The sequence below is a fragment of the Ruminococcus sp. AF17-22AC genome, from assembly GCF_003460065.1.
In the GTDB taxonomy this organism is placed as follows: Bacteria; Bacillota; Clostridia; order Lachnospirales; family Lachnospiraceae; genus Blautia_A.
This window is the reverse complement of record NZ_QRXT01000002.1, coordinates 348930-406600: the sequence shown is the minus strand read 5'-3', so window position 1 is coordinate 406600 and position 57671 is coordinate 348930. Positions and strand designations below refer to the sequence as shown.

Below are 57671 nucleotides of genomic sequence, written 5' to 3'. Positions count from 1 at the left end.
GGCCTGAAACATAATTGTCGATTGCTGAAGTATCCATAACTGTCTCTGTCACTGTAGATGCTTCTTTTGCTTCAATTTTAGCGTAGGCAGAAAATCCGATCCAGCCAACCATCGCAACGCAGATAGCAATCCATGCAAGGATTTCCAGTTTGTCGATGATTCTTTCCTTTCTGGAGGCTTTGGAACGTCCATACTTGCCTGCTCTGTAGTTATCTACTTTCTTCTGACTCATATCAAGAATCTCCTTTACTGTATAAGCTCATGCTTTTGCCATTATATCACACTATCATTAAAAAGTGAAGCATCTTTACCGCTTATACAGTCGTTGTTCACAGGATCTTCACACCGCTACGATCACACCGCCATCATTCGCATACATGCTGCTGACACCTGCGGTATCCAGAATCACAATCTTTTTCATCGGCATCCGCTCTTCCAGCGCATTCTTTAACAAAATTGCTCTTTCATGGCAATTGCAATGAGAAATTGCAAGAGTCTTCTGTCCGCTGTCAGCAGTCTTCTCCACGATTATCTGTGCCATCTTAACCAGTGCTTTGTTCATTCCTCTTGCCTGATCAAGCTGACAGATTGCACCTTCTTCTGTAGATCCCATGACCGGTTTGATCTTGAGTGCACTTGCCACAAGCGCTTTCACCTTGCTGAGTCTTCCGTTTTTACGAAGTGTCTCCAGATTGTCCAATACAAAGAACGTATGCTGCTGTTCAATATATTCCTCAACCGTCTCAATGACTTTATCAAATGGAAAACCGGCTTCTTCACACTCCTGAATTTTCATTGCAATCAGAGTCTGACCTACTGATGCAGATTTCGAATTAAAGATGTGAATCTGTCTGTCCGGATGATCTTCCTGCAGAAGATTTTTGCCAAGGACAGCACTGTTGTACGATCCGCTCAACTCTGCCGAAAGTGTTACTGCATATACATGTTCTGCCTCACAGTCAAATGCACGCATATAACGCTCTGGTGACGGACATGCAGATTTTGGACATTCCGGACACTCTGCAACCCTTTTCAAAAAATCGGCCTGATCAAATGTTTCATCATCTATAATATTTACACCATCTACGCTCAATATCAAAGCGACTGACTCAAAGCGTGGATCCTGCTTCCATTCATCAAGTAATTCCCCACAACTATCTATAACAATTTTATAGCTCAAATATATCGTCCTCTTTTCCATAATATGTAGTATCGAATACCACATCTATATTAACATATAGCCACATGTTTGAAAAGACTTTTTCGAAAAACTCTATTCTTTTTTTTCTTTCTGATTTATAATAGAAGCTACATTAATTCAGGGGAGTAAAAAAAATGCTTGTACTCAAAATAAATGACGTTAAAAATTTTATGAATCAGCTTCTGATCGGCCAGACTTTCGACGATTTTTCTCTTGTAGATGCTTCGATCACAACTTTTTGCAGTTTTATGATTGACGGGACACTCCACAGAGATTTTTTTGACAGTGACAGTAAACAGCCCTCCGTTCAGAGTGCTCTCTACTGTCCATGGAAAGAATTGAAATCTTATTGCTACTCTATTATTCGAGGCAAGCTTCCGCCTCTGCATTTTCGAATTACATTTCAGTTAAATTCCTCTCAGTTAACGCAGATTCTTCCTGCATTTTCCGATGTGATCACTGACCCTGCCATCCGTGGTCTGAATCTGAATCTACAGTACAAAAACCATGAATTGTTCTGTACATCCGGAATTTCCTCAGACGGCTTTCTTCTGGACAAATCACCGGAATTTATCTGGGATTCCTTTATTACTGATTATTTCAGATCCCGCCAGATAAATTTTGACAGGCTTTAAATTGCGGATCGCCTATCAGGGGATTTTGTTCTTCTTCCTCTTCATACTCTGTCTGCACCAGATAATATGCCAGCATATCTACGAACTCACTGTTCGTCGGTCTGTATCTCAGTGGATAACCGGCTATCCGATCCATTGTTTCCTTATTTGCTGTCCAGCAGACGTTGATCACTGTGCGAATATCATGTTCTATATTGACCGGTGTTGATTTGAACTTCTTAGCCAGATGTGGATAAATATCTTTTGTAATCTTAATCGGATAATCCTGAAGCTCCATAGACATCATCACTGCTTCTGCCACATAATAATAGCCTTTATATTTTGAAGTCATACCCAGCTGTCTGATCAGTCTATATACTTTTCTCATGTGCTCTCCCTCCGCCTTTTCCTGTTTTGTCATTATTATACGACAAAATCTTTCTATTTTTCTTTTGCATACCAAACTCGTTCAAGTTCGAGAAAAAACGACATTTTCAGAGAGAACCCTACTTTTTTCAACTAAAAACCTTTGTTTTTAATACCATGTACGCATCAGCATATTCGATTTGCCTTTTGTTGTCAAGCATTGATTTTTTGTCGAAAAAAGTTCCCAAATACCGTCTCTGAAACCGTATTTGGGAACTTTATAATAATCTTTGCTTACATGTTTCTTATTTTTATAAATTACGCATATATCTGATGTTTTTATTTTGTAAGAAGCATCAGAATTTCATTGCTTCTCTGTACAAATTTTGTCATTTCATCCGGTGAAAGCTGTTTATGACTCAGCATTGCCAGATCATAAAGCTGCTGGCAAATCATTTCTGCATGAGCAGATTTCTGATTCTCAGCAAGATATTTAACAAGTGGATGACTTACATTCAGTACCAGTGTCTCCTGACCACCAAACATACTCGGATCCATGCCGTACATATTGTACATCTTCATCATATCCTGCATACGACGACTTTCTTCAGAAAGTGTCATCATAGCAGCAACCGATTCATTTTTCAGATTCTCAACCTTTACTTCCAGCTTATCCATGCCAAGGCTCTTACGGAAAAGTTCTGTCAGAGTTTTTGCTGTTTCTTCGTCAGCTGCGTCCTCTCCTTTCAGTTCTTCCGTTACATCAGCATCAATTCTCTTGAACTGGATCGTCTGATCTTTCTGCTCCAGATGAGAAATAAATGTCGTATCAATGTTATGAGAAAGGATCACTGCATTCTTTCCGGCTTCTCTGAACATATTGATGTACTGACTCTGCTGTACAGCATCTGTTACATAGAAGATCGTGGTTTTCTCTGGTTCTTTGGTTTCGTCTTTCTTCTCGGTATCTTCTGTTTTTTCTGTATCCTCAGTCTTTTCTTCTGTGTCTGCTTTCTTATTCTGTTCGATGCAGTCTTTCAGCGTCAGATACTTGTTGTCGATATCTTTAAAGAGAATATAATCATGCAGTTTCTCAGCAAACTTGCTGTCTTTGATACAGCCGAATTTGATAAACGGGCTGATATCATCCCAGTATTTCTCATAAGATTCGCGGTCGGTCTTGCACATACCGGTCAGCTTGTCGGCAACCTTCTTGGAAATGTATTCAGAAATTTTCTGAACAAACCCATCATTCTGAAGTGCACTTCTGGAAACATTCAGCGGCAGATCCGGACAATCGATCACACCCTTCAGAAGAAGCAGGAATTCCGGAATTACCTCTTTGATGTTGTCCGCGATAAATACCTGGTTGTTATATAATTTGATGGTTCCTTCAATGGAATCATACTCTGTATTTATCTTCGGGAAATACAGAATACCTTTCAGGTTGAACGGGTAGTCCATGTTCAGATGAATCCAGAACAGTGGTTCCTTGTAATCCATAAATACTTTACGATAAAATTCTTTATAATCTTCATCAGTGCATTCGTTCGGGTGTTTCATCCACAGTGGATTCGGATCACTTAAGGAAACAGGACGTTTGTTGATCTTTACGCGGTCTCTTGCAGGAGAAACTTCGACAACTTCTTTTTCGCCTTTGTCGTTCTCTTTCTCTTCTGTCTTTGCATCTTCATGAATATGTTCAACGACAACATCGTCATCTTTCAGATCCGCTTCATCAATTGTTTCGTATTCCTGTTCTGCATTTGCTTTGGAAAGATAAATATTTACCGGCATGAAAGAACAATATTTCTCGATAACCTCACGCATACGGTATTCATTACAGAATTCCAGGCTTTCATCATTCAGAAACAGTGTGATTTCAGTTCCGACTGTTGTACGGTCACCATCTTTCATATCATATTCTGTACCGCCGTCACAGGTCCAGTGAACTGGTGCAGCACCTTCTTTGAAAGAAAGCGTATCAATGTGAACTTCATCAGCTACCATAAATGCAGAATAGAAACCGAGACCAAAATGACCGATCATCTGGTCATCTGTTGTTTTATCTTTATACTTCTCAAGAAACTCAGTTGCTCCGGAGAATGCAATCTGTGTAATGTATTCTTCTACCTCATCGGCAGTCATACCAATACCGTTATCAATGAATTTCAGGGTTTTAGCATCTGAATCAACTACAACCTGTACTGCAGGTTTGTAATCATCTGCAAATGTATATTCACCCATTACTTCCAGTTTTTTTAATTTTGTGATTGCATCACATCCATTGGATACAAGTTCTCGAACAAAAATGTCATGGTCAGAATACAGCCATTTCTTAATGATCGGGAAAATATTTTCACTGTTGATTGATAAATTTCCATGCTTTTCAGCCATATTATCCACACTCCTTAAATTCGTTTTTTCATCTTTTTATATACTAATCCCCTTTTTTCCAAAAGTCAAGAAAAAATTAGCACTCATTTAAAATGAGTGCTAACAAAAAACTTTTTTATTTATTTGTTTTTATTTTTCTTTTTGTAAAACACAACTCCGCCTATTGCTCCGGCTGCAATAATCAGAATACATATAAACGGAAGAATCTGCGTACTATCTCCTGTCTTCACGGCGCCTGTCCTGCTGATTGCCGGTGTCAGATCAGCGCCCGGAGCTGTTACATTAGCTTTCGTAACAGAAAATGATACCTGACGTGTATCTGTTGTATTAGTCGGCTGCCAGGAATTACCATCGTACTTCTGCTGTTCAAAATTAACTTTTAATGTGTAGTCTCCACTCTTTGCCAGACCAAAAGATGCTGTATACGGTGCCGCATCCCATCCCAGAGTATTATTGAGTACAGTCCATGACTTCGGTTCATAACGTGTGTCTCCATTACGCGGAGATGTATTATCCATTCCGGCACCTACTGCCGTAAAGGAAATCTTTGACTGCGTCGTATATACACCATTGTAATCAATTCCGGTGATTATATTATTTTCGGCAGATGCGATTTTCGGACTATATGCCTTTACATTGACATCTATAGATGTCGCCAGATTCAGATTATTGTCATTGTCTACACCGTCCGGAAGAGTAATCGTTCCTGATACGGTGAAGTTCTGTTCCTCTGTTGCTGACTGTCTGTAGGAAGACCCTTTCACATTCCAGGAAACAGCCGCTTTCATATTGCCTGCTGTTGTTTCAATCACAACTGCGGATGGAAGATTCAATGAAGAAGCACTTTTCTCGGTTCCGTTCGGAAGTCCACTGACAGCCGCTGGCTGCTGAATCTTCGTAATGGTCGCGGTATCTTTAATCACCTGAAACGCTACAGAAATCGGAGTTGTTGCTTCAAATCCGCTTTTTGTTGCTACTTTAATCGTTTCTGTATAGCTGCCGACTGCCAGACCTGCCTTAGGACGTACGGAAAATGTGATTCTGCCTTCTCCATTCGGCGCCAGTGTCAGAGAATCTTCTGTAGTGATCTCATAATTTCCACTCTGACTCACCGGCATAATTACTGTCTCTGGTACATTTCCGTTATTTATATAAGTGATCGTCTTCGCATCAACTGCAGAATAACCCTTCTTTGCAGTTGCAAAGTCCAGAGGCTCATTCGGATTCGGGGTAAGGTCATGTGAAATATCCTGTACCGTCACAGTAGCAGTGATTGTAGCTATCATCGCTGCCGGATCATTGACATTATTGACCGTAAATGTCTGCTGATATGGATTCGCATTTGCGCCAAGTCCGGTTACCGGTGTAATCGTAAGTGTTGCTGATGCACCCGGATCCACTGTAACTGTGTTCGTCTGCGCGTCTGTCTGCTCAGCCCAAACCGCCGTTGCTGCCTGATTCTCATCACCTGATACAGTAACAGAAAGAGCCACTGCTGTATCACTATTATTTGTAAATGTTACTGTCTTCTGCGCTGCTGTAGCATCATCTGTCGTATAGCCCTGTACAAAAGAGAAATCTGGTGTAAGGCTGTCTTTTTCTCCGATTGTAATCTGATCTGCGGTTACCTGACTCGGATTCTCATTTGACGGCTCTTCGTTTGATGAATCTTTGTTTGACGGCTCTTCATTTGATGGATTCTCGTTCGATGGATCTTCTGTCGTTCCGTTATTTCCATCCTCTGCCGGATAGGTATCATCGGAAGTTGCCGGCGGAATTCCATCTACCGTTTCAGTACCGGCCTTATCTTCTCCCTCAGCAGAATCATCCGCCTGCGTCAGCTGATTGTCTTCCATCTGGTCATCCTTTACCAACGTATCCTCTGTCGGTACTTCCTGGATCTCACCAGTCTGCTCCGGCTGTTCTTCTGTCACCTGTCCCTCTGTCTGCTGATCATCAGAAGTCGCAGGTGGTATCTCATCTACCGTTTCTGTGCCCGCAGCGTCTATATCCTCGGTACTATCTGCATTGTCCTGCTGATCGTCGGTACTCTCCTCATCAGTTGTCTGATCTTCTCCTGTTTCTTCGGAAGCATCCTCTTTCTGTGCCTCTGCTGCAGCTTCAAGTGCAGCTCCGCTCTCAGCATCAACCACTTCATCAGAAGTTACTGTCAGTGTGCCGCTATAACCGTTTTCTTCTTTGCCGGTAATTGTCAGCACGATCTTGGAACCGATATCTTCCTGTGTTACTGTATAAGTCTTCTCTTTGCCCAGCTCTTTCAATTCAGGAGTTTCCCCTGCATTTTCCGCTGCCTCGTCATCAAACGTCTTTCTGGACCAGAGATAAGTGACATCATCCTCTGTCATTCCCTCAGTATTAACTTCTTTAAAATCGGCACTCAGAGTCTTTCCTTCTGCTGCGATTCCCTGAATATTCAGTTTTCCGTTCAAAGCGGTCGTCTCTGCCGCAAATACGGTTATGGGAAGCATAGATAATGCCATAAGCACTGACATAATAACTGCAAGAACTCTCTCTTTCCGCATAACACACCCTCCTTTTAGTCTCTTTTTATAAGCGATCTGAAATTACGTCTTATATTATTTTATCTTTATGTGGGGCATTCTGCCCTTCTTCTGTAAAGAATTATACCACAGCATTTTTTACGGATGTAATTTATGTTTTACACTCTGTTAATATTTCCCGGATGACCGTTTTTTTATTTTACGGACATAAAATATCCCCATCCATTCATTACCGGACAGGGATATTTCCACAATATTTCTTTTGTTTTCAGATTTTCAAATCTCAGGCTTCTACAATCAGATATCCACCGGATGGCAATGTAAATACCTCACACGCTTCTTCCAGATCCTCATCAGTCATTCCACTGACATCAGCACCTGCCTCATCCAGATACGCTCTGACTTCTTTGATATTTTCCACTTCTACCGCCATACAGTCTTCCAGAAATTCCAGAGCTTCCTCCGATGTCTCTGCGACCGGTTCATCATAAAGTCTGCTCTGATCTTTTAAGAAAACCTCTACTGCTTCTTTTGAATACACGATTCCAACACCTCCTCTATATTTCCTTTTGCTTTGATCAGCTTTTTTAATATCGTCTGTACTCTATCTGTTTCATATGCTGCCGCTTCTTTTACTCCCGGTTTCGCATGTGCCATCGCAAAACCATATGGAACTGATTTCAGCATATCAATGTCATTATACTCATCTCCGAATGTAATACATTCTTCTGGTTTAACATTCAGAATTTTCTGATATTCGTCCAGTCCTCTCGCCTTATTTGTAGTAAAAGGAATAAAATCCACCCATGCTGTCCCAGAAGTTACAACTGTACATTTATCACCAAAATGCTCTCTCCAGTAGTAAATAGTGTCCTCCTGCAGTCCGCCCTGCTCATATACTGCCAGTTTCATGCATGGTTCTTTTATTTCATCAAAGCTCTGAATTTCCATGCAGACATTTCCAACCACATGAAGCATAAGGTCACGAAAATGTTCTGTCTTTGGTTTTATATAGTAGAAATCTTTGGTTGAACAGGTAAATTCTGATCCTTTCCTGTTATAAATACACTCTGCAATTTCTCTGACCAGATTCTGATCAAAATAATTCTGATACATTACATTTTCATGATAAACTGCCAGCCCACCATTTTCACAGATAAAAGCCATATCATCTGCTACCGGAGCAAACATTTTTTTCATGTTGGCATATTGGCGTCCACTTGCAGCTACAAAAAGTATCCCTAACTCTTTTAACTGTCTGATCAGTGGAAAAATATCCTCTGGAAGGCCCTGCGCACCTTTCATTAATAACGTTCCATCCAGGTCACTCGCAACCAACTTAATCATTTTTCCATTCCTCACATATCTTCAGTAAATCCTGCGGTTTTTCTGCAATTACTTCTGCACCGTTACTTTCAAGTTCCCGGCGGTCGCGGAATCCCCATAGTACCCCTACCGTATGCATCTTGGCTGCATTTCCGGTTTCCATGTCTGTTTTGGTATCTCCCACATACATACATTCTGACGGTGTCACTCCAAACTCCTGTGCTGCCTTTAACGGGCCATCCGGTGCAGGTTTTCTGCGTATCGCATCGCTCTGTCCAATCACAAGATCAAAATATCCGTCAAACATCTGTGAAATTACTTTTACTGCTGCCACATGTGGTTTATTTGAGCAGACTGCCAGCTTCATTCCATGACTTTTCAATTTTTTCAGTGTTTCCATAATTCCATCATATGGAACAACCTTATATAGTGGATCTGCATCAAATTTCTCTCTGTAGAGGCTTCGACACTTATCATAATGTGTCAGTTCCGGATCACCTGCATCTTTCAGGCATCGCCTGATCAGCATATCTGCACCTTCACCGCTGTAATATTTAAAATTTTGCACCGGCTGCGGTGTCAGTTCCATTTTTTCCAGAATCTCATTTGCCACATATGCCATGGATTCTAATGTATTTGCAAGCGTTCCATCGAGATCAAAAATACATGCTTTTATCATCTGTTTATCCTCTTAACTCAATTCCCAGTTTCTTCATTTCATAAAAAAGTCTTCCGACCGGAAGACCGACTACATTGGTGTAGTCGCCTTGAATTTCCTTTACATAGATGCCGAAGCTTCCCTGAATCCCGTAACTTCCAGCTTTGTCCATTGGTTCCCCGCTCTTTATATATGTACGAATTTCTTCATCTGTCACCGGATAAAAAGTAACATCCGTGCGTTCTGCGAAAGAATGTTTCTCCCATTCTCCGTACTTTTTGACCAGGGCTGTCACACCGGTATATACCTGATGTGTATTTCCCTGCAGCATCTTCAATGTTTCAAATGCATCCTGCTCATCTGACGGTTTGCCCAGAATTTTATTCATATAAGAAACAATGGTATCTGCTCCAATGATCACTGTACCATCTTCAAATTCAAACTTCGAAGCAATCTCCGCCGCCTTCAGGGCAGATAATTCACAGACAATCTCATCCGGATTTTCTGCTGTGATTTTTTCTTCGCCTTCCGATACACATATCTGAAAAATAACACCTGCCGCCGCAAGCAGTTCACGTCGCCTCGGTGATGCAGATGCAAGTATGATTTTTCTCATAAAGATCTTCCTTTTCATTTTTTACTTCGGTAACAGTATACCCTGTCCCTCAAAATCGTGCAACCGCGAAAAACAATTTTCATATTTTGATCACATTCCCTATTATATGGAATAAAATTTAAAATTACCTGTTGACAGTATATTGTTTTTCTGATATTATAATCAACTGTGAGCGGTAAATTGCCCTCAAATATGTAAATGCTGCTGTGGCTCAGTCGGTAGAGCGTCGCCTTGGTAAGGCGGAGGTCACGGGTTCGATTCCCGTCAGCAGCTTTATTTTTTTGCCTATTTTAAAGGGTTTTCGGATGTTTCGGTATCAAATAGTAGTCAAAATAGTAATCAAAACATGTGTTCACCCTATTTTAGGCATTTTCTGTGCCTGAAAATCTGGAATATTACTCAAAATTTCTTTCTTCCGATCAATGGATTTTCTTTTTTTATGATAAATAGAATATTCCAAGCTTTTTTTAATCTAAGTACCTTTCCAGATATTCAGTATATACCGGAAATTCATCTTCAGTAAAAACAACCTCTTCCGGCTCCTTAATGATTTTTTTTAAGACGGAATCAGAGGTATCTTCCCGAACATAGCCTGAACCATCGGCATTGACAGGTTTAATCCGTCAGTAAAATCCTGCATGGTTCTCTGTCCTGCAACTTTATATTCTCCACTTGCTTCATCCAGTTCCATTTTTGTGGCAGCAGTGCGACATCAGCTAAAAAACAGCACTCGTTATGTATATTTATTCTGACAATGTGCAGTATCGTTTTAAAGATTCATTTAAGCGTTATTCAATTATTTGAAGAAATTAATTTTTAAAATTGTACCTTCATTTTTTAGCATTTTTCTGCAAACAAAAAGTTGACGTTTATCCCTGATACTGCAAAGGATTTTCGTCAACTTTTCTGCTTCATAAAAAGTAACATTTCATCCCCGTATCAGCACAAGACGTTCCATTTTATTCCAACTTATGATATACTAATAACGTTACCACCCCTAGACAGGTAAAGGAAGGGGGTGAACATAGTTGGAATACATAATTTCATTTTTAATCGCTGTTACGGCTGGTGTGGTTTGCCACCTCATCAACAAATGGTTAGACAAGCGGTAGTCGGTAACTAGCCTATGGATTTAAGCCTTCCATACCCAAAATAGGAATAGAGAACCCCAGTGCTGCAACACTGGGGTTCTCGTTTTGTCGTCCATAGTTGGAACATAATTCATTTTTGCCTATTGGCATTATAACATATGTGTTTCCGTAAAGCAATATACCTGATCTCAATAATTTTATGATCTGTTCTAACTTTTTTTCTTTTCTATATTTTTCTCAGGAAATCTTTTAAATTCCACATTTTTATGATATGATTAACCTTTAAAGAACCATTCAGGAGGGAAAGAGATGGATAACGAAACCGTTTCTAAAAATTTTATTGAAAACATCATTGACAAGGATCTGGCTGATGGCGTTTACGACACTGTCCACACCCGCTTTCCACCGGAACCTAATGGATACCTCCATATCGGACATGCCAAATCCATTCTTTTAAATTACGGACTTGCCAAAGAATACAACGGCAAGTTTAATATGCGTTTTGATGATACCAACCCTACAAAAGAAAAAAGTGAATTTGTAGAATCTATCAAAGCAGATATCAAATGGCTCGGTGCTGACTGGGAGGACAGACTTTTCTTCGCTTCCGATTATTTCGGTCAGATGTATGAAGCAGCGATCAAGCTGATCAAAAAAGGCAAGGCTTATGTCTGTGACCTGACTGCTGACGAGATCCGCCAGTATCGTGGTACTCTGACAGAGCCTGGTAAAGAAAGCCCGTACCGTAACCGTTCCGTAGAAGAAAACCTTCAGCTTTTTGAGGAAATGAAAGAAGGCAAATATGCCGATGGAGAAAAAGTTCTCCGTGCAAAGATCGACATGGCATCTCCGAATATGAACATGCGTGATCCGGTCATCTATCGTGTGGCTCATATGACTCACCACAGGACCGGCGATACATGGTGCATTTATCCGATGTACGACTTCGCCCATCCGATTGAAGATGCAATCGAGGGTATAACACATTCTATCTGTACACTTGAATTCGAAGATCACCGTCCACTGTATGACTGGGTAGTACGTGAGCTTGAATATCCGCAGCCACCGAAACAGATTGAATTTGCAAAGCTTTACCTTACAAATGTCGTAACAGGCAAACGTTACATCAAGAAGCTGGTCGAAGACGGCATCGTAGACGGATGGGATGATCCTCGTCTTGTTTCCATCGCCGCACTGCGTAGACGTGGTTTCACTCCGGAATCCATCAAAATGTTTGTAGATCTCTGTGGTGTCTCCAAAGCAAACAGCTCTGTAGATTACGCAATGCTTGAGTACTGCATTCGTGAAGACCTCAAATTAAAACGTCCTCGTATGATGGCTGTCATGGATCCGGTCAAACTTGTGATCGACAATTATCCAGAAGGACAGGTAGAATATCTGGATGCTCCGAACAACATGGAAAACGAAGCTCTCGGAACCCGTAAGATTCCATTCAGTGGTGAACTTTATATCGAACGCGACGATTTCATGATCGACCCGCCGCGTAAATACAAGAGACTGTTCCTCGGTACAGAAGTTCGTCTGATGAACGCATACTTTGTTACCTGTACCGGTTATGAAGCAGATGATGACGGCACTGTACGTGTTGTACACTGTACTTACGATCCGGCTACCAAAGGCGGTAACGCTCCGGACGGACGTAAAGTAAAAGGTACAATTCACTGGGTAGAAGCTACCAACGCAAAAGAGGCAACTGTACGTCTTTATGAAAACATCGTAGATGAAGAAAAAGGCGTATACAATAAAGAAGATGGATCCCTGAACGTAAATCCGAACTCCCTTACAACCGTTACCGCTTACGTAGAGCCGGCGCTTATGGAAGCCAAAGGCTACGACAGCTATCAATTCGTAAGAAACGGATTCTATTGTGCAGATATCCATGATTCCAAAGAAGGTGCACCGGTATTTAACCGTATTGTATCCCTTAAGAGTTCTTTCCGTCTTCCGAAATAATTCTTTCGGAAATGAATGATGCAACAAACAAGAGGCAGGTCAATCGACCTGCCTCTTGTTATCTTCATAGTTCTTATTATTAAACTGAACCGGATTCAGTTTTATTCTTCTTCCTGTTCTTCTTTCTCTTCTTTGATTGCTTCTTCTACTGCATGCTCGGCATCTGCTGTTTCAGCAGTTTCTTCTACAGCCTTTTCTACAGCATCTTCAGCCTCATCCCATGCTTCAAAAGCTTCTGATGTTTCTTTCTTTTCTTCAGACTTTGATGTTTCTTCTTCGGTCTCATCCTCGAAATCTTCATCAAAATCCTCGAAATCATCCAGCGGGTCTTTGCGGAATGCAAGTGCCGCGATTGCTCCTGCTGCTGCGGCAGCAACTGCTCCGACTGCTACAAATCCCCAATATTTATTAATCTTTGCCATAATTTCGTATCTCCTTTCATATACAGAAACCATCTATCCGATACTCTGAATAATGTTAGTGTTATTTTACTACTTTTGTATCAAAAAAGGAAGAGAAAAATTGCGAATCTTACCTCGGATACGCTGCAGCGCATTGTCGATGGATTTCGGTGTTTTGCCCATGATCTCCGCAATCTTTACGTAGCCGTATCCTTTCATATAATAATCCAGCACTTTATTTTCCATCGGACTTAAGGCCTTGCTGATCTTCAGTTCCAGATTTCTTGTACTTTCCTGATCAATCACAATAGATTCCGGGTCTTCTGTGCGGGAATCCCACGAGCCTTCCAGATGCTCAGATTCTTCCTCATTGCTAAGCGAAATATACGTATTCAGCGGAAGATGTTTCTGCCTGTTTGAATTCTGTACCGCACTGTAAAGCTGCCGGTCAATACATAAACCTGCAAATGTCTGAAAAGACGCCTCCCGATCCGGCTGGTAATTCTGGATTGCCTTAAAAAGTCCGATCATTCCCTCCTGAATCAAGTCGTCTGTTTCTCCTCCGATTAAAAACATGGCTCTTGCCTTTTTGCGAACAAACTCCTTGTATTTTTCCATCAGATAATCAGATATTTCCATCTCTCCCTGTCGCAGTCTGAAAATCAGTTCTTCGTCGCTGTACTGATCGTAACGGCTCATTCTGTTTCCCCTTTTATTTGCTGCTTTTTACCAGTCTCTGTCTTACAATTTCATAAGCAAGGACTCCTGCTGCCACAGAAGCATTCAGCGAATCAATGTCTCCCTTCATCGGTATGGATGCTGTGAAATCACATGCTTCGCGTACCAGACGGCTGACACCTTCTCCCTCATTTCCGATCACAAGACCCATCGGTCCTGTCAGATCCAGATCATACATGATTTCTCCACCCATATCTGCACAGACAAACCAGATGCCTTTTTCTTTCAGTTCTTCAATCGTTCTTACAATATTTGTTACCTTCGCAACCGGTGTATAATTTATTGCACCTGCAGAAGTTTTTGCTACAGTAGATGTCAAACCTACTGCACGTCTCTTCGAAATGATAACGCCATGTGCACCGGCAAGATTCGCAGTACGGATGATTGCACCAAGATTGTGCGGATCCTCTACATTGTCCAGAAGAATCAAAAATGGGGCTTCACCTTTTTCTTCTGCTCGGGCAAGGATCTCATCCACTGTACTGTACTCATACGCTGCAACCTGCGCGATCACACCCTGATGTGCTTTTGTCTCACTGAGCTGATCCAGGCGTTCTTTTGACACGTAGTTGATGATTGTATCGGTCTTGCGTGCTTCTCTTGCAATCGTACGCACCGGTCCGTCCTGACATCCGTCAAGGATAAAAAGCTTGTCCACGCATTTTCCGGAACGGAAAGCTTCCAATACCGCATTGCGTCCTTCTATCTGTTCACTCATAAAATGTCCTCTCCGATTCCCATACGGATCAAAGTGAGCATCCGTGTGTAATCCTCTTTTAAATATAAATAGCCCATCAGCGCCTCAAAACCGGTCGCCCGACGATAATCTGCCATTGTTGCATGTTTTGCCATCGTCGGAGAATGTGCATTCCGTCCTCTCCGGTAAACACTCAATTCTTCCGGTGTCAGTTTCTCCTCGATCACTTCCATGATTGCAGACTGCGCCCCGGCTTTTACCAGACTGCTTGCTTTCTTATGGAGACGATTTACCGGGCAGTTGCCTTTCTTAACAAGAATTGTCCGGATGACCAGTTCATAAACTCCATCCCCTATATACGCCAGAGTCAGCGGAGAATAGCTCCGCAGATCCTGATCTTCCAGATGAAACAACTCTTTCAGCTGCATCAGATTCGTTTCCATTTTACACCCTCACGAGTATCTTTCAGTTCGATTCCTTTATCAAGAAGTAATCCTCTGATCTCATCTGCCCTCGCGAAATCTTTTGCCTTTCTGGCTGCCTGACGTTCGGCGATCAGATTCTCGATTTCTTCATCAAGGATATCGTCTTTTTTGTCAAGGATCAGACCGAGAACATCACAAAGTTTTGTCATCACTTCAAGAGTATATGCAGCAAACTCTGCAGAACTTCCTTCCTGAACATTTGTATTCGCAAATTTGACAAGTTCAAATACTGCTGCAAGTGCATCTGCTGTGTTGAAATCATCATCCATTGCCTCTTCAAACTTTGTTATAAATCCAGCTTCTTCCTGCATCATCTGCTTTTCATCCTCAGATGCTTCCTGTACAGAAGCTGCTGTCTGACGGTCACGGAGTCTTGCTGCCGCATCTGTGATTCGCTCCAGCGCGTTCTTGGAAGATTCCATCAGATCTGCGCTGAAATTGAGCGGGCTTCTGTAATGTGCATTCAACATAAAGAAACGAAGCACCTGCAGATCATACTGCTCACCGATCTGGCGGACAGTACGGAAGTTTCCAAGAGATTTGGACATCTTACGGTTGTCGATGTTCAGGAATGCATTATGCATCCAGTATTTTGCAAAAGGAACTCCATTGCAGCATTCACTCTGTGCGATCTCATTTTCGTGATGTGGAAAAACAAGATCCTCTCCGCCTGCGTGAATGTCAATTTCTTCCCCGAGATATTTCCTGGACATAACAGAGCACTCGATATGCCATCCCGGTCTTCCGTCGCACCATGGGGATTTCCAGAATGGTTCACCTTCTTTCTTCGGTTTCCAGAGTACGAAATCAAGCGGATCTTCTTTCTGGTCTTCACCAGATACCTGCAGAGAACGGAAGCCGGACTGCAGATCGTCCAGATTCTTATGTGATAATTTGCCGTATTCTTTGAATTTCTTTACACGGAAATATACGGTACCATCAGCAACCGGATAAGCATATCCCTTGTCAATCAGTGTCTGGATCATATCGATCATTCCGTCGATTTCCTGTGTTGCCAGCGGATGAGTTGTTGCCGGTTTTACATTCATGCCGGCCATATCTTTCTTGCATTCTGCAATGTAGCGCTGTGAGATTTCTTCAGAGCTTACACCTTCTTCGATTGCCTTTTTGATGATCTTGTCATCAACATCTGTAAAGTTGGATACATAGTTTACTTCGTATCCTTTGTATTCCAGATAACGGCGTACGGTATCAAAAATGATCATCGGTCTCGCATTTCCGATGTGGATCAGGTTGTATACCGTCGGTCCGCATACATACATCCGTACCTTGCCTTCTTCCAGTGGTACAAATTCTTCTTTTCTGCGTGACATTGTATTAAAAAGCTTCATATCTCTTTCCTCCGATATTATTTTAAGCTGAATCAGTTCTGTATTTCTGTAAGCAGGCAGATTGCCTGAGAAGAAATCCCCTCTCCGCTTCCCGTAAAACCAAGTCCTTCTTCTGTCGTTGCCTTTACGTTGATCTTTGATTCCGGAATGCCAAGCGCTTCCGCCATGTTTTTACGCATCTGCAGGATATGTGGTGCCATCTTTGGTTTCTGTGCAATGATCGTTGCATCGATATTTCCGACTTCATAGCCATGTTCGCGCAAAAGACCTGCCACATGCACCAGAAGCTTCACACTTGAGATTCCCTTGTATGCCTGATCTGTGTCCGGAAAATGTTTCCCGATATCGCCAAGTGCCGCAGCACCAAGCAGGGCATCCATCACTGCATGAATCAGTACATCCGCATCCGAATGTCCCAGAAGTCCCTTCTCCCACGGAATATCCACTCCGCCAAGGATCAGTTTCCTTCCTTCTGTCAGTTTGTGTACATCATATCCCATTCCAACTCTCATATTATTCTCCTTCTGCCTGACCGGAAAACCCGGATTTAATCAGTGCATACATCAGTTTTTCACAGGCTTCCGGATCACCCTCTTCGATGAGGGACAGGGATATTTTGTCATCCGAAAGTTCTGCTGCTCCGGCGGCATTAAGCCCTGCCGGTGCGTTTGCAAATATGTCCGTGTCCGCATACAACGCTACAGGCACTGCTGCCGGCACTTCTTCCTCTATTCCATTAAAAATCATAACTGCCGTCGTAGATACGAATCCGTCACCACTTGCTGCTGTAGGCACAGAAACAAAAGGAATTTTGTACTGAGAAGCCACATAACGGCTGATGTCATGGATCGTACCAGAACCTACCGCAAGGATCAGATCAATATCCTCATCCATATAGTTCTCAACGATCTCTACTGCATGCTGGTCAGCTTTCAGATCATCTGCATCCAACACCAGAACCTGACATCGGTCATAAATATCTTCCATGATTTCTTCTGTTGCCTTACAGGTATTTGTGTCACAGATCAGAAGCGGAGATATGTATTCCTTCAGGAATCCCTCTGACATAGCTTCCTCAAGCGCATTTACCGCTCCCGGTTCAATTAAAATTTCCTCTACTTCTACAAGGTGATTCTTCCCGCACCCACGAGGTCGGGCAAAGTCATCCGTATCGACTCGCATTTATTTCTCTCCTCCTGCATTTAATGTGTGATGCTGTCATATTTTCTCAGAGCAGCATACAAAAAACCTATTTTATACAATCCGTTATTATACATGATTCTGTATAAAAAATCAACGCGGACAGCTCCGATAACTGCCTACAGATTCAAATAATTATAAACAACTTTTGAGATTGACCGGATATTTGCAATTGCATTTGCACTGCTCTCGGACATCACACACAAAATATAGGTAGTCTTCGGTCCATAGACAATTGCAATATCATGCTGCTCTTCATCCGTTTCTCCGGTTTTGTTGGCAGTCTTTACATCTTCCGGAACACCCTCCGGGATCTTCGTTGTATTTTCCTGGTTCAGAAGCAGATTCAGCATTTCTTCTGAAGCTTCTTTGCTGACACATTCCCCTTTGTATATCCGTTCGAGCAGTTTGCCACAGTCCTTCACAGTCGTCATATTATGTCCGCCAAGACTCAGTTTCTGGGACGAAGAAGGATGCAGCGTATTTTGATATGTAGTTTCTGTATAGCCTTCTTTTTCCAGATATTTGTTTACCAGTTCTGCTCCATCCAGAAAATCATGTTTTTCAGACTGGAGTCTTCCAAGTTCATTACAGGATTCATTGTCACTGACTGTGATCATATTCCACAGAAGAGTATCTACCTTATCCTTCACCTTTGCGTTGTCTTTGTCCGTTTTCATCAGAGCTGCTTCGTGTTCCAGAACGGTATCCATATCCTCATATGTTTTCGCCATCACAAAAGCTTTGATAAGACTTGCCGAATAAATCTGTGTATCATTCAGTACTATTTCTTCATCCGTATTGAGATCTTTGACATAAACGCTCCATATACCATCATATCCACTCAGCATAGATGTAAGCTGTGGCTCCAGTGTATCCATCCCAAGCTCATCAAGTCCGGTTACTTTTCCCGTCGCATCCACCGGAAAACCATCCTCAGTCACTCCGGATTCCTGAAGCAGTGCCCCATTCGGTCCTCCGAAATAATACGTTCCGGAAAACATCTGGCCGTTCGCTGTCATTTCCAGATCATGTGTCCCTGTTTCCGTCACCATCTTTCCATTCTCATCAAAATAATAATATCCGTCATATGTTGTATTATCGATCACGTAATTGCTGATATACCGAACCTGTGGAGCTGCTGTCAGTTTTCCAAGGTTATTGACCATATAATAGCCGTCAAAATCCACCGTCTCTGCATCTTCATCGGTACTTTTTGCACAGGAAAGCTTCGTGATTTTTACCATGTGGGAACTTCCTGCCTGAAAACATCCAGTCTCATCATGGTAATAAAATCCGTCCAGCATCGTTCCATCAATATTCACATGATCAAAATAATGAACAGCCGGAGAGATATCCTTACTCCCATCTTCTTTCAGGCAGTAAAATCCATCACTTTTTAAAATATATTTCCCTGCCCCGTCTTCAATCGGACGTATCTGGGATTCCCCTGTTACAGACAGAAGACTGCTTGCCGCCACCGGTGCAGTCACTGCAGATGCTGTGGTCATAAACACAAGCCCTGCCGCCAAAATTTTCCAGTTTTTCAAACGGTTTCCGGTTTTCATCTGGTTCTCCTTGTCTATCGTTTAAATAGTAATTGTCCATAGTATACCTGATATTTTCTTTATGTCAAGCTAACCTATTATGTCATTTTCTTCTGAAACATCCCAGAACGCCTGCAGATGTTTTTCCACATTCCCAAGTGTACATGTGCAGGCATCATTCCATTCACGGGGGAAAAGATTCCGATAATCCCGGTTCAGGAATCGTTCATCCATAAGAAGAATTGCTCCCGTATCCTCTTTTGTACGTATCACACGTCCTGCCGCCTGCAGGACTTTATTCATCCCGGGATAGCGATAGGCATAATCAAATCCCTGCTCGCCTTTTTCGTCGTAATACCCTTTCAAAATCTCCCGTTCACAATTTACCTGTGGAAGTCCGGTTCCCACAACCGCGGCTCCAATCAGCCGATCACCGATCAGATCAATTCCTTCCGAAAAAATACCGCCCATAACACAGAATCCTACCAATGTTTCTTCAGTTTCCTCTGTAAACTCCTCCAGGAACTCCTCACGCTCCAGTTCCGTCATTGAAGCATGCTGGCTGATGCATCGCACCCAGGAAACAGAAAATTCATCCTGATAAACCTGATAAACATCTTCCATCAGACGGTAAGACGGGAAAAATACCATGTAATTTCCCTTCTTCTGCCAACTCATCCTCGCAATATATTCTGCAATCTTTCTGTATTCCTCATAGCCTCTTCGGGTATACTTACTGCTGACATCCCGGCAAATCATAAGGCACCTCTTTTTCTGTTCAAACGGTGATTCCACATACATACCGAAGTTTTCACTTCTTGTACTCAGCATCTTCCGATAATACTGTAACGGAAGCAGTGTTGCCGAAAAAAACACCGTACTATTACCTTTATCCAGACATTTCTGCAGATTTTCCGCCGGATTGACGCAAAACAGTTTCATATAAAATCTTCCGTTTTCATCAAATGCCGTATAGACCACATAATTGTCATCCACCAGCTCCGAAATATTTAAAAAGTTTCTTACCGCAAAATAGAAATCAAGGATTCCGTCCACCACTTCCTGCGCTGGTGGTTCTTCAAGAAGCTGATCCAGTTCTCCCTGCACACTTAGGAGACTGATCGGCAGTACTCCGGCATTTTCTTCTACTTTCCATTCACCACAGTTTTCTCGTAACTTCTCCAGCTGTTTTTTGACTTTGCCGAGTTTTTTCCATAATTTCTGACTGTAGGGCTTCACAAATTTTCTGGTCTCGATCACATCATCCAGAGAGATAGACGCACTGTACATCTCTCTTCCCCGATCCACCAGATTATGTGCCTCATCAATCAAGAAAAGATAATTTCCAGATACATTTTCCCCGAAGAAACGTTTCAGATAGACATTCGGATCAAACACATAATTATAGTCGCAAATCACACCATCCATCCAGACAGCCAGATCAAGGCTCAACTCAAAAGGACAGACCTGCCACTTCTGCGCATGACGAAGAAGTGTTTCCCTGTCAAATGACTGTTCCGTTGTCCAGAGTTCATAGACTGCATCGTTGATCCGGTCATAATGTCCTTTCGCATAAGGACATTTTTCCGGATCACATTCCGGCTTGTCGCAGAAGCAGAGTTTTTCTTTTGCCGTGATCGTAACAACTTTAAACAGAAGACCTCTGTCCCGTAATATTTCAAAAGCATCCTGTGCTACTGTCCTTGTAATCGTCCTTGCCGTCAGATAAAAGACCGTCTCAGCCATTCCCTGCCCGATTGCGCGTACTGCCGGAAAAACAGCCGACATGGTCTTTCCGACACCGGTCGGAGCCTGGATAAAAATCTGTTCTTTTTTTGAAATGGCATGATAAATGCCAGATACCATCTTCCGCTGCCCCTTGCGGTATTCAAAGGGAAATTCCAGTTTTTTCATCGATTCATTTCTTTTTTCGCGCCATTCGATCTGATATGCCAGCCATTTATGATAACTGTCAGTAAGTTCTTCATACCATTGTTTCAGTTCTGCTCTGGTAAGTGTCTCCCGAAATCGTTTAATCACTTCGGTATCAAGGTGCGCATACGTCATCTGTATGTCTATTTTCTCCAGGTCATGCGCATCCAGATAGATCCATGCATAGCAAAGTGCCTGCGCACGATGCACCAGTACCGGTTCTTCCATAAGTTCAAGTTTCTTATAAACACCCTTGATCTCATCAATACAAAATTGCTCATCCTGCAAAAAAATCCCGTCTGCCCTGCCTTCTACGCGAAGGATCAGATCATCATACTCTGTATCTTTTTTCAGAGAAACTTCAGGCTGGTAGTGGCTTCCCATCTGCTTCTGTATCTTACGGTGAAGCCTGCTTCCTTTCAGCATGGCTTCTTTATCCGAAGTGCCACTTCCGCTCACCAGATCACCATTTCGTAATATAAATTCTACAAGATTTCGAACCGAAATACGGACGATCGGTTTTTCCATGCTGTTTCTGCCTCCCCTATCTGCAATGCAAAAAGGCGCATACCCGTTTCCGGAATATGCGCCCACGCATTTTCACCTATGCTACGGCAAATTTTGCAATTACTTCATTGAATCTCTTGCTCTCTCCGTAGCATCTTACTGTCAGTTCCCTTGTAAGATCCATGCTCAGAATACCTAAAATGGATTTTGCATCAATGATAATTCTGTTATAAGATATGTCAATATCAAAATCACATTTGGCGGCTTCATTCACAAATTCTTTTACGTCTTCTGTTTCATTTAATCTGATATGTCTTTCAACCATGTGCTTTATCCTCCTGAATCAGATCTGAAAAATATTACCTGCTTACATCTGTGTCAGGACAAAAATATCGTAAATTGCTTTTACAGCAGTTTCGAAATCTCTGTTTTCCACACCAATGATGATATTCAGCTCACTGGATCCCTGATCGATCATTTTTACATTGACATGTGCATGTGCCAGTGCAGAAAATACACGGCCTGCAGTTCCTCTCTGGGACTTCATGCCACGTCCAACAACTGCGATCAGCGCCAGATCAGATTCCATCTCTACAAAATCAGGCTGAACGGCTCTGTGAATGCCAGCAATTACCTGCTGCTCTTTTTCCTCGAATTCATCCTGATGAACGTAAACAGTCATTGTGTCGATTCCAGAAGGAACATGTTCAAAGCTGATCCCCTGATCTTCAAATACCTGAAGAACCTTTCTTCCGAAACCGATTTCACTGTTCATCATGGATTTTTCAATATTAATGGAACAGAAGCCCTTCTTACCTGCAATACCTGTAATCACATATTTCGGTTTGCGGCAGGTGCTTTCTACGATAAAGGTTCCCTTATCTTCCGGACGGTTTGTATTACGAATGTTGATTGGAATACCTTCCTTACGAACCGGGAAGATCGCATCTTCATGAAGAACAGTCGCACCCATATAAGAAAGCTCACGAAGTTCTCTGTATGTAATTGTTTCGATCACTGCCGGATTATCGACGATTCTCGGATCTGTGACAAGGAATCCGGAAACATCAGTCCAGTTCTCATAAATGTCTGCATGGATAGCTTTTGCTACCAGAGAACCGGTAACATCCGATCCGCCACGGGAGAATGTTTTTACAGTTCCGTCTTCCATACCACCATAGAATCCCGGAATAACTGCTCTCTCGCATTTCTGGAGACGCTTGCTTAAAAGTTTATCTGTTTTGTCTGCATCGAAATTGCCGTTTTTATCAAAACGGATCACGGTTGCAGAATCAATAAATTCATATCCGAGATATGCAGCCATTACTTTACCGTTCAGGAATTCCCCACGGGATGCTGCATATTCATTGCCTGCATGTGCCTTAAAATCTGCTTCAATCTGTCTGAACTCCTCCTCAAGAGACAGGTCAAGATTCAAGCCTTTGATGATCTCATAAAAACGTCCCTTAATTTCCGTAAGGACATCTGTGAAATCCTCTCCTGCTTCTGCTTTGCCATAGCATGTATACAGAAGATCAGTTACTTTTGTGTCTGCGGAAAATCTCTTTCCCGGTGCGGACGGTACCACATAACGTCTGCTCTCATCGCTCCTGATGATATCTCCGACCTTCTGAAACTGTTCTGCATTGGCCAGAGAGCTTCCTCCAAATTTTACCACTTTTTTCATAATAATACTTATCACCCTTCTGTTTTCTCTTTTCAGTCAGAAAATCTGTCTCTTATTTTATTGAAAACCTCAGGGTTTTGCAAGTGTTTCTTTATAATATTACATAAAAATTCGCTTTTTATGCACAATATTCGCGGAGAATGTTCTCAAGAGCAGATGCGCTGCTTGTGTGACATCTGCATACCGGTATGGATTTTTTCTTTGCTTCCTCCACTGCACAGTTCACCATTTTATGAGAAACCGTACTTGTAAACAAAATCAGAAGATCCGGTGCACCGATTTTTTTCTTCATGGCTCCTTTTTCTTTTGCAAATACTTTTGCCTTACATCCATATCCTTTGCAGATATCCTCATACTGACATACCATACGTTCATTTCCGCCTACGATTACGATACTCATAGATTCACTCTCCTTTTGTTATCTTCGACTAACTCATGTTTTAAAAATAAAGCGGACGCATAGTTCCGCTTAATGCCTTCGTCTGTTAGCTTGCACTAACTATATATAAAATACTATCATATATTGTTTTGTTTGTCAAAGGATTCTTTTAATTCTGTCACATCACAGACCTTAAGGGTCTTATCTTTCACCGTAAAATGGATATCATGACTGCCATATGCCAGCCCGTAAATCTTATCTGGTTTGTTCTGATAACGGGGACGCGGATCGTTGGCAAGTACTTCCATCAAAGCTTCTCTCTGCTCTGCCGGTACTTTCTCTATCAGTGTTTCCGGGAATTCCACTTCAAGCCGATAATCTTCGATTTTGTCCGTAAAACCGCCTCTCACTTCCGGATGGCTGTCTGCATAAGGAAGATATGGTTTGATATCGTAGATCGGTGTACCGTTCATAAGATCCGCACCTGAAATATGAAGAACCGGTCCCAGTTCCGGATGCAGCTCTGTTTTTTCAAGATGTACAGAAGACAGTCCGAGGCTGTTCGGACGAAACGGTGATCTCGTGGCAAACACTCCCATGCGTGTATTCCCACCAAGTCTCGGCGGTCGTACAGTCGGCGACCAGTTCTCGCGCACTGCCTCAGAAAACTGCCAGATCAGCCAGATATAATCATATTCTTCCAGCCCGCGAAATGCTTCAGGCACCCGGTATTCCGGCTCAAATACGATGGTTGCCTTCAATGCATCCAGCCGGTTACTCTGATGAGGAATCCCAAACTTTGTCGGGAAATCATTGTGGATTCTTGCAATCACTTTCATTCTGTGCTCTTCTGCCATTCTTTTCTCCTGTTTCTTATCTGTTATTTTTGCAACAAAAACAGCCTGCTTCACACAGACTGTTTTGGCTGTTGCATTATTATATTAGCGCTTAATCTTTCAGCGGTCAATGATTTCGATCTCGGTATCGTCTTTGGCATCCAGATTATTGATATATTTTTTCGTCTCCGCCACGATCACATTCGACAGAAGCAACACCGCCACAAGGTTCGGAAGTGCCATCAACGCATTCAGAATATCCGCGATCGTCCAGACAAGATTCAGAGAAATGACCGGTGCGATCACAGCTACCGCTATGTAAAGGACACGATATGGCACAAGACCTTTTCTTCCGGCAAAATATTCCACACAACGTTCCCCGTAATATGCCCATCCAAGCACGGTAGAGTATGCAAAAGAAATAATTCCCACCACAAGAATGACCGGACCCAGAACCGGAATCTGCTGAAATGCCAGCGTCGTCAGGACACCACCATTTGTGATCTGTCCCATATCGATTGCCGGATTTTTCATAATACTGGTGACAAGTACCAGTCCTGTCATCAGACATACAACAACGGTATCCCAGAATGTACCTGTACTGGAAACCAGAGCCTGACGGACCGGATTTCTCGTCTGTGCTGCTGCCGCTGCGATCGGTGCCGAGCCCATACCGGACTCGTTTGAAAAAAGACCTCTTGCAATTCCATACTGCATTGCCATCATAATTCCGCGTCCTACCAGACCACCTGCTGCTGCGCCGGGTGTAAAAGCCATCTTACAGATCGTCACTACTGCCGGTATGATAAAATCATAGTTGATGCACAGAATGATAAAACAGCCAATCACATAAAATGCAGCCATAAACGGAACCAGTTTTTCACAGACATTTGCGATTGCTTTGATTCCTCCGAAAATAACCAGCGCAGTCAGTACAGCTACTGCAATTCCTACCGCTGCCGGAGGAATGTGAAGATTTTCCTGACAGACCGTTGCAATTGCATTTACCTGCGTCGCACATCCGATTCCAAAAGATGCAAAACCGCCAAAAATGGCAAAGATCAATCCGAGCCATTTCATATGAAGTCCACGCTCGAGTGCATACATTGCACCGCCCTGCATACGACCGTCTTTTGTTTTGACACGATATTTAACTGCGATCAGTGATTCACTGTATTTTGTCGCAATACCGAACACACCGGTAAGCCAGCACCACAGCACTGCTCCGGGACCACCGAGGGCAATTGCCGTTCCCACACCGATAATGTTTCCTGTACCGATTGTGGAAGCAAGTGCTGTCGTCAGAGCACCAAACTGACTGACTTCCCCCTCTCCATCAGGATCTTTCGTAACTGACAGCTTAATTGCCGTACCAATTTTTCGCTGGATCACTCCGGTTCGGATCGTCATAAAAATGTGTGTACCAAGAAGCAGAAGAATCATCCACCAGCCCCACACCCAGGCATCAATCTGATTGATCAGGTTTGTTATTACATCCATATTATTTCCTCCCTCGCTTTTCAACCAACAGAACCTGCCACTGGCAGCTTCCTTCGGATGCATGGCAACGAAAAAAGCACAAGGACGTACTTCACGCAATCTGCGCGCTGTACACCCTTGTACTTTTTACGCCGTTTTTATTTATGTAACTGATTATACCAGAAGAATACTACAGCATGCAACTGAAATTTATATCTCAACTCAACCTTTATTCTGTTCCAGTTACTGTTCCATCCAGGCTTTCAGTGCTTTCATGCGGATACGTGCATCTTTGCCGCCAAGATCGTATGTCTGTCGGATCACTTCCACATTACTTTCCATACGGCTGATGTCCAGCTTCTTATCCGGCTGAATCACAAATGTTTCGCCTGCTTTTTCCATTTTTTTCAGCACTTCCAGACTGTGATTGTATACCACATGCCTGTTCTGCAGTGTATGCACAAACTCCGGATATTTATGATAACGGAGCTCTGCCATTTTTACATTCTCAGGCTTTTTGACAAATCCTGCCTCTCTTGTAAGAACGACCACAAGCCGGTCATATCCCATCTTTTTGAATGCCTCGACCGGAATACTGTCTGCGCAGCCGCCGTCAAGGAGCTTCATTCCCTTATAATCAACAATTCTTGAAACATATGGCATTGAAGCCGACGCACGCATGGCATCGATCTGGCTCAGCATGTCAGTAATTTTTATATATTCTGCCCTGCCCGTCTCAACATTCGTACAGGTCACATAAAAAGCTGTATCAGATTTTGCAAAAGCCTCATAATCAAACGGATCCAGCCGTTCCGGAATATCATGGTAACAAAACTGCTTTCCTACTACTTCACCCGTATGCAAAAAGCTCCACCAGCTCATAAAATGTTTATCATTCCGATATTTTTGGAAATAACGAAGGCTTCTTCCTTTTTGCCCGGATACAAAGGAGCAACCATGGAGTGCTCCTGCAGAAACACCGATCACTCCATCGAAATGTATTCCCTGTTCCCAAAACACATCCAGTACACCGGCTGTGTAAATTCCGCGCATTGCGCCGCCTTCCAAAACAAGTCCTGTTTTCATCGTTCTGTCTCACCTCTCTGTTGTCCAATAGCCCCTGATCTTGTCATATGCTTCGTAGAAACTGATCTGGTTTCGCTCTGCCAGTTCTGCCACGCTGTCGTATTCAGGATAACATCTTATCTGTCCGTCCGGCAGGGTACAGATCTTGACCGTTGCACTGCCAAGTAATGTTTCAAATGTACAAAGCTCTCTTTTCAGGATCGTACGCTGCATTTTCCCTCTGCGGATACCAATTGTTGTCGTCTCTGCAAAAATCAGGTTTTCCAGATTTTCTCTGTCCTTCTCTTTACAGATCACTGTCAGAGTATATGCAGGTCTGTTTTTCTTTGTATAGATCGGCATATAGTGTGCTTCTCTTGCCCCGTTTGCCATGAGAAGTTTTAGTACATGTCCCATAACTTCACCACTGCAGTCATCAATGTCCGTCTCCAATTTCCAGACAGTATCTGTCAGTTTTGCATCTGCCGGTTCTGTCTGAATCAGCATTGCACGGAGAATTCCAGGACAGCGATATTCTCTTTTTCCCGCACCAAGTCCACTCTTTAATATCGAAAAATCTTCCGGCAGTTTTTCAGATGTGCAGAAAGCTGCCACTACAGCTGCACCTGTCGGTGTCACCAGCTCGCCCTGTATATCAGTGATTTTCAGTTTCAGGTGATGATCCTCTGCAATGTGTGCAACTGCCGGTACAGGCACCGGAATCTGTCCATGCTGACAGCGGATAAATCCGGTTCCCTCATATAAAACCGGTACGATCACATCAGTAATATCCAGATTGTCCATACAGACTGCAATCGCAGCGATATCCACGATAGAATCAATGGCACCTACTTCATGAAAATGAACTTCCTCTATATTTACACCATGAGCCTTTGATTCCGCATGTGCAAGAATATCAAACACATGCAGCGCCATCTTTTTAGCTCTGTCTGTCATTTCTGATCCCTGAATAATTTCTGTGATCTCCTGCATTCCACGATGCTCATGCAGATGGTGATGTTCTTTTTCATGTGTATGCTCATGATCGTGATGATGTCCCATCTCATGTACATGTTCATGATCATGATGGTGATGTTCTGCTGCATGTGTGTGTTCGTGATCATGGTGATGTTCTGTGTCATGCGCATGTTCGTGATCATGGTCATGTTCCATATCATGGTCATGTCCATGCAGATATTCCATATCATGGTCATGATTATCATGTTCCAGAATCACATTAAAATCACATGCATCCAGCCCTGATTTTTTTACTCTTGAAATTTCTGTCCGAAATCCATTAACCGGAAGACTTTGAAGAGTTTCTTCCAGTACTTTTCTGTCTGCCCCCAGATCAAGGAGCGCTGCCACTGTCATATCTCCACTGATTCCTGAATAGCATTCTAAATATAATGTTTTTCCCATTTACTTCCCATCCCGTTTTATTTTATGTTATATTCTCTTGCTGCCAGACGGTTAATCTGCGTCGCAATATATCCGGCACCATATCCGTTATCAATATTTACCACCGCAATTCCGTTTGCGCAGGAATTGATCATCGTCAGAAGTGCAGACAGTCCGTTCATACTTGCACCATATCCCACTGAAGTCGGCACCGCGATCACCGGTTTATCTACAAGTCCGCCAAGCACACTCGCAAGCGCACCTTCCATACCTGCAACTGCGATCACACAGTTGGCATCCTGAATCACTTCCAGTCTGGAAAACAGTCTGTGTATGCCACTGACTCCGACATCAAAGACTCTGTCTACATGTGAGCCGAAATATTCTGCCGTCTGAGCCGCTTCCTCTGCCACTGCAATATCGGCAGTTCCTGCCGTACATACCGCAATCTTACCGATATGCTCCTTTTCTTTCTTCTCTATCTTGATAATGTGAGACAGTTCATCATATTCCACATCCGGCAAAAGGTCTTTCACAAGTTCATACTGATGTCTCGATGCTCTCGTTCCAAACACTTCACCATTATCCTCATACAACTTCTTAAAGATATGGACAAAATGCTGATCAGCTTTTCCACTGCAGAAGATCACTTCCGGAAATCCATTTCTGATTTCTCTGTGTGAATCCAGCTTTGCATAATCATCCATCACTTCAAACGGTTCTTTACGAAAATAATGTTCTGCTTCCTCGATAGAAAGCTCCCCATTCTTAAATCTTGTCAGTATTTCTCTGGTTTCCAACTCTGTACCTCCTAAAAGCAAGGGAGCATGCTACACACATCCTCCCGACTGTTCTATATATGATACAAGATCATTCCGCCTTTTTTGTCATATCCGGTATCCCACATCTCACTTAAAGAGAACCATTTGTACTCTCCATAGGAAACTGCCTTTACCAGAAGGTCATCCTCTGTTATCTCATATCCTGCCAGAATAAACCAGTGCCAGATATAATCCTCCAGTGCTCCTTTTTCATTCTTATGCTTCAACATCAGATATGGGATCGGACAGGCTGCATCAATCTGTGTTTTTACTGCCTGCACAGCTTCCTCATATGTATGTGTCCCGTGAAATCCTTCCATCTGAAGCCGTGTGTCCTTCACATCTTTCAGGTATTCCCCAAAGCCTTCCATAAAGAGTTCCAGCGTATCAATTCCATTTGGTCTCGGACAGAGATAATGTTTCATAATGTAAGCAAAATCATGATACTCATTCCAGCTTATCTCCTGAATCGGATGTGGATAAAGATTTCTCATATCATTTGTTCTTGCAAAATAAATACAGCTCTCACAAGCTGCAATCGCACCGCATCCTCCATCACGCATAGTCACATCCGTAAAAAGATCCTGATTACCTCCATAGGATTCCTCTACAAAAAAATATTCCAGTTCTTTTTTATGTAATACGGTCTGTTCCACCGTCTATTCCCCCAATATTCTTCTCTCAAGTATTCTGCATCTTTCTGATGCAATTCATCTTTGTTACTATACCATATTTTATCAGAAAATAAAACAAAATCTACTCAAACGATAGCATAAAACTCCCCCAGATATTTTATGTTGACAGGTATTTCTTCTATAATAGAATACTGTTGGTTTTCTTGACACTAAATATACACGCATGCTATAATTTTTGTTATGTTTGTATGTATTCGAGGATTATTGCCGAAGCATACCACTTTTTGAGGAGGAGATAAAATGAAGAAATTCTATGCATGGTATCAGAAGCACATCACCGGTGCGATTTTCATCGGCCTGCTTCTTGGTATCCTGACCGGACTATTTCTGGCAGACCGCTTTACCCCGGTTCTGGCCGTAACCAGTCTTCTTGGTGGCATTTACATGAATGCCCTGAACATGATGATTTTTCCACTTGTATTTTGTTCCGTTGTTATGGGAATCTGCAGCATCGGAAATATCCGCACAACCGGAAAGATCACCGGTGCCGCTATGGTATTTTTCCTTTGCACAACAGCACTTGCAAGTCTTGCCGGACTGATCATTCCGCGACTGATTCATCTCGGTGAGGGTGTTTCCTTCGAGATGGCTACTTCCGATATTGCCGCTACTGATATGAGCAATATTCTGGAAACAGTCAAAAATCTGATTCCATCCAACCCGGTAAGTGCATTTGCTCAGGGAAATATGCTCCAGGTTCTTGTCTTTGCAGTAATCATCGGATTCACCCTGATCTCTGTCGGCGAAAAAGGACAGCCGCTTCTGAATGTAATCGATTCACTCAACGAAGTCTGTTTAAAGGTCATCAGCACGATCATGTACTTTACACCAATCGGTGTTTTCTGTACGATCGTTCCTGTTGTCGAAGCAAACGGTACCGAGACGATCATCTCACTGGCAACACAGCTGATCATCCTCTATCTTGCATTCTTCATCTTTGCATTTGTAGTGTACGGACTTGCTGTAAAAGTAATCGGTAAAGAAAGCCCGGTCAGGTTTTTCAAAACCATTATGCCGGCTGCCCTGAATGCTTTCGGAACATGTTCCAGTTCTGCTACGATTCCGATCAGTAAACAGTGTATGGAAGAAGGTATGGGCGTTTCCAACAAAATCACCAGTATCGCTATTCCACTTGGTGCTACCGTAAACATGGATGCCGTATCCATCCTGATGTCCTTTATGATCATGTTCTTTGCCAACGCATGCAGAATCAACGTCAGCGTCTCCATGATGGTAATCGTACTTCTTGCAAACGTACTCCTCTCTGTCGGAACGCCAGGTGTACCTGGAGGTGCAATCGCATCTTTCGCAGCACTCGCAACTATGGCTGGACTTCCTGCCGGTGTTATGGGCGTTTACATCAGTATCAATACGCTCTGTGATATGGGTGCAACCTGTGTCAACGTTATCGGAGACCTTGCATGCTGTGTCGCATTAAAAGGTCGTCTGAAAATCGACGAGAAAAAATAATTACATATCTGCTTTGCAGTACAAAAAAGCTGGATGCTATCAACTCTGATTTTGATAGCACTCCAGCTTTTCTTTTATGCTTAAAATATCTTTCGTCTATTTCACGGAAATCACATAAGATTTGTCAAATATTTCTGTCGGTTTCAGCGTATTAATATTCGGTTTCTTTGACAATTCTTCATTATAGCCGGTATTGTCACAGCGTCCCATCCATGGTTCAAGGCATACAAATGGTGCTCCGATTGCAGACCAGATACCAAAGTTCGGAAAACCTTCACATGAAATTTCCACGTAAGGAGTACCGTCCGGTAAAACGATTCCGGCTTTTGTAATCTGTCCGTCATCAAAGATCAGTGCACCTTCATCAAACATATGCTCATCGATCAGACAGGTGCCGTTTTCCAAAGAAAGTGTATGCGGCTGATCCGGCATTGCCGTCGCATATTCCGGGTGCAGCAGGCAATAGGTAAGTTCTTTCTGTCCACTGAATGTCAGATGGTACTGGCTCTGCACCGTGTCCGGAAGAACCGGAACATTAAATGCCGGATGTGCACCGATTGTAAAATACATGATCTCCTGATCTTTATTTACAACTTTCCATGCCACCGTCAGATCGCGTCCGTTTAACGTATGGGTAATGTAAAGCTGAAATTCATACGGCCATGCTTTCTTCGTCGCATCCGTTGCTTCCAGTAAATGCGTCACAGATGTTTCTGTTTCTTCAACACAGGTAAATTCCATATCACGGGCAAATCCATGCTGTCCGGATGTATAAGTCTCTCCTCCGATCAGGCAGGTGTCCTTATAAAAACGTCCTACATTCGGAAAAAGTACCGGCGCGTGGCGTTTCCAGTATTTCGGATCTGCATTCCAGAGAATCTCACGATTGTTTTTTTATCAAAGATTCCTAACAGTTCTGCCCCGTGGTCACTGATCATTACACGGAGTTCTTCGTTTTCAATTGTATGCAAAGTACAAAAAGCCTCCCTATGATTATTCTGCATTTATTATAACAGCTTTTTTCTGAGAAAGCCACCTGCACCTCCTCGATGTACAATGCAAAAAACCCACAAACTGTCACCTTACAGTTCATGGGCTTTTCTTTAGTCTTAAATTATATTTAGTTCTGTTCTGCGATATGTCTTGCTACGTAGATACCACTTGCAGATGCGTGGGACAGGGAATGGGTAACACCACTTCCGTCACCGATCACATACAGTCCTTTGTAGCAGCTCTCAAGATTATCGTCAATCTCAACTTCCATATTGTAGAATTTGACTTCGACACCATACAGCAGTGTATCGTCGTTGGCAGTTCCCGGAGCTACTTTGTCCAGTGCATAAATCATTTCAATGATACCATCCAGAATACGCTTCGGAAGTACAAGACTCAAGTCTCCAGGTGTTGCAGTAAGCGTTGGTGTGACAAGTCCCTCTTCCACACGTTTCACGGTACTTCTACGTCCACGTACAAGGTCACCGAAACGCTGTACAATGACACCACCGCCAAGCATGTTCGAAAGCCTTGCAATACTTTCACCGTATCCGTTACTGTCTTTGAACGGCTCAGAGAAATGTTTGGAAACAAGAAGGGCAAAGTTGGTATTCTCGGTCTTCTTCTCATCTCCCTCATAGCTGTGACCGTTTACGGTGATGATTCCGTTGGTGTTTTCATTTACAACGATTCCGTTCGGGTTCATACAGAATGTACGGACATTATCTTCGAATTTCTCTGTGCGGTAAACGATCTTACTCTCGTAAAGCTCATCTGTCAGATGTGAGAAAATAACTGCCGGAAGCTCTACGCGGACACCGAGGTCCACACGGTTGGATTTGGTAGGAATCTTAAGGTCCTTACAGACGTTTTCCATCCATTTACTTCCGCTTCTTCCAACAGAAACAATACATTTCTTACACTCGTAAGAGCCTTTTGCGCAGATCACACGGTATCCATCTTCGAAAACCTCCAGTTTTTCAACCGGTGTATCAAAATAGAAATCCACATGATCTTTCATTGCATTATACAGATTCTCCAGAACGATATAGTTGATATCTGTTCCGAGATGACGTACGGACGCATCCAGAAGATTCAGTTTGTTCTGCAGGCAGAGTTTTTTGAATTTGGTCCCAGCTGTAGAATAAAGCTTTGTTCCCTGTCCGCCGTATTCCATATTGATATCGTCTACATATTTCATCAGCTCAATAGCTTCGCTCTTGCCGATATGTTCATACAGTGTTCCGCCAAAGTCATTGGTGATATTATATTTTCCATCAGAGAATGCACCTGCGCCGCCGAAACCGCACATGATCGAGCATCTCTTACAGTTGATACAGTTTTTAATCTTTTTGCCGTCGATCGGACATTTTCTTTTTTCAAGAGAATATCCCTCTTCAAAAACAGCCACTTTGTAATCCGGTTTTTCCTTCATCAGCTCATATGCTGCAAAAATCCCTCCCGGGCCGGCACCAATAATGATTACATCATAGTTCATGCATCTTCCTCCTTGTGAGTATTGCTTCTTCCCATCTGTTTATATCCCTCATCCATTTGCAGCAGGACATCCCTGTTGCATAAAAAAAGCTGTCGCAGAAGGTATCATGACAATTCCTGTCACTTCCATTCATTACGGCAGTTGGAAAAATGTTCAACATATGTATTGTTAACCATAATCCTTATCTATATTACAGGATTCCTCATTCTTTGTCAAGCACTGTTTTTGTGCGAAAATCAGATGTTTTTCTGTAAAATACAAAAGCACTGCCATTTTCAGACAGTGTTTTGTATCAGTTCAAAAGAAAAATAGCAAAATTCAAATATCCTGCAAAGGTCAGCCACACCAGATATGGGATCATCAGGTATCCTGCCTTCTCCGAAAGATGATAAAAGGCTTTTGTACAGAGATATACCAGGTACCACAACAGCAACAGCCATGCAAACGAAAACAGATACCATCCCGCATTAAAGAAAAATACCGGCCACAGAAAGTTCACTGCAAGCTGTATTCCATACAGCGTCAATGCTTTTTTCTTCTCTTCCGATTCCGGCAGACGCGCGATCAGATAAGATGCTGTTCCCATCATTGCAAACAGTCCGGTCCACACTACCGGAAATACCCATCCCGGCGGAGCAAGCGGAGGCTGATTTAATTTTTCAAATGTATCCATGCTTCCCTGTGTCAGAAATCCGGAAACAGCCCCAACTCCAAGCGGCACTGCCAGACAGGTGAGCAGTGTTTTTGTTCTTTTCTTCAAAAAAATCCCTCCTGTTTTTCTCGACATTTCTAATGTCTATTTTATGAAAAACAGAAGGAATTATTCATTTTACACCTTTACATTTTATGTTTCTTTGCGTCAAAGAACGCTTTTGTTTCTTTTACTACGACTCCACTCAATGCAAACAGTGCGATCATATTCGGAATTGCCATCAGACCATTGAAGATATCTGCAATGGTCCATACAGCACTTACTGTCATGTAAGGTCCGCTAAATACTGCGAGAATATATAACCAACGGTATACAATGATTTTTTTCTGGTGTCCGTTTGTCAGATATTCCAGACAACGTTCACTGTAGTAATCCCATCCAAGGATGGTAGTAAATGCAAAGAATACAAGACAGAGCATCAATATAAATGCTGTGAATTTCGCCGGAAGCGGAAGTCCGTGCTGGAATGCATATGTAGTAACCTGTACGCCTTCAATACCTTCTACCTGCCATGCGCCTGTCAGGACAATAGACAGACCTGTCATTGTACAGATAATGATCGTATCAATAAAAGTACCTGTCATACTTACCAGACCCTGACGTACCGGCTCTTTTGTCTGAGCTGCTGCTGCTGCGATCGGTGCACTACCAAGACCTGCCTCATTGGAGAAAATTCCTCGTGCGACACCTTTCTGCATTGCCACGATCATGGATCCAACCACACCACCTGTCACTGCCCTCGGGTTAAACGCTGCTTTTACAACAGTTACGATTGCTGCCGGGATCTCCGTAATGTTGCAGATGATCAGAGCAACACTGAGCACAATATAGATTACTGCCATAAATGGTACAATGATCTGGCTGACTGTTGCAATTCGCTTCAGACCTCCGATCAGGATTGCTGCCACACAGAATGCAAGAATCAGAGAAGAAACAACAACAGCCACAGAATACTGTCCCAAAAACGGGATATTGATGCAGTTTGTTTTATTTGGATCAAAGAAGTTCTGTACCGCACTGGAAATACCATTTACCTGGCTGAAAGTACCGATACCAAAGAGACCAACACATACTCCAAAGAATGCAAAGATCTTTGCAAGCCATTTCCATTTGCTTCCCATACCTTTTTCGATATAGTAGAATGGTCCGCCAAGGCTGTGTCCGTCCTCGGCAACCACACGATATTTGACTGCCAAAAGACCTTCTGAATATTTGGTTGCCATTCCGAAGAAGGCTGCCACGATCATCCAGAACAATGCTCCCGGACCTCCGGCACAGACTGCTGTTGCCACGCCGACGATATTACCGGTACCGATCGTTGCACTCAGTGCTGTACATAAAGCTGCAAAACTGGAGATTTCTCCGTCTCCCTCTTCTTCATTCTTAAACATCCATTTCAGAGCCAACGGAAGACGACGCACCTGAAGGAACCCAAGTCTGCTGGTAAGAAGGACACCACCGGCTATGATCAATACCATAAGCGGCACTCCCCAGACTTTGTCATCCACTGCAACTAAGAAATTATTGATTGCTTCCCACATCTCAAAAAGTTCTCCTTACGTATGTATTTTTCAGCATCATAAACAAGGGAAATAATAAAAGAATCAATCTCTGATAAGAAAAGGATAAAAACACGAATCTGTGAAACTCAGACTATAAAAACAGAACTAATAAAAGAATAAACTTCCAGGATGTAATTATAAAAAAGCATCCTCTGTCCTTTTGCCTGAGAGATTCAAGACGCTTACGCGTCGCTTGCACCTTCGGCCCCTGTACTGAAACAGGTGTCTCCAGAGAAACGATCCATTTACAGTTTCTGTCCGATAACACGGATACCTGAGAGTTTTACTCCTTCGGTGGGCCCTGGCCTCTTTCCTGCAAACTTCTCCTCGTTATTGCTGTCACTGCGTTATACTATAGTGCTAAATCATTAAGATGTCAAGAGGGAAAATTTTTTCTTCCCTCTTGACATTTTTTGTTAATTAAATGTATTTTATTTCGGGCTGACAATCTTTCCTGCTACTGCACATGCTGCCGCAGTCTTCGGAGATGCCAGATAAATTTCCACTTTGGATGTTCCCATACGGCCGAGGAAATTACGGTTGTTTGTTGCCACAACGCGCTCTCCGTCTGTCAGGATACCGCCTGCTCGTCCGCAGCACAATCCACATCCCGGATGTGTGATCATCGCCCCTGCTTCAGCCAGAGTATCCAGAATACCAAGCTCGATTGCCTGTCTGTAGATCTTACGGCTTGCCGGTGTTACGATCAGTTTTACATAATCAGCAACTTTTTTGCCTTTCAGAACTTCCGCTGCTGCTGCAAGGTCTTCCAGACGTCCGTTTGTACAGGAGCCGATAAATACCTGATCGATCTCAGTTCCTTCCAGTGCGCTGACATCACGAATCTTATCTACCTGAGACGGGCATGCCAGAACCGGAACAAGATTTTCTGCACGATAGGTCACAGTTTTAAGATATGTGGCATCCTCATCTCCGACAAGGCTCTTCTGGAAATCGTTCAGCTCAATCTCGCAGTACTCTGCCGTTTTTTCATCCGGAGTAAAGAGCGCACATTTTGCACCTGCCTCGATTGCCATGTTGGCAATTGTCATGCGGCTTGCCACAGACATATTCTTCACTGCACTTCCTGTAAATTCCAGTGCACGATATGTAGCTCCGTCTGCACCGAGATCTCCGATCAGACGCAGGATCACATCTTTTGACATAACATTTTCCGGAAGTTCTCCGTCGATCACAACTTTGATCGTTTCCGGAACTTTGATCCACATAGTACCTGTTCCGAGGATACTTGCCATTTCGGTATAACCGATACCGGAAGAAAAAGCGCCGACACATCCGTAAGTAGTCGTATGGCTGTCTGTACCAAATACGATGTTGCCCGGTTTCACATAACCAGCCTCTGTCATTAACTGATGGCAGATTCCGTCACTTCTATGTACGTTTTTCATGCCATATTTTTCTGCAAAAGCATCTCCTGTATGGAAATGCCTGGTATCATCAAGCTGGCTTGCCGGAACAAGGTGGTCATAGATCAGGACTACTTTGTCCGGATCCCATAATTTCTGAAATCCCATTTCTTCAAATTTCTCTGCAACAAACGGAATAAAAATATCGTGGATCATCACTCTGTCGACATTGACTGTGACGATATCACCCGGTTTTACGGCATGACCTACATTGTTTCTGATAATCTTTTCAATAACTGTTTCGCCCATCTGATCTACCTCCTTAGTCCAGTCCGTTCAGTTTACGCATGGCTTTTACAAGTCCGCCCGCCTGAATGATGCTCATCAGGTTCTCCGGCAGGGAAGCGATCGGGTACTGTTTGTCATTGTAATCTACATGTTCATTCATCACAACAGTCACAGAATCTCCCTCTTTGACATCCTCATGAAGATCCGGCTGTTCGATCAGAAGAAGACCATTGTTAATAGAATTTCTGAAGAAAATTCTTGCAAAAGATTTCGCGATGACACACTGGATTCCAAGTGCCTTGATGATCTCCGGTGCCTGCTCTCTTGATGAACCGCAGCCGAAGTTTTTGCCCGCAACAATGATGTCGCCTTTCTGGATCTGACCAGCCAGTTCCGGGCGAAGCGGGCTGAATCCGTACTGTTTCATATCGTCGATTGTTTTGAGTGCCAGATACTCGGTCGGAATGATAATATCTGTATCGATGTCATCGCCAAGTACCCAGACTTTACCTGTAAACTTTTCCATAATCTATGTTCCCTCACTGAATATGTATTCGCTGATTATATTCTGCTTTTATTTTTCTGACTTCTCAGATTTCAGACGGCAGTGCAATTTTTCCCGCAATTGCAGATGCGGTAACGGTTGCTGCAGATCCGAGATATACTTTGGAACTCGGATGTCCTGCACGTCCCTTGAAGTTACGTGTTCCTGTACTGATCAGCACTTCGTTTTCGCCGATAACCCCCTGGCAGCTTCCCCAGCATACACTGCAGTTCGGGTTCATAACGATTGCGCCTGCTTCCATAAAGATGTCAAGCAGTCCTTCTTTTAACGCCTGACGATAAATGGTCTGGCTTGCCGGAACAACAAGGAAACGTACTTTATCTGATACTTTCTTTCCTTTGATGATCTCGGCACCCACACGCAGGTCTTCGATACGTCCATTGTTACAGGAACCAAGGAATGCTTCGTTGATCTCAATGCCACATGCTTCTTCCGCCGGAACAACATTGTCTACAAAATCCGGTCTGGCAACTACCGGACGGACTTTGCTCAGATCAAATGTGTATTCTCTTACATATTTTGCATCCGGATCACTGTGGAAAACAGCTTTTGGCTCACGTCCATGCTCTTTCAGATAATCCATGGCTTTCTCATCAGCTTCAAAGATACCGGTCTTTGCGCCGGCTTCTACTGCCATGTTGCAAAGTGTCATACGATCACTGATACTCAATGTCTTTGCACCTTCTCCGGTAAATTCCATTACCTGATAGTTACATCCGTTTGCACCAACTTCGCCGATGATCGTAAGGATCAGGTCACGTGCGGTCACACCTTCCTGAAGTTTCCCTGTCAGGTTGAATTTTACGGATTCCGGAACAAGTACCCATGAAGTACCTGTTACCATTCCGTAAAGGAAATCTGTGCATCCCACACCGGTACCAAATGCACCGAGTGCACCGTAGGAACATGTATGACTGTCTGCGCCAAAGATCAGCTCGCCCGGACGCACATAATTTTCAATCATGACCTGATGACATACACCTTTGCCTTCCCAGAAATCAATGTTGTTTGCTTTTGCAAAATCTCTCATTTTTTTCTGAGACGCTGCTGTTTTCGGGCAGTCAGACGGTACGTTATGGTCCACGATAAATACAAGTTTCTTTGTATCTGCAATGTGCGGATTTTTTAATTTATTGTTATACATATCAACAGTCAGATGTGTCGTTCCGTCGTTACTCATCAGACGGTCAAGCTGTACGGTATGGATATCACCTGGCTTTACGCTCTCCACTCCGGCAGCCGCTGCAATAATTTTTTCTGCGATTGTCATTCCCATGGCTATTTCTCCTCCTTGTTCAGTGAAGCGATCAGACCGCCCTGATTCAGAATTCCCTGCATATATTCCGGGAGTTTTGTACAGGTATAAGTCTTGCCGTTTGCAACTGCTGTTCCGTCAGACATATGGAGTTCCATGGTATCTCCGGTTGCTACATTGTCCGGAAGATCTTTACAGACTATTGCCGGAAGGCCGATATTGATTGCATTTCTGAAGAAAATTCTTGCAAAAGATTTTGCAATGACAGCCTGTACACCAAGTGCTTTAAGGACGCCCGGTGCCTGCTCTCTGGACGAACCACAGCCAAAGTTTTCTCCGCCTACTACGAAATCTCCAGGTTTTACTTTTTTTGCAAAATCAGGATCTAATGATTCAAATGCATGACCTTTCATTTCATCCAGGTTCGGCAGAAGCAAATACTGGGATGCAATGATCTGGTCTGTATCAAGGTCATTATGAAATTTAAAAATTGTTCCCTTTTCCATAATAATAATTCCTTTCTATGTATAACTATTCAGTTTCTCTCTATTTTACCACAAAATACGTGAATAGAAAATGTATATTTAGATGACTTTATGCTGCAACCATTTCCGGCTGTGAAATCTCCATGTAAAAATAATTCCACGAAGTGTCCAGTCTGCAAACATACCGATCCAGACACCCATCGGTCCGAATCCCATAACTCTGATCAGAAATACACAGAGACAGAATCTACACGCCCACATCGTACAGCAGGAAACGATCATGGAAAATTTCACATCACCGGCAGCTCGAAGTCCATATCCAGGTATGAATGCCATGATCCAGACAAGCGGCTTTACAATTGTGATCCACATCACCATATGAAAACACATATCTGCACTTTCTTTTTCCATACCACCAAGGATTGTGATTGGTTTTGTCAGTGCAAATACGCCAAGACAGCTTATGATGATAATAACTTCTGCGATCACGCAGAGTTTTTTTATGTAATAGACTGCTTCGTCTTTTCTTCCGGCACCAAGGCACTGGCCGACGATCGTCATCAGACCGACTCCGACGCCGATTGCCGCGATACCATTTAAATTCTCCAGAATATTTGTCATTGCCTGTGCTGCGATCGCCGCTGTCCCCAGCGTAGAAACTGTAGACTGGATTGCAAGTTTACCAAGCTGAAACATACTGTTTTCGACACCTGATGGAATGCCCAGCCCAAGGATACGTCTGATCATACTCCAGTCCGGACGGATTTTGAAATAATCACGTACAACAATCTCCTGACCTTCTCTTTCTTTTCGAAGCTGGATTATAACGACAACTGCACAAAAAATACGGGAAATCAATGTAGAAAGTGCCGCACCTGCGACTCCCATATGAAATACCCAGATCATCACTGCATTTCCTGCAATATTCATGACATTGGAAATCATCGAAATGATCATCGGTCCTTTTGTATTATCCTGTGCCCTGAAAATAGAAGCTGCTGAATCATAAGCTGCGATGAACGGGAACGACAGAGCTGTATAGAAGAAATATGTTTCCGAAGCACTCATGACCGCCGGTTCTACCGAGCCGAAAATCAGCCTCAGGAGTGGTTTCTGGAAAACAAGACAGATCAGACTTACCGCTACCGAAATAGCTGTTATGATAAACAACACCTGTCTTGCAGATTCGTTTGCTTTTTCTTTGTTTTTCTGTCCTATGTACTGTGCACAGACGATCGCACCGCCTGCAGCCAGTGCGGAAAATGCCTGAATGACAAGCACGTTGATTGAGTCAACCAGTGATACCGCTGAGATTGCCGCCGAACCGACATTACTTACCATCATGGTATCCGCAGTTCCCATGATGGAATTAAGCAGCTGTTCCAGCACGACCGGAATCAGAAGACTGCAAATCAGGCGATTAGAAAACATATGCTGTTGCTGTTCCATTTTCACTCAACTCCCCCATAATTCATTTCCAAACTTTACCAGCGGTCATGCCGACTTTGACATTATGTTCTTTTCCGCAGGATAATACAAGTTTTTATCAAAGAACATATTATGGGAGCAGTTCGTATGCAATACGCGGGCTTCCATCCGGGACATGTACGATGCCGCAGCTTACAAAACCGTATTTTTCCAATACGTGCTGCATTACTTTGTTGTCCGTATGTGTATCGATCCGAATATGCGGCACTTGTGCGCTGCAGTAATCCATGACATGACCAAGAACGCCCTGCACTGTTCCGTCGCTGGCTACACGATGCACGGCAGCATAAGGTTCCTCTGACTTCCAGTTTCCTTCTTCTATCTCCAGATAGGTCGGATCTTCTCCTATAATAAAGGCGAATACTGCATGAATGTCCGCTTCCTCCAGTACATACAAATTTCCCTGACAGATATCTTCCTCTATCAGAGCTTCCGGTTCGTCATCTTTTCCCCACTGTGAATGGTTGCCGTTTTTTCTCATAAACTGTCTTGCCATCTCGTAGATTTCCCGGATTCTCGGAAGATCCCACGGTGTAGCTTTTCTTATTGTACAGGACATGTATTTATCCTCGCTCTCTGTAAATTATAATAGTTACTGTCCACTCCGTTCGCAGCAACTTATAACACTCCCTGCTCCTGCATCTCTCTGGACACGGAAACATATTCTTTGCTGTTCTCAAGGATTCCAAGTTTTTCTTCCCAGATAAGGTTTCGTTTGATCTTTGCAGGACTTCCCATCACAAGGGAACCGTCCGGTATCACAGTATTCTTCGTCACAAGACTTCCTGCTCCTATAATACAGTCATTTCCAATCTTTGCACCGTCAAGTATCACTGCCCCCATTCCAATCAGCGTTCTGTCCCCAATCGTACAGCCATGAATCACTGCATTATGTCCCACTGTAACATTATTTCCGATACAAACCGGCATGTTACGGCTCACATGAACTGTACAGTTCTCCTGAATGTTTGACTCCTCCCCAATCACAACCGGAGCTTCATCCCCACGGATCACAGCAAAATAAAGCACACAACTATCATGCCCGATCGTCACATCACCCGTGATCACCGACTGTTTTGCAATTCTCGCATCTTCTGATATTTTTACACTTTTATAATTCATTGTATTTTCCTCGGATTATCAAAATTAGACTGATATAATTTATTTCTTACTTTAGTATGTAATAAATGCAAGGATCATATACACCACGACCGACACAATACAATACAGTGAATTTGTCGTAGATACATATGCGCTTCCGTCTTCACGCTTAAGGAAAGTCTGCATACTAAACGTAGCCGGTGCGGACATATAGGTGATCACTGCCAGATCCAGTAATTTATTACTTCCGATAAAACTATGTACCGCCAGAAGGACACACACGATCATAACTGCCTGCAGCACAATACGCATCACGATTGTCCGAACACACGGTCCCAAAAGTTCCGGTGTCAGTTCCATGCTGAAACCTACTACGATCAGAATGATTGCTGTCAAAGCTGCAGTCAGAATGTTTTCCACACTTGTGTAAATCCCACCTGCCGGACTGACCAGAATAAACTTAATCACACCGGTCAGTCCTGCAATGATACCGAGTACGCTCGCAATAAACGCTGGTGTCTTCACAGCGCTGACCGCAAGCTTCTTCACATTGATCTTCTCGCCGTTCTCGGTCTGGCCAAGCATTCCCATATAAATACTGAATCCAAAAAGCAGTCCCGCAATATCAAGAACTGCAATCTGTGACAGGTTCTCCTGTCCGCAGAGACTTGTGTACAGAGGATATGCCATCGAGCCGCCCTCATACACACTGACCATAAATGGCAGATACTTACGGTAATTTTCTGTCATAAGCGGCTTCATAAGGAATCCGATGCCAAAAGATACAACCAACATGATGAACATGATCCCGACTAGCTTTGCCGTTTCTGCTCCATAATCCGATGTTGCCAGTGCATGAAAAATTGCCACCGGAAGCATGATGTTTGTAACCAGTGCTTTCATGTTGTCGATGCCGTTCTTGTTCAGCACTTTCCATTTCCGGCATAAAATACCAAGAATGATCATCACCAGTACCGGTGATATTATTTCCAGAACTTTCATCTTTTTCTTCTCCCTTAAATCAGCCGTCTTAAATATATTATGTATCAACGCAAACAAAATCACAAGATATTTTGTCTGCTTGTTTTTGTTTCCAGTACATAAAAAAGACCCAAAAGCTTATATCTGCTCTGAAACAGAGTGTTCATAAGACTTTACGGGCCTTTAATAGTTAAACAAAAAGATAAATCTGAGCTTTACAGATTATTTACCTGCAACCTGAGCTGCAACTTCTGCTGCAAAGTCATCCTGACGTTTTTCGATACCTTCGCCAGTTTCGAAACGAACGAAACCTTTGATTGTGATCTTAGCGCCGTTTACTTTAGCAACTTCTTCTACGTATTTAGCAACAGTCTGTTTTCCGTCTTCTGCTTTAACGTATACCTGGTCAAGAAGGCAGATCTCTTTGAGTTCTTTCTTGATACGTCCAGTGATCATACCCTGGATAACCTTCTCCGGTTTCTGGGATTCTTTCGGATCGTTCTGGATCTGAGCAAGAAGGATTTCTTTTTCATGCTCGATATATTCAGCACTTACTTCGCTGTCGCTTGTGTACTGCGGTTTCAGAGCTGCAATCTGCATTGCTACGTTTCTAGCCATTTCTTTCACTGCATCGTTAACAACATCTGTTTCAACGTCTACAAGAACGCCGATTTTTCCACCCATATGTGTGTAAGAAGCAACGAATCCGTTTTCTTCTTTCACCTGAGCAAATCTTCTGATGTGCATGTTCTCACCGATAACTGCGATCTGAGCTGCAAGAGCTTCGTTTACAGTCTTGGTTGTATCAAGCGCCCATGGCTCTGCAAGGAAAGCATCGATGTCAGCTGCGGAAGTTGTAAGTGCCTGTGCTGCAACATCTGCAACATAGCTCTGGAATTTTTCATTCTTAGCAACGAAGTCTGTCTCAGAGTTAACTTCTACAACAACTGCGTTCTTCTCATCATCAGCAACAAGAGTCTTGCAAAGACCTTCTGCTGCAACACGGCTTGCTTTTTTCTGGGCTGTAGCAAGACCTTTTTCACGCAGGAATTCTACTGCTTTGTCCATATCGCCATCTGTAGCTGTAAGAGCTTTCTTACAGTCCATCATTCCGGCACCGGTCATTTCTCTTAATTCTTTTACCTGAGCTGCTGTAATAGCCATTGTATTTTCCTCCTGGAATTATTAAATTAATTATTCCTCTGTAGCTTCTTCAACTTCTGCTTCTTCAGCTTCTGTTGTTCCCTGATTTGCTTCGATAACAGCGTCTGCCATTTTTGAAACGATCAGTTTTACGGCACGGATAGCATCATCGTTACCCGGGATTACATAATCCAGTTCTTCCGGATCACAGTTAGTATCGCAGATACCGATAAGCGGAATACCTAATGTATGAGCTTCCTGAACGCAGATTCTTTCTTTCTTAGGATCAACGATGAAGATTGCGTCCGGAAGACGTTTCATCTCTTTGATACCGCCAAGGTTTTTCTGCAGTTTAGCAAGTTCTTTTCTTAATTCAATAACTTCTTTCTTAGGAAGTACTTCGAAAGTTCCGTCAGCTTCCATAGCTTCGATCTGTTTCAGTCTTGCAATACGGCTCTGGATTGTCTTGAAGTTTGTAAGCATACCACCAAGCCATCTTTCGTTTACATAGAACTGTCCGCAACGCTCTGCTTCTGCTTTGATAGCATCCTGAGCCTGTTTCTTAGTTCCAACGAAAAGAATGTTTCCGCCATTAGCTACGATGTCAGCTACTGCATTGTAAGCATCGTCTACCATACCTACAGACTGCTGAAGGTCGATGATGTAGATACCGTTTCTTTCTGTGTAGATGTACGGAGCCATTTTAGGGTTCCATCTTCTTGTCTGATGTCCGAAATGAACACCTGCTTCCAAAAGCTGTTTCATTGAAATAACGCTCATGTTTGTTCTCCTTTTTGGTTAAATTCTTCCGTACAGATCATTTTCTATCCGGACCCAACCTCACACCGTAAGGGCACCATCCATCGGAATCTCTGTACGTGACTTTTTATTTGTGCGTCAGTGCGCACATTGCAACTTCTAGAGTATAGCATAAGAAAGCCCTCCGTGTAAAGAGGGTTTTCGCAGTTTTCGGTATATTTTTGCTGGATTTTACCATGTTCACGCACGATGCCGTTCACATATTGCCTCGCAGACCAGAGCAACGGTCTGACGAACTAATCGGTAACTCCGACCATGCATTCTTTCAGGACAACCTTCAAGAATGGGTCTCCGTAACAGCTGTATTTCGTCAGTACCTAAAGGCGCTCTGTAAATGTCTGCTACGACAATACTGTAACTGCATCATACTGATACCGGCAAAATGCAATTAAAAACACAGCAAACACATTTAGTGGCGATAACGCTATCCCTTCAACCGTAAAAGTTCTTCCTCAGTCAGGAGACGGCACTCACCTTTCTTGAGATTGTCGGGGAGGGTAAGCGGACCCATGGAGATTCTCTTGAGGTAGATGACTGGTTTTCCGACTGCTGCCATCATCCTCTTGACCTGATGAAACTTGCCTTCGTGAATTGTCAGATGCAATTCTGTATACACTTCCGGCAGATTTTCTATGCGCACACGACCTGGTTGCAAATCACCGGCCCCTTCCCAGCTTCCACCGACGATCTCCGCTCTGGCCGGCATGGTCAGTTTCTCTTCTCCGATATCCACACCATTCTCCAGTTTCTCGATGTTTTCCACCGTAAGCTTTCCCTCCACGCGGACAAAATATGTTTTATCCACATGTTTTCCAGGTGCAAGAAGCTCATGTGCTAGCATCCCGTCATCTGTAATAAGAAGTAAGCCTTCTGTATCTTTGTCCAGACGTCCTACAGGAAACAGCCCTTTACGGTCAGATGGAACATATTCCATAACTGTCCGATCGTTACGGTCCTCCGTCGCACTGACGCAGCCGGCCGGTTTGTTCAGAAGATAATAGACAAATTCCGGTGCCGCACCCACCGTTTCCCCTGAAAGCACAACCACATCATTCTCCGGATCGACTTTAATCTCCGGTTTCTTCGCCGGTACACCGTTCACCTGAACCTGCCCTTTCTGTATGAATTTTTTCACTTCACTTCTGGTCCCCTTTCCCGCATCTGCGAGAAACTTATCCAGCCTCACTGCCTTTGCCATATATACTCCTTATTCTGATTCAACAGTACTATCCAGATATATTTCTGAAGGTGCATCTGCCCCTCCAATAATTGCCTGTGTTACCACATCTTCCTCATCATCTGTATACACTGTCTCTTCTTTTGTCACCGGTGCATCCACCTGCATACTACTCTGTATGATTCCCAGCTCTGTAATCTTTTCTTTTACGAAATCAGGAAGTTTTTCTTTCTTCAGTCCATATGTATTCACAGCCTCGCCTTTATCTGTAAACACTGATACATAAATATTCTGATAGATTTCTGAATCTTTGTCAACGTATCCATTGTATCTTACGGTCAACGCCTCTTTTAAAGCTCTTATTTCTTCCGGCTTCTCATAGGTCACATCTTCCTGCTGTCCATCCTCATCATTAAAATAGTTCAGCATGATCTTTTCAATATCCAGATCTTCTACCGTCAGAGGATAACCTGTTTCCTTAAGAATTGCAAGAGTATTTTTAAATGAAGGATATATACCAACTATCCATTCTGCATACTGTACATCTGCCTTAGTATTTCCTGGTATCATATTATTCACATCCTGTTTACCAGGAAGCTGATAAGCAAAATCAATTTTTACCTCAGGTGTTTGCATAAAATCTTCTGCTGTTGCAGCATCGACATCCTTCTTCATCACTTCAAGGAGTTGCTTTATTTTATCAGGATCATTCTGGAAGATACTGAATCCCTTTCCACTTGCATCATTCAGTCCAATATTTTTCAGATATTTCTGATCAAGATCAAGAAAACCGAATTTCTGTTCTTTCAGATTTTCTTCCTCATATAATCCTTTTACAAGAGCACTTAAGTTTTCCGGCTCTATCCAGTATTTTCGGTAGATTTCTTTTCCAGATTTAAGTGTGTATTTTATGCTTGTATAATATGTATAATCTCCGTCGATTGCCTCACTTTTCGGATTGCCGGCAACGATATCCTGAAGAGCTTTATAAGTCTGGTCACCTATACCATTTTTACCGATAAATGCCATAGCAGATTCTGCCCAGTTATTTGCATCTGTTATTTCATAGTCTCCATCTTTTGTCTTTTGGACATTCTCATAATAGTCCCGATCAAAAGACATCATGTTGAGATTAACTGATACAATGTCTTCCTGTTTTGGAATATAGCTATCAAAATGCAACAGGTCTTTCTGGAAAAAAAGTGCACAAACTGCTACAAGTACCCCTGCAATTACCAGCTGTATTTTTTTCGCAAAAAAGCCCTGGAAACTCATCTGATATATCGTTTCTAATAAACCATGTATTACGACTGTTCCAAGAATCATTCCGAAAATCCACCAGAGAATTCTGACTTTTCCGGTAGTAGGTGAATAGAATATCCAGCCAACTGCAAGACCGCCCGGTACCACGACCATAAATCTTACTACCATGGATACCCAAGTATAGACCATAGATTTTCCTGCTGCTTCTGATGGTCTTTTCTTATATGCAATCCATGCCAGGACTCCAAGTATAACACCAAGAATAATGACTGCTGCAAGTAATTTTCCTGTCTTTCCTTCCGCATAATCGCTGACCATACTGAGAATCAGCGTTCCCGGAGATGCCGTATGTAAAAGCGTATTAAAGCCACCATACTGGTATTCCGAGAAGAAGGTCCGCCAAAATGACTGTCCATAGGCTACAAGGAGCAAATTGAGTACAATCCCATACAGGTACATACCTCCCAGACACAGAATACCCATCAGCATATTTCCCGTCACACTGATTACCAGCACAATACTGAAATAGATCACCAGGTAGATAAGGAGATGCAGGAAAAGCATCCCGACTGCCATCCCCATAATATTCAGACTGAAAAATCCTCGCATTGCTCCAATACAGATCATCAGAAACTCTGTGATGATATACGGCATCAGATAATATACCAGTCCTGAAACTACTCTTTCCAGAAACAGTTCTGCTCTTTTCATCGGAAGTCCATGATAAAAATCTGTTTTTTTACCAGAATACAGATAAATGAATCCGTTCACACTGTTTATGAAAGCCGCTATGGATGCAATGATCAGACCCGACAGCACAAAACCATCTTTCCACAAATTATTATACAAAATCAGAATTTGTAAATCTGAGTATTGCAGATCCCTCCAGGAGCTCAGCTTTACCATACCAGTCACCGGAAATGCCAGCAGAAATCCAAGTGTAATAAATGCCGGTATCCAGATTTGTCCTTTGGATATTGTTTTCAGATGTTTAGAAGAAAATATTCTGGATTTCATAGCCAGCCACCTCCGTTTCACTGATAAATATTTCTTCCAGAGTCAGTGGAAGCACTTCACAGAAAAGTGGATTCTTTTCCTGAATTTTTGCCATGATTTCTGTCCTTGTGCCTCGTGCTGTGATCATTACAAGTGAGCCCTGATGATCCACTTTCAACACATCAAGTTCTTTTTTCAGCGCGTCTTCCTGCTTCTTATCAGTAAATACACACTGTATCTTGTGAATATGGAATTTCATATCTTCCAGATTTCTACTCAGAAGCATACCTCCCTTATATAAAAGGCCCACATGATCACAGATATCTTCCAGTTCTCTTAAATTGTGAGACGCAAGAACCGGTGAAAATTCTCTGCTCATGATCTCAGCGGCAAAAAGACTTTTTACTCCCTGACGTACCAACGGATCCAGTCCGTCAAATGTCTCATCACAGAGAAGATATTTTGTCCCCGCACAGATGCCAATCAGCGTCATCAGCTGTTTCTTCATTCCCTTTGAAAAACTACTGACCTTCTGACTTTCATCAAGTTGAAACTGACGCATCAGTTTCGAAAAACGCTGACGTTCAAATCCCGGATAGTACAGACGGTAAAATGAAGCCATATCCGCTGCGGTATAGTTTGCAGGAAAATAGCAGTCATCCGAAATATAAAAAATCTGCTTTTTCGCATCTTCATTATCGAAAACAGAAATATCATCAATCCTTATCTCGCCTTCGTCCGGTCTCAGTATCCCTGCTGCCATCCGAAGAAGTGTACTCTTTCCTGCGCCATTGCTTCCAACCAGCCCAAATACTTCCCTCTCTCCGATATCCATTGAAAGTTTACTGACGGCCTTAAGCGTCCCAAAAGACTTACTGCATTTCTTTATCTCAATCATCTCTGTTCCTCCTCACAGTTCTTCCGAACCATCGAAAGCATCTCTTCTTCCGTGATTCCCGTCTGTATTCCCTTTTTTATCAGTTCTTTAAAATCTTTCCTGAAATCTTCTTTACTCTTTTCCTTAATCAGACTGGTCTCTGCAACAAAATTGCCTTTTCCTTTTACCGGATAAATCAGGTCTTCCTGCTCCAGCGTCATATATGCTCTCTGAATCGTATTGGGGTTAATGGACAGTTCCATTGCAAGCTGACGCACAGAAGGAAGTCTGGATCCGGCAGGCAATGCCCCCTGATAGATCAGCGTTCGGAATCTCTCTGTTATCTGTTCATAAATCGGACGTCTGTCCTGATAATCTAAAATGATCATTGCCCCTCCTTTCCACTGTAAATGTGATTTATATACACATGGTGTATTAATTGTTTTAGTACACTTAGGTTACCATATTTTCCTCCGCCATGCAATCAGATATCTGTAAAATGAATATAAAATAATTCTAAAATCGTAAATATTGCAAAGTTCTTTTCTGTAAAGCAAAAAGCTCCCAGGTTTCTTTTAACCTGAAAGCTTTTCTTCTGTAAGATTCCTGTTCATTTTTATCTCAAAACAAAATCCTGCTCTTATATAAGCATTTATAAAACACGTTTCATCCGTCCATGTGTCCTTGCCCGAAAATAGAAAATCCCATAAATCAGGATAACCAACAGCGCAAACAGCATGATCAGAATATACATTGGATTCTTCTGCAGCATCCGGCTCACAAGATCCGGTGACACAAGCGACCAGATATTTGCTCCCATATGCAAAAGTACGCTGCTCCACAGGCATCCACTGATTTCCAGAAAATATGCAAAAAACATTCCAAGAAGTCCTGCATAAACCGCCTGCACCAGATTCCCATGATAAATACCAAAAATCAGGCCTGAGATCACCATGGCAAATCCCATTCTCATATAATCCCGGAGTCGCAAATAGATCAGCCAGCGAAATACGATTTCCTCTGCCAGAGGCGCTATAACACCCATACATATGATCAAAAACCACATACTCTTTCCAGCAGTCATCTGATCCATCGTCTCCTGATATTCCTTATAATTCAGTACAGACTGCAGCATTCCGACAAGCATATTTGCATACTGTGAAAAAGCTGCCCCCATTCCCAAAAACAGGATTATTTCCGGCAGATCAAGTTTCCAGGGTTTCTGCGGCAGAACAAGTCCTCCATGTTTCCTTGCTATGCGGTCCCTGCTGTAAAACCAGAGACACGGAATTATAGAAAGTATTCCTGTCAGACCGGTAAGCAGTACCACCTGTTTATAATATATTTCCATTCCCCCGCCGGAGCGTGTAATCAGCCAGAGTGCCATATATCCGATAATCTGCGAAATCAGGAAATGAATCCCGCAGGGATACGCTATACGCCAGATCTGTCTGCTATATGACTGCCTGCGTCGGGGGCTCAGTCGAAAAAATCCAGTACTTCATCAGCAGAAGCTACTATCTGTAACGGAGCTGCCTCTTTAAGTTCCTCCTGTGTCCCATATCCATAGGAAACTGCCACACAATCCAGTCCTGCTTCTCGTGCGCCAAGCACATCATGCTCTTTGTCTCCGACCATGACCACCTGCTCCCGATGCTTTTTCATTCCGATGCGCTCCAGTGCCTCTTCAATAACTTCTGTTTTATTGCTTCTGGCACCATTCATCTCGCTTCCGACAATCTCATCAAAATATTCTGTCAGATAAAAATGATCCAGTATCTGTTTCACATAATATTCCGGTTTTGATGATGCAACTGCCAGAATATATTTCTTGCGTTTTAGTTCCCGAAGCATATTCTCCACACCCAGATATGGTTTATTCTCAAATATTCCCACATTTGAATAACGTTCACGGTAATATTCCACTGCCTTCACTGCAGTTTCTTTATCCAGTCCTGCATATTGCATAAACTGTTCTTTAAGCGGCGGTCCGATAAATACTTCCAGTTTCTTCAGATCCTCTTCCGGTTTTCCGAGTTTTTCCAGTGCATACTGCACGCATTTTGTAATTCCTTCCCCGGATTCCGTCAGTGTCCCGTCCAGATCAAATAAAATCGCTTTATACATGGTTCCTCCAATTTTTGTATCCCAAAATCCACCTGTTTTCTTATGTATGTCAAAAAACATTATACGACAGTATAGCATTCTTTTTGATTTCCGTCCACGATAAATCTGCCGGAACCATTGCTGCCAGCTCTATCAGATTTTCATTATCCTCCTGCAGCTGATCGATACAAATACTTCCCCAATCCGTCGTCCATGATATCTCCTGACCATTGATTCGGAGAGATGCAACAGCAGTCACTACTCTGTGATTCAGCTTAATTTCCATTTTTTCTCTTCCTCGTACAGTTTCCTTCCAGTAAAACAGCTTCATCTTTTTCAGGCATTCCGCAGGCGGAATCCGATATTCTTCATGAAACTCGGTCACTTTATCGACTTCGGATTCCGGCACTTCAGTAGGCACAGGTAACGGTATAGCTGTGGGTGTTATCGTCGGAGATGGCATGGGCACCGGTGTATCAGTCGGTACTTCTGTTATCTCCTGATTATTAATTTCTGCGCTTCCGGTATATGTCTGTCTATATCCGTCCGTATTCATCGAATCTAAATTTCCTGCCTGTATCTGATCTGTCTTTACACCGCCACCTGTATCTGCCTGATTCATCACTTCTGTATTTCCTGCATTTGCCCGGTTCTCCGTTCCGGCCGGCTCTTCCTGTCTGCTTTCAGTTTCCCGATCAGATGATTCTTCCCATACTGTATTCTCTGTTTCTCCATAAGTATCCCCGCTTACACTGTCCACACTGCCCGCTGATTCATTCTCGGATACTCCATCTGTCCCATCTTCATCCCAGTCTGACCAGTCATCTACGTCATCGACACCTGTCGTCACATCAAATCCACCAAGTTCCATCGCATACACGCCGGCACTTATGCCGTTAAGAACCAGAAGTATTCCTGCCAATAACAGGAAGAATTTCTTTTTTCCATTTTTTCCACTCATCAGAATGCGCCCCTTCCTTTTGTGCACTTTTTTCTGAAACGTTATTCTGCCATTGCCGGTAAATGGCACGGCTTTCCTGATATCGTGCCTGTCTGCACAGGAACCTTCCATATTCCAGATATCCTCTTTCATACTCAGGTTCATATGTCAGCAACTGACGATAATACACTTCCGCACGGTCAGCATGATCCGCCAGCTCCCCGTTGTATGCCAGTAATTCAAGAATCCGAATCTCTTCTTTTGGAGTATGGTATTGCTTTAATAATCTCTGAAGTCTCGCTTCAGCCTGCGCGTATACCCTTGCCTGAAGTACAGGATTCCCTGACTGATATGCAAATCCATAGTATTCCTGCGTAATCACTGTCAGTACCTTTGAAAGTTCCGGCAATGTTTTCTGCATACGACCCCCGCTGCTTACCACAACCGCCAGCACCAGAACAGCCGCCGCCAGCGGCACAAGAACAGAACGGAGCCTTAGCTTCAAAGGATGGATATTATTAAGAAACTCGCTTGCTTCTACCGCATTCTTCCAGCGCTTTCCAGCTTCCGGGCGACAGCATTTAAAGATAAACTTTCCGAAATACGGGCATCGCAAAATGTATCTCCATTTCCCTCTTCCGCACAAACGCTCCAGTGTCTTACCAAGACAGTAAAAATCACTTGCCTGATCAATCACCCCATGATACTGCTCCGGAGCTGCAAAACCTCGCGTCCCCTTACACTCCAGCTTATGGCTTCTCTGTTGATATTCAAATGTGGCACTGCCAAAATCCACCAGATACAACGTACCTGCCGATATCATCAGGTTATCCGGCTTCAGATCTCCATAAAAAACGGCCGGTTTTCTTGAATGAAGATAGTCCAATATCTTTAATACAGTATCTGTGATCTTAAGAATTTCTTCCAGCGAAAATGTCCTGCCGGTTTTTAACAGATCTTCAAGAGATTTCCCTCGAATGTACTCCATAATGATATAGCAAAATTCTTCTCGCTCTGCATAGTCGATCATCTTTGGCAGTGCCGGATGTTCCAGAAGACGCAGAAGTCCCGCCTCCCGCCGATTCGAGATCGGAAGTTCTTTTACAGCGCGAAAAATCCCCAGTTCCAGATCTCGCGCCAGATACATCCGTCCTTCGCCGCCGCTTCCTATCTGGTCAACAATACAATATCTGCCCTTTAAGATTATTCCTGTCAGTTCGATAGAAATCGCTCCTCCCGCATTTTATTCTCGTTCTCTTTTGTGGATGTTCGTCGGAGAATACCGACAGTGAAATCAGAAATTTATAGATTTATGAAACATATTATAGCACAAACTGTACTTTTTATTTCTAAAAAAAATATAAACAATCCTCCACCTGCCGAAGCATATGGAGGATTTCATTTCCGCTTATTTTATTACAACTACAGTCTTACATACGATCCGGTGCAGAAAAGCCCAGAAGATCAATGCTTTTTTCAAGGATATCCTTGGTCAGTCCGAGAAGTTTCAGGAAAGATTCTTTCTGTGCCTGATCTTCCTCACTGAGGATCTTTGTTTCATGATAGAAACTGTTAAATGCATTGGATACTTCATAAATATATGCACAAATCTTGTGAGGTGCTTTTTCTTCAAATGCATTTTCGATCGTATTTCCGAATTTGGTAAGCTCCAACATCAGATTTTTCTGGCTTGCATTTACTGCCGGAAGGATTTCACCGGCATCCAGATTGCCGCCTTCTTCTTTGTAGCGGTTCAGAATGGATTTGATACGCACGATCGTATAAAGAATATACGGACCGGTATTTCCCTCGAAAGAAGTAAATCTGTCAATATCAAATACATAATCCTTTGTAGCCTGGTTGGAAAGATCCCCGTATTTGATTGCAGAAAGTCCTACGATCTCTGCTGTCTCTTTTGCATCCTGATCTTTGACACTGCGGTTCTCAACAATCTTATGGAACATTTCCTCATCGATATCTGCAATGAGGTTTTCCAGACGCATAACACCGCCGTCTCTTGTCTTAAACGGTTTGCCGTCTTTGCCATTCATGGTACCGAACCCAAGGAAAGAAAGCTCTGTCTCCGGTTTTACAAGACCGGTCTTTCTTGCACAGCGAAATACCTGAATGAAATGCAGTTCCTGACGTTTATCTACTACATAAAGGATCTCATCCGGATCAAAAAGTTTTACACGTTCTACGATCGTTGCAAGATCAGTAGTCGTATAAAGGGAAGCTCCGTCAGATTTCAGAAGCATGCACGGAGGAATCTCTTTTGTGTCACTTTCTTCTTTTACATCAACAACCAGTGCACCCTGATCTTCATAAGCAAATCCCTGATCTTTCATCTGCTGCACCATATCCGGAATGTACGGCTGTGCATCAGATTCTTTCTTCCAGAGGTCAAATGACACATTCAGATTGTTGTAGTTTCTCTTAAGGTCTGTCACGGAGACCTGCATAATGTGGTTCCACAGTGCCATATATCCTCGTTTGCCCTGCTGAAGCTGATGCGTTGCCTCAAGAGCTTCATTACGATACTCTTCGTCTACTTTTGATTTACCGCTTGCACATGGATAGATTTCTTCCAGCTCACTGATCGTGAATGGAGCTTCTTCCGGGTATTTTCCCTCAAAGCTGTCATCAAAGTATACAAGCTCCGGTTTACGGTGTTTTAGTTCCGTAATGATCAGTCCCATCTGGAGACCCCAGTCACCAAGATGTACATCACCAATTACTTTATGTCCCACAAAACGTCCGATACGTTTGATGCTCTCACCGATGATCGCAGAACGAAGATGTCCTACATGAAGTGGTTTTGCAACATTCGGTCCGCCGTAGTCGATAATGATCGTCTTTGGCTGCTCTGCCGCATTGACAGAATATTTCGGATCTGCGGACATCTCACGAAGGTACTCTGCGAGGAATTCTTCTTTTACACGTAAGTTAATAAATCCCGGTCTTACAACTTCTGCTACAGAAAAGATATTGCTGTCTTTCAGAAAAGCAACAACATCATCTGCAATCATAAACGGAGCCTTCTTATATGCTTTGGCACCAGCCATTGCCCCGTTGCACTGATATTCGCAAAGATCCGGTCTGTTGGAAACCGTAACCTTGCCGTATTCCGGATCATATCCGGCTTTTTCAAAGGCAGAAGCAAGTTCCTCTGCCATTAATTCCATAAGCTTTTTCATTTTATTCGCGACTCCTTATTTATACAGTAACTTTTTTTGAGCATGCAACTGCAAGCGCTCCATGGCCAATGTGACAGGCTACACTGAGTGACAGCGGATCCATATGAATATCCCTTCCCGGGAATGCCGCCTCTACTTCTTTTTTGAATTCTTCGGCTTCTTCTTTATTGCCTGTATAAGCTATCTGCAGACACATCTCACCGGATTCCACATACTGTTTGAAACGGGTGTTCCAGTCTTCCTGCATAGCCTTCATCATCATTCTCTTTGCCTGCTTTTTGCCGCGGACTTTTGCATAAGCATCCAGCTTTTCTCCCTGAATCTGAAGAACCGGTTTCAGATTCAGCACTGTACCGATTGCTGCCGCAGCCGGTGTGATTCTTCCGCCTTTTTTCAGATATTTCAGAGTCTCAAGTGTAATGTAAATGCTGGATTCCATTTTTTCTTCTTCAAGTTTTGTCTTGATCTCAGCAGCAGTTTTTCCTGCAGCTCTGAGTGCCAGTGCATCCAGTACTGACTGACGCTGCGTAACAGAAATTCGCTGGTTATTGACTACCTCAACCTTACCGTCATAGTCACGTGCAAGCATCGTTGCTGTGTCACATGAAGCACTCAGCCCGCTTGACATCGGGATATGAACAACTTCATCATATTCTTTCAGAAGATTGTCCCATAATCCACATACCTCTGCCGGGCTTGGCTGGGAAGTGGAAATCGTCTCGTCATTTTTCAGACGCTCATAAAACTCTTCCTGTGAAAGGGTAATCCCTTCCAGATACATCACATCATTAATATAAAAAGGCATCGGCAGGACAGAAACACCGAGTTCTCTGCCCTCATCCTGTGTGATGCCGCTGTTACTGTCTGTTACAATTGCAATTTTTCCCATACTGCATCTCCCTAAGTATTTTTTCATTTATCAGATATACATATCCGAAACATTGCATACTGTCTTTAGTTTATCATACCTCCGACAGTAACTCAAATAAAAATTTATTCGCTTCTCAAAGCATCTATCGGGTTCAGATCCGCCGCCTTTACAGATGGCAGTAATCCAAAAACCACCCCAATCAGCATGGAAAACAGTACAGAACCAATGATTGCAGGAATACTGATTGCAGTTGGAGCTCCTGAAAGCTGTGATACAATCTTAGACAAAATAATACCGGCAATCACACCAATAATTCCTCCAATACTTGTCAGCATTGCTGCCTCCGTCAGAAACTGATACAGAATTACCTTCTTTCTTGCACCGATAGCCTTCTTCAGACCAATTTCACTGGTTCGTTCCGTAACAGAAACAAGCATAATATTCATAACTCCGATACCGCCTACCAGAAGAGAAATACTTGCGATCCAGATCAGCTGTGTATTGGTACTCTCACTGAGTTTCTGCATGTT

Annotated in this window: 57 protein-coding genes, 1 tRNA gene and 2 riboswitches (2 of these 60 cut by a window edge); of the genes, 4 read left to right on the top strand and 54 right to left on the bottom strand. The window is 43.0% G+C overall.

Annotated features, from left to right (window positions below; translation table 11 throughout):
* Together DWW86_RS05195 and DWW86_RS05190 are read right to left on the bottom strand one after the other, a co-directional pair.
* Window positions 1-232, bottom strand: partial view of a hypothetical protein gene (locus tag DWW86_RS05195; RefSeq protein WP_072523281.1) — the 5' portion only. 20 nt of this gene lie to the left of the window's left edge; only the first 232 of its 252 coding nucleotides appear in the window; it begins with the start codon at window positions 230-232; its stop codon lies beyond the left edge, outside the window.
* 108 nt (window positions 233-340) lie between these two features.
* On the bottom strand, window positions 341-1180 hold the full coding sequence (locus DWW86_RS05190) for a DegV family protein (protein WP_072523280.1): 840 nt from the start codon (window positions 1178-1180) through the stop codon (window positions 341-343).
* Window positions 1181-1335: 155 nt separating this feature from the next.
* Between DWW86_RS05190 and DWW86_RS05185 the strand changes: the two genes are divergently transcribed.
* A complete protein-coding gene (locus tag DWW86_RS05185) occupies window positions 1336-1836 on the top strand; it encodes a DUF5721 family protein (protein WP_072523279.1) in 501 nt (166 codons plus the stop codon).
* Here the strand turns inward: DWW86_RS05185 and DWW86_RS05180 are convergent.
* The 7 genes from DWW86_RS05180 to DWW86_RS05150 form a co-directional block, all read right to left on the bottom strand.
* Window positions 1802-2203 (bottom strand): sporulation initiation factor Spo0A C-terminal domain-containing protein, encoded by a 402-nt coding sequence (locus DWW86_RS05180; RefSeq protein ID WP_227195811.1) that lies wholly within the window; start codon window positions 2201-2203, stop codon window positions 1802-1804. The two genes, DWW86_RS05185 and DWW86_RS05180, sit on opposite strands and share 35 nt — an antisense overlap.
* A 317-nt stretch (window positions 2204-2520) precedes the next feature.
* A complete protein-coding gene (gene htpG / locus DWW86_RS05175) occupies window positions 2521-4578 on the bottom strand; it encodes a molecular chaperone HtpG (protein WP_117942471.1) in 2058 nt (685 codons plus the stop codon).
* 119 nt (window positions 4579-4697) lie between these two features.
* The gene (locus DWW86_RS17300) at window positions 4698-7121 is read right to left on the bottom strand and encodes a hypothetical protein (RefSeq protein ID WP_286187643.1); all 2424 of its coding nucleotides are present in this window, start codon (window positions 7119-7121) and stop codon (window positions 4698-4700) included.
* Between the two features lie 262 nt (window positions 7122-7383).
* Window positions 7384-7641, bottom strand: coding sequence for a glyoxalase (locus tag DWW86_RS05165; RefSeq protein WP_117942470.1), 258 nt, complete (start codon window positions 7639-7641; stop codon window positions 7384-7386).
* Window positions 7620-8447: an HAD family hydrolase gene (locus DWW86_RS05160; protein ID WP_117942469.1), complete on the bottom strand. Its 828-nt coding sequence runs from the start codon at window positions 8445-8447 to the stop codon at window positions 7620-7622. Before DWW86_RS05160 ends, DWW86_RS05165 begins: the two co-directional genes overlap by 22 nt.
* Window positions 8440-9105, bottom strand: coding sequence for an HAD family hydrolase (locus DWW86_RS05155; protein WP_117942468.1), 666 nt, complete (start codon window positions 9103-9105; stop codon window positions 8440-8442). Before DWW86_RS05155 ends, DWW86_RS05160 begins: the two co-directional genes overlap by 8 nt.
* Window positions 9106-9109: 4 nt before the next feature.
* Complete coding sequence (locus DWW86_RS05150) at window positions 9110-9700, bottom strand: Maf family protein (RefSeq protein ID WP_117942467.1); 591 nt, start codon at window positions 9698-9700, stop codon at window positions 9110-9112.
* A 200-nt stretch (window positions 9701-9900) separates the two neighbouring features.
* Here DWW86_RS05150 and DWW86_RS05145 point away from each other — a divergent pair.
* Window positions 9901-9973: transfer RNA gene (locus DWW86_RS05145), tRNA-Thr, on the top strand.
* A gap of 283 nt (window positions 9974-10256) precedes the next feature.
* Here DWW86_RS05145 and DWW86_RS17295 read toward each other — a convergent pair.
* Window positions 10257-10391: a hypothetical protein gene (locus DWW86_RS17295; RefSeq protein ID WP_286187642.1), complete on the bottom strand. Its 135-nt coding sequence runs from the start codon at window positions 10389-10391 to the stop codon at window positions 10257-10259.
* Between the two features lie 709 nt (window positions 10392-11100).
* Between DWW86_RS17295 and DWW86_RS05140 the strand changes: the two genes are divergently transcribed.
* On the top strand, window positions 11101-12765 hold the full coding sequence (locus DWW86_RS05140) for a glutamine--tRNA ligase/YqeY domain fusion protein (RefSeq protein ID WP_072523272.1): 1665 nt from the start codon (window positions 11101-11103) through the stop codon (window positions 12763-12765).
* A 101-nt stretch (window positions 12766-12866) separates the two neighbouring features.
* Here DWW86_RS05140 and DWW86_RS05135 read toward each other — a convergent pair whose 3' ends face one another.
* From DWW86_RS05135 to DWW86_RS05050, 18 genes are all read right to left on the bottom strand, one after another.
* Window positions 12867-13187, bottom strand: coding sequence for a hypothetical protein (locus DWW86_RS05135; protein WP_072523271.1), 321 nt, complete (start codon window positions 13185-13187; stop codon window positions 12867-12869).
* Window positions 13188-13256: 69 nt separating this feature from the next.
* Entirely contained in the window at window positions 13257-13865 is a 609-nt protein-coding gene (locus DWW86_RS05130; protein ID WP_072523270.1) for a sigma-70 family RNA polymerase sigma factor, read from the bottom strand.
* Between the two features lie 13 nt (window positions 13866-13878).
* The gene (gene rlmB / locus DWW86_RS05125; RefSeq protein ID WP_117942466.1) at window positions 13879-14622 is read right to left on the bottom strand and encodes a 23S rRNA (guanosine(2251)-2'-O)-methyltransferase RlmB; all 744 of its coding nucleotides are present in this window, start codon (window positions 14620-14622) and stop codon (window positions 13879-13881) included.
* Window positions 14619-15044, bottom strand: a complete 426-nt coding sequence (locus DWW86_RS05120) for a Mini-ribonuclease 3 (protein WP_072523268.1) — start codon at window positions 15042-15044, stop codon at window positions 14619-14621. Before DWW86_RS05120 ends, rlmB begins: the two co-directional genes overlap by 4 nt.
* Window positions 15029-16438, bottom strand: coding sequence for a cysteine--tRNA ligase (gene cysS / locus DWW86_RS05115; protein ID WP_072523267.1), 1410 nt, complete (start codon window positions 16436-16438; stop codon window positions 15029-15031). The genes DWW86_RS05120 and cysS overlap by 16 nt, the downstream gene beginning before the upstream one ends.
* Before the next feature lie 32 nt (window positions 16439-16470).
* On the bottom strand, window positions 16471-16950 hold the full coding sequence (gene ispF, locus DWW86_RS05110; protein WP_072523266.1) for a 2-C-methyl-D-erythritol 2,4-cyclodiphosphate synthase: 480 nt from the start codon (window positions 16948-16950) through the stop codon (window positions 16471-16473).
* A gap of 1 nt (window position 16951) precedes the next feature.
* A complete protein-coding gene (locus DWW86_RS05105) occupies window positions 16952-17620 on the bottom strand; it encodes an iron-containing alcohol dehydrogenase (protein WP_117942465.1) in 669 nt (222 codons plus the stop codon).
* A gap of 137 nt (window positions 17621-17757) precedes the next feature.
* Window positions 17758-19206, bottom strand: a complete 1449-nt coding sequence (locus tag DWW86_RS05100) for a serine hydrolase (RefSeq protein WP_117942464.1) — start codon at window positions 19204-19206, stop codon at window positions 17758-17760.
* A 69-nt stretch (window positions 19207-19275) separates the two neighbouring features.
* A complete protein-coding gene (locus DWW86_RS05095) occupies window positions 19276-21645 on the bottom strand; it encodes an ATP-dependent DNA helicase (RefSeq protein ID WP_117942463.1) in 2370 nt (789 codons plus the stop codon).
* A 76-nt stretch (window positions 21646-21721) separates the two neighbouring features.
* Window positions 21722-21949: an HPr family phosphocarrier protein gene (locus DWW86_RS05090; RefSeq protein WP_072523262.1), complete on the bottom strand. Its 228-nt coding sequence runs from the start codon at window positions 21947-21949 to the stop codon at window positions 21722-21724.
* A gap of 42 nt (window positions 21950-21991) precedes the next feature.
* On the bottom strand, window positions 21992-23311 hold the full coding sequence (locus DWW86_RS05085) for an aspartate kinase (protein ID WP_117942462.1): 1320 nt from the start codon (window positions 23309-23311) through the stop codon (window positions 21992-21994).
* Window positions 23312-23429: 118 nt separating this feature from the next.
* A complete protein-coding gene (locus DWW86_RS05080) occupies window positions 23430-23711 on the bottom strand; it encodes a DUF2325 domain-containing protein (RefSeq protein ID WP_015541344.1) in 282 nt (93 codons plus the stop codon).
* A gap of 116 nt (window positions 23712-23827) precedes the next feature.
* A complete protein-coding gene (gene tsaA / locus DWW86_RS05075) occupies window positions 23828-24547 on the bottom strand; it encodes a tRNA (N6-threonylcarbamoyladenosine(37)-N6)-methyltransferase TrmO (protein WP_117942461.1) in 720 nt (239 codons plus the stop codon).
* A 99-nt stretch (window positions 24548-24646) separates the two neighbouring features.
* Window positions 24647-26026: an alanine/glycine:cation symporter family protein gene (locus tag DWW86_RS05070; RefSeq protein ID WP_117942460.1), complete on the bottom strand. Its 1380-nt coding sequence runs from the start codon at window positions 26024-26026 to the stop codon at window positions 24647-24649.
* Window positions 26027-26248: 222 nt separating this feature from the next.
* Window positions 26249-27091 (bottom strand): patatin-like phospholipase family protein, encoded by an 843-nt coding sequence (locus tag DWW86_RS05065; RefSeq protein ID WP_072523258.1) that lies wholly within the window; start codon window positions 27089-27091, stop codon window positions 26249-26251.
* Window positions 27092-27100: 9 nt separating this feature from the next.
* Window positions 27101-28492, bottom strand: a complete 1392-nt coding sequence (larC, locus tag DWW86_RS05060; protein WP_117942459.1) for a nickel pincer cofactor biosynthesis protein LarC — start codon at window positions 28490-28492, stop codon at window positions 27101-27103.
* A 17-nt stretch (window positions 28493-28509) separates the two neighbouring features.
* Window positions 28510-29271: a nickel pincer cofactor biosynthesis protein LarB gene (gene larB / locus DWW86_RS05055; protein ID WP_072523256.1), complete on the bottom strand. Its 762-nt coding sequence runs from the start codon at window positions 29269-29271 to the stop codon at window positions 28510-28512.
* A 53-nt stretch (window positions 29272-29324) separates the two neighbouring features.
* Window positions 29325-29948: a hypothetical protein gene (locus DWW86_RS05050; RefSeq protein WP_117942458.1), complete on the bottom strand. Its 624-nt coding sequence runs from the start codon at window positions 29946-29948 to the stop codon at window positions 29325-29327.
* 279 nt (window positions 29949-30227) lie between these two features.
* Here DWW86_RS05050 and DWW86_RS05045 point away from each other — a divergent pair, with 279 nt between their 5' ends.
* Window positions 30228-31457: a dicarboxylate/amino acid:cation symporter gene (locus tag DWW86_RS05045; RefSeq protein WP_117942457.1), complete on the top strand. Its 1230-nt coding sequence runs from the start codon at window positions 30228-30230 to the stop codon at window positions 31455-31457.
* Between the two features lie 96 nt (window positions 31458-31553).
* Here the strand turns inward: DWW86_RS05045 and DWW86_RS05040 are convergent, their stop codons facing one another.
* From DWW86_RS05040 to DWW86_RS04920, 26 genes are all read right to left on the bottom strand, one after another.
* On the bottom strand, window positions 31554-32336 hold the full coding sequence (locus DWW86_RS05040) for an aldose 1-epimerase family protein (RefSeq protein WP_353652676.1): 783 nt from the start codon (window positions 32334-32336) through the stop codon (window positions 31554-31556).
* Window positions 32273-32428, bottom strand: a complete 156-nt coding sequence (locus DWW86_RS17540; RefSeq protein ID WP_330392894.1) for a hypothetical protein — start codon at window positions 32426-32428, stop codon at window positions 32273-32275. The genes DWW86_RS05040 and DWW86_RS17540 overlap by 64 nt, the downstream gene beginning before the upstream one ends.
* A 149-nt stretch (window positions 32429-32577) precedes the next feature.
* Window positions 32578-33948 (bottom strand): NAD(P)/FAD-dependent oxidoreductase, encoded by a 1371-nt coding sequence (locus DWW86_RS05035; RefSeq protein WP_072523253.1) that lies wholly within the window; start codon window positions 33946-33948, stop codon window positions 32578-32580.
* 292 nt (window positions 33949-34240) lie between these two features.
* The gene (locus DWW86_RS05030; RefSeq protein ID WP_208893080.1) at window positions 34241-34708 is read right to left on the bottom strand and encodes a TspO/MBR family protein; all 468 of its coding nucleotides are present in this window, start codon (window positions 34706-34708) and stop codon (window positions 34241-34243) included.
* 77 nt (window positions 34709-34785) lie between these two features.
* Complete coding sequence (locus DWW86_RS05025; protein WP_072523252.1) at window positions 34786-36201, bottom strand: alanine/glycine:cation symporter family protein; 1416 nt, start codon at window positions 36199-36201, stop codon at window positions 34786-34788.
* A 163-nt stretch (window positions 36202-36364) separates the two neighbouring features.
* A riboswitch (glycine riboswitch) is annotated at window positions 36365-36464 on the bottom strand.
* A 2-nt stretch (window positions 36465-36466) separates the two neighbouring features.
* Window positions 36467-36549, bottom strand: a riboswitch (glycine riboswitch).
* Window positions 36550-36653: 104 nt separating this feature from the next.
* Window positions 36654-37898 (bottom strand): 3-isopropylmalate dehydratase large subunit, encoded by a 1245-nt coding sequence (locus DWW86_RS05020; protein WP_072523251.1) that lies wholly within the window; start codon window positions 37896-37898, stop codon window positions 36654-36656.
* A gap of 13 nt (window positions 37899-37911) precedes the next feature.
* Window positions 37912-38403 (bottom strand): LeuD/DmdB family oxidoreductase small subunit, encoded by a 492-nt coding sequence (locus tag DWW86_RS05015; protein WP_072523250.1) that lies wholly within the window; start codon window positions 38401-38403, stop codon window positions 37912-37914.
* Between the two features lie 64 nt (window positions 38404-38467).
* A complete protein-coding gene (locus DWW86_RS05010; protein ID WP_117942456.1) occupies window positions 38468-39718 on the bottom strand; it encodes a 3-isopropylmalate dehydratase large subunit in 1251 nt (416 codons plus the stop codon).
* Window positions 39719-39720: 2 nt separating this feature from the next.
* Window positions 39721-40203, bottom strand: a complete 483-nt coding sequence (locus DWW86_RS05005; protein ID WP_072523248.1) for a LeuD/DmdB family oxidoreductase small subunit — start codon at window positions 40201-40203, stop codon at window positions 39721-39723.
* Between the two features lie 78 nt (window positions 40204-40281).
* Window positions 40282-41631, bottom strand: a complete 1350-nt coding sequence (locus tag DWW86_RS05000) for an MATE family efflux transporter (RefSeq protein WP_072523247.1) — start codon at window positions 41629-41631, stop codon at window positions 40282-40284.
* A gap of 109 nt (window positions 41632-41740) precedes the next feature.
* Entirely contained in the window at window positions 41741-42229 is a 489-nt protein-coding gene (locus DWW86_RS04995; protein WP_117942455.1) for a GNAT family N-acetyltransferase, read from the bottom strand.
* Between the two features lie 59 nt (window positions 42230-42288).
* Window positions 42289-42792: a gamma carbonic anhydrase family protein gene (locus DWW86_RS04990; RefSeq protein WP_117942454.1), complete on the bottom strand. Its 504-nt coding sequence runs from the start codon at window positions 42790-42792 to the stop codon at window positions 42289-42291.
* A gap of 51 nt (window positions 42793-42843) precedes the next feature.
* Entirely contained in the window at window positions 42844-43773 is a 930-nt protein-coding gene (locus tag DWW86_RS04985; protein WP_117942453.1) for an AEC family transporter, read from the bottom strand.
* A gap of 201 nt (window positions 43774-43974) precedes the next feature.
* Window positions 43975-44916 (bottom strand): translation elongation factor Ts, encoded by a 942-nt coding sequence (gene tsf / locus DWW86_RS04980; protein ID WP_072523244.1) that lies wholly within the window; start codon window positions 44914-44916, stop codon window positions 43975-43977.
* Window positions 44917-44946: 30 nt separating this feature from the next.
* Window positions 44947-45675, bottom strand: coding sequence for a 30S ribosomal protein S2 (rpsB, locus tag DWW86_RS04975; RefSeq protein WP_015541316.1), 729 nt, complete (start codon window positions 45673-45675; stop codon window positions 44947-44949).
* A gap of 463 nt (window positions 45676-46138) precedes the next feature.
* Window positions 46139-46912, bottom strand: a complete 774-nt coding sequence (locus DWW86_RS04970) for a pseudouridine synthase (protein WP_117942452.1) — start codon at window positions 46910-46912, stop codon at window positions 46139-46141.
* A gap of 9 nt (window positions 46913-46921) precedes the next feature.
* Entirely contained in the window at window positions 46922-49171 is a 2250-nt protein-coding gene (locus DWW86_RS04965) for a DUF6449 domain-containing protein (protein WP_117942451.1), read from the bottom strand.
* Window positions 49146-50048, bottom strand: coding sequence for an ABC transporter ATP-binding protein (locus DWW86_RS04960; RefSeq protein WP_072523241.1), 903 nt, complete (start codon window positions 50046-50048; stop codon window positions 49146-49148). Before DWW86_RS04960 ends, DWW86_RS04965 begins: the two co-directional genes overlap by 26 nt.
* Entirely contained in the window at window positions 50045-50416 is a 372-nt protein-coding gene (locus tag DWW86_RS04955) for a GntR family transcriptional regulator (RefSeq protein ID WP_117942450.1), read from the bottom strand. Before DWW86_RS04955 ends, DWW86_RS04960 begins: the two co-directional genes overlap by 4 nt.
* A gap of 263 nt (window positions 50417-50679) precedes the next feature.
* Complete coding sequence (locus DWW86_RS04950) at window positions 50680-51378, bottom strand: CPBP family intramembrane glutamic endopeptidase (RefSeq protein WP_286187640.1); 699 nt, start codon at window positions 51376-51378, stop codon at window positions 50680-50682.
* Between the two features lie 128 nt (window positions 51379-51506).
* Window positions 51507-52154 (bottom strand): HAD-IA family hydrolase, encoded by a 648-nt coding sequence (locus DWW86_RS04945; RefSeq protein ID WP_117942491.1) that lies wholly within the window; start codon window positions 52152-52154, stop codon window positions 51507-51509.
* Window positions 52155-52203: 49 nt separating this feature from the next.
* Window positions 52204-53094, bottom strand: coding sequence for a hypothetical protein (locus tag DWW86_RS04940; RefSeq protein WP_117942449.1), 891 nt, complete (start codon window positions 53092-53094; stop codon window positions 52204-52206).
* A complete protein-coding gene (locus DWW86_RS04935) occupies window positions 53030-54244 on the bottom strand; it encodes a serine/threonine protein kinase (protein ID WP_286187646.1) in 1215 nt (404 codons plus the stop codon). The genes DWW86_RS04940 and DWW86_RS04935 overlap by 65 nt, the downstream gene beginning before the upstream one ends.
* A gap of 259 nt (window positions 54245-54503) precedes the next feature.
* Window positions 54504-56270 carry an arginine--tRNA ligase gene (argS, locus tag DWW86_RS04930; RefSeq protein WP_117942447.1) on the bottom strand — a complete coding sequence of 589 codons (1767 nt, stop codon included), beginning with the start codon at window positions 56268-56270 and terminating at the stop codon, window positions 54504-54506.
* 19 nt (window positions 56271-56289) lie between these two features.
* A complete protein-coding gene (locus DWW86_RS04925; RefSeq protein WP_117942446.1) occupies window positions 56290-57159 on the bottom strand; it encodes a DegV family protein in 870 nt (289 codons plus the stop codon).
* Between the two features lie 104 nt (window positions 57160-57263).
* Window positions 57264-57671, bottom strand: the end of a protein-coding gene (locus DWW86_RS04920) for an ABC transporter permease (protein WP_117942445.1). The gene runs 849 nt beyond the window's last position; the window shows 408 of its 1257 coding nt (coding positions 850-1257); the start codon falls outside the window, past its right edge; its stop codon occupies window positions 57264-57266.

Bases quoted from the DNA above. Each gene is read 5' to 3' on its own strand.
- DWW86_RS05185 (WP_072523279.1), top strand. From the start codon at position 1,336: ATGCTTGTACTCAAAATAAATGACGTTAAAAATTTTATGAATCAGCTT.
- DWW86_RS05180 (WP_227195811.1), bottom strand. From the start codon at position 2,203: ATGAGAAAAGTATATAGACTGATCAGACAGCTGGGTATGACTTCAAAA.
- htpG (WP_117942471.1), bottom strand. From the start codon at position 4,578: ATGGCTGAAAAGCATGGAAATTTATCAATCAACAGTGAAAATATTTTC.
- DWW86_RS17300 (WP_286187643.1), bottom strand. From the start codon at position 7,121: ATGCGGAAAGAGAGAGTTCTTGCAGTTATTATGTCAGTGCTTATGGCA.
- DWW86_RS05160 (WP_117942469.1), bottom strand. From the start codon at position 8,447: ATGATTAAGTTGGTTGCGAGTGACCTGGATGGAACGTTATTAATGAAA.
- DWW86_RS05155 (WP_117942468.1), bottom strand. From the start codon at position 9,105: ATGATAAAAGCATGTATTTTTGATCTCGATGGAACGCTTGCAAATACA.
- DWW86_RS05150 (WP_117942467.1), bottom strand. From the start codon at position 9,700: ATGAGAAAAATCATACTTGCATCTGCATCACCGAGGCGACGTGAACTG.
- DWW86_RS17295 (WP_286187642.1), bottom strand. From the start codon at position 10,391: ATGGAACTGGATGAAGCAAGTGGAGAATATAAAGTTGCAGGACAGAGA.
- DWW86_RS05140 (WP_072523272.1), top strand. From the start codon at position 11,101: ATGGATAACGAAACCGTTTCTAAAAATTTTATTGAAAACATCATTGAC.
- DWW86_RS05135 (WP_072523271.1), bottom strand. From the start codon at position 13,187: ATGGCAAAGATTAATAAATATTGGGGATTTGTAGCAGTCGGAGCAGTT.
- DWW86_RS05130 (WP_072523270.1), bottom strand. From the start codon at position 13,865: ATGAGCCGTTACGATCAGTACAGCGACGAAGAACTGATTTTCAGACTG.
- rlmB (WP_117942466.1), bottom strand. From the start codon at position 14,622: ATGAGTGAACAGATAGAAGGACGCAATGCGGTATTGGAAGCTTTCCGT.
- DWW86_RS05120 (WP_072523268.1), bottom strand. From the start codon at position 15,044: ATGGAAACGAATCTGATGCAGCTGAAAGAGTTGTTTCATCTGGAAGAT.
- cysS (WP_072523267.1), bottom strand. From the start codon at position 16,438: ATGAAGCTTTTTAATACAATGTCACGCAGAAAAGAAGAATTTGTACCA.
- ispF (WP_072523266.1), bottom strand. From the start codon at position 16,950: ATGAGAGTTGGAATGGGATATGATGTACACAAACTGACAGAAGGAAGG.
- DWW86_RS05105 (WP_117942465.1), bottom strand. From the start codon at position 17,620: ATGCGAGTCGATACGGATGACTTTGCCCGACCTCGTGGGTGCGGGAAG.
- DWW86_RS05100 (WP_117942464.1), bottom strand. From the start codon at position 19,206: ATGAAAACCGGAAACCGTTTGAAAAACTGGAAAATTTTGGCGGCAGGG.
- DWW86_RS05095 (WP_117942463.1), bottom strand. From the start codon at position 21,645: ATGGAAAAACCGATCGTCCGTATTTCGGTTCGAAATCTTGTAGAATTT.
- DWW86_RS05090 (WP_072523262.1), bottom strand. From the start codon at position 21,949: ATGGTTGAAAGACATATCAGATTAAATGAAACAGAAGACGTAAAAGAA.
- DWW86_RS05085 (WP_117942462.1), bottom strand. From the start codon at position 23,311: ATGAAAAAAGTGGTAAAATTTGGAGGAAGCTCTCTGGCCAATGCAGAA.
- DWW86_RS05080 (WP_015541344.1), bottom strand. From the start codon at position 23,711: ATGAGTATCGTAATCGTAGGCGGAAATGAACGTATGGTATGTCAGTAT.
- tsaA (WP_117942461.1), bottom strand. From the start codon at position 24,547: ATGGCAGAAGAGCACAGAATGAAAGTGATTGCAAGAATCCACAATGAT.
- DWW86_RS05070 (WP_117942460.1), bottom strand. From the start codon at position 26,026: ATGGATGTAATAACAAACCTGATCAATCAGATTGATGCCTGGGTGTGG.
- DWW86_RS05065 (WP_072523258.1), bottom strand. From the start codon at position 27,091: ATGAAAACAGGACTTGTTTTGGAAGGCGGCGCAATGCGCGGAATTTAC.
- larC (WP_117942459.1), bottom strand. From the start codon at position 28,492: ATGGGAAAAACATTATATTTAGAATGCTATTCAGGAATCAGTGGAGAT.
- DWW86_RS05045 (WP_117942457.1), top strand. From the start codon at position 30,228: ATGAAGAAATTCTATGCATGGTATCAGAAGCACATCACCGGTGCGATT.
- DWW86_RS05035 (WP_072523253.1), bottom strand. From the start codon at position 33,948: ATGAACTATGATGTAATCATTATTGGTGCCGGCCCGGGAGGGATTTTT.
- DWW86_RS05025 (WP_072523252.1), bottom strand. From the start codon at position 36,201: ATGTGGGAAGCAATCAATAATTTCTTAGTTGCAGTGGATGACAAAGTC.
- DWW86_RS05020 (WP_072523251.1), bottom strand. From the start codon at position 37,898: ATGGGCGAAACAGTTATTGAAAAGATTATCAGAAACAATGTAGGTCAT.
- DWW86_RS05015 (WP_072523250.1), bottom strand. From the start codon at position 38,403: ATGGAAAAGTTTACAGGTAAAGTCTGGGTACTTGGCGATGACATCGAT.
- DWW86_RS05010 (WP_117942456.1), bottom strand. From the start codon at position 39,718: ATGGGAATGACAATCGCAGAAAAAATTATTGCAGCGGCTGCCGGAGTG.
- DWW86_RS05005 (WP_072523248.1), bottom strand. From the start codon at position 40,203: ATGGAAAAGGGAACAATTTTTAAATTTCATAATGACCTTGATACAGAC.
- DWW86_RS05000 (WP_072523247.1), bottom strand. From the start codon at position 41,631: ATGGAACAGCAACAGCATATGTTTTCTAATCGCCTGATTTGCAGTCTT.
- DWW86_RS04995 (WP_117942455.1), bottom strand. From the start codon at position 42,229: ATGTCCTGTACAATAAGAAAAGCTACACCGTGGGATCTTCCGAGAATC.
- DWW86_RS04990 (WP_117942454.1), bottom strand. From the start codon at position 42,792: ATGAATTATAAAAGTGTAAAAATATCAGAAGATGCGAGAATTGCAAAA.
- DWW86_RS04985 (WP_117942453.1), bottom strand. From the start codon at position 43,773: ATGAAAGTTCTGGAAATAATATCACCGGTACTGGTGATGATCATTCTT.
- tsf (WP_072523244.1), bottom strand. From the start codon at position 44,916: ATGGCTATTACAGCAGCTCAGGTAAAAGAATTAAGAGAAATGACCGGT.
- rpsB (WP_015541316.1), bottom strand. From the start codon at position 45,675: ATGAGCGTTATTTCAATGAAACAGCTTTTGGAAGCAGGTGTTCATTTC.
- DWW86_RS04970 (WP_117942452.1), bottom strand. From the start codon at position 46,912: ATGGCAAAGGCAGTGAGGCTGGATAAGTTTCTCGCAGATGCGGGAAAG.
- DWW86_RS04965 (WP_117942451.1), bottom strand. From the start codon at position 49,171: ATGAAATCCAGAATATTTTCTTCTAAACATCTGAAAACAATATCCAAA.
- DWW86_RS04960 (WP_072523241.1), bottom strand. From the start codon at position 50,048: ATGATTGAGATAAAGAAATGCAGTAAGTCTTTTGGGACGCTTAAGGCC.
- DWW86_RS04955 (WP_117942450.1), bottom strand. From the start codon at position 50,416: ATGATCATTTTAGATTATCAGGACAGACGTCCGATTTATGAACAGATA.
- DWW86_RS04950 (WP_286187640.1), bottom strand. From the start codon at position 51,378: ATGGAAATATATTATAAACAGGTGGTACTGCTTACCGGTCTGACAGGA.
- DWW86_RS04945 (WP_117942491.1), bottom strand. From the start codon at position 52,154: ATGTATAAAGCGATTTTATTTGATCTGGACGGGACACTGACGGAATCC.
- DWW86_RS04940 (WP_117942449.1), bottom strand. From the start codon at position 53,094: ATGAGTGGAAAAAATGGAAAAAAGAAATTCTTCCTGTTATTGGCAGGA.
- argS (WP_117942447.1), bottom strand. From the start codon at position 56,270: ATGAAAAAGCTTATGGAATTAATGGCAGAGGAACTTGCTTCTGCCTTT.
- DWW86_RS04925 (WP_117942446.1), bottom strand. From the start codon at position 57,159: ATGGGAAAAATTGCAATTGTAACAGACAGTAACAGCGGCATCACACAG.